At 72.1% G+C, this 45,242-nt stretch carries 52 protein-coding genes; 21 read left to right on the forward strand and 31 right to left on the reverse strand.

From position 1 onward, the window contains the following. Nucleotides 1-303: helicase associated domain-containing protein (locus BM242_RS27125; RefSeq protein WP_175541603.1), on the forward strand; the 303-nt coding region annotated here is incomplete at its 5' end. Nucleotides 304-464: 161 nt separating this feature from the next. Beyond that, complete coding sequence (locus tag BM242_RS27130; protein ID WP_139238471.1) at nt 465-722, forward strand: hypothetical protein; 258 nt, start codon at nt 465-467, stop codon at nt 720-722. Between the two features lie 444 nt (nt 723-1,166). Here the strand turns inward: BM242_RS27130 and BM242_RS27135 are convergent, their stop codons facing one another. Both BM242_RS27135 and BM242_RS27140 read right to left on the reverse strand, forming a co-directional pair. Then, entirely contained in the window at nt 1,167-1,577 is a 411-nt protein-coding gene (locus tag BM242_RS27135) for a hypothetical protein (protein ID WP_093841600.1), read from the reverse strand. Nucleotides 1,578-1,872: 295 nt separating this feature from the next. Next, nucleotides 1,873-2,109, reverse strand: a complete 237-nt coding sequence (locus BM242_RS27140; RefSeq protein ID WP_093841601.1) for a hypothetical protein — start codon at nt 2,107-2,109, stop codon at nt 1,873-1,875. 307 nt (nt 2,110-2,416) lie between these two features. Between BM242_RS27140 and BM242_RS31000 the strand changes: the two genes are divergently transcribed. From BM242_RS31000 to BM242_RS27155, 3 genes are all read left to right on the forward strand, one after another. Next, nucleotides 2,417-2,551, forward strand: a complete 135-nt coding sequence (locus BM242_RS31000) for a hypothetical protein (protein ID WP_281254725.1) — start codon at nt 2,417-2,419, stop codon at nt 2,549-2,551. Continuing rightward, nucleotides 2,548-3,147: a hypothetical protein gene (locus tag BM242_RS27150; protein WP_093841602.1), complete on the forward strand. Its 600-nt coding sequence runs from the start codon at nt 2,548-2,550 to the stop codon at nt 3,145-3,147. Before BM242_RS31000 ends, BM242_RS27150 begins: the two co-directional genes overlap by 4 nt. A 144-nt stretch (nt 3,148-3,291) precedes the next feature. Beyond that, a complete protein-coding gene (locus BM242_RS27155; protein WP_093841640.1) occupies nt 3,292-4,572 on the forward strand; it encodes an AlbA family DNA-binding domain-containing protein in 1,281 nt (426 codons plus the stop codon). 82 nt (nt 4,573-4,654) lie between these two features. On the opposite strand, the gene BM242_RS27160 is transcribed toward BM242_RS27155, so the two are convergent. From BM242_RS27160 to BM242_RS27265, 23 genes are all read right to left on the reverse strand, one after another. After that, on the reverse strand, nt 4,655-5,608 hold the full coding sequence (locus BM242_RS27160) for a ParB/RepB/Spo0J family partition protein (protein WP_093841603.1): 954 nt from the start codon (nt 5,606-5,608) through the stop codon (nt 4,655-4,657). Then, the gene (locus BM242_RS27165; RefSeq protein WP_093841604.1) at nt 5,608-6,342 is read right to left on the reverse strand and encodes a ParA family protein; all 735 of its coding nucleotides are present in this window, start codon (nt 6,340-6,342) and stop codon (nt 5,608-5,610) included. Before BM242_RS27165 ends, BM242_RS27160 begins: the two co-directional genes overlap by 1 nt. A 335-nt stretch (nt 6,343-6,677) precedes the next feature. Next, the gene (locus BM242_RS29725; RefSeq protein WP_093841605.1) at nt 6,678-6,929 is read right to left on the reverse strand and encodes a hypothetical protein; all 252 of its coding nucleotides are present in this window, start codon (nt 6,927-6,929) and stop codon (nt 6,678-6,680) included. Nucleotides 6,930-6,947: 18 nt separating this feature from the next. After that, nucleotides 6,948-7,157 (reverse strand): hypothetical protein, encoded by a 210-nt coding sequence (locus tag BM242_RS27175; RefSeq protein ID WP_245834563.1) that lies wholly within the window; start codon nt 7,155-7,157, stop codon nt 6,948-6,950. Nucleotides 7,158-7,298: 141 nt separating this feature from the next. Next, on the reverse strand, nt 7,299-7,790 hold the full coding sequence (locus BM242_RS27180) for a hypothetical protein (RefSeq protein ID WP_093841606.1): 492 nt from the start codon (nt 7,788-7,790) through the stop codon (nt 7,299-7,301). Continuing rightward, nucleotides 7,787-8,263 (reverse strand): ASCH domain-containing protein, encoded by a 477-nt coding sequence (locus BM242_RS27185; RefSeq protein WP_093841607.1) that lies wholly within the window; start codon nt 8,261-8,263, stop codon nt 7,787-7,789. The genes BM242_RS27180 and BM242_RS27185 overlap by 4 nt, the downstream gene beginning before the upstream one ends. A 148-nt stretch (nt 8,264-8,411) precedes the next feature. Next, nucleotides 8,412-9,122, reverse strand: a complete 711-nt coding sequence (locus BM242_RS27190; protein WP_093841608.1) for an Lsr2 family DNA-binding protein — start codon at nt 9,120-9,122, stop codon at nt 8,412-8,414. Then, nucleotides 9,122-9,412 carry a hypothetical protein gene (locus tag BM242_RS27195; protein WP_139238472.1) on the reverse strand — a complete coding sequence of 97 codons (291 nt, stop codon included), beginning with the start codon at nt 9,410-9,412 and terminating at the stop codon, nt 9,122-9,124. The genes BM242_RS27190 and BM242_RS27195 overlap by 1 nt, the downstream gene beginning before the upstream one ends. A gap of 87 nt (nt 9,413-9,499) precedes the next feature. Then, nucleotides 9,500-9,877 carry an RRQRL motif-containing zinc-binding protein gene (locus BM242_RS27200; protein ID WP_093841610.1) on the reverse strand — a complete coding sequence of 126 codons (378 nt, stop codon included), beginning with the start codon at nt 9,875-9,877 and terminating at the stop codon, nt 9,500-9,502. Further along, nucleotides 9,874-10,419: a hypothetical protein gene (locus tag BM242_RS27205; RefSeq protein ID WP_093841611.1), complete on the reverse strand. Its 546-nt coding sequence runs from the start codon at nt 10,417-10,419 to the stop codon at nt 9,874-9,876. Before BM242_RS27205 ends, BM242_RS27200 begins: the two co-directional genes overlap by 4 nt. Nucleotides 10,420-10,475: 56 nt before the next feature. After that, nucleotides 10,476-10,754 (reverse strand): hypothetical protein, encoded by a 279-nt coding sequence (locus tag BM242_RS27210; protein WP_093841642.1) that lies wholly within the window; start codon nt 10,752-10,754, stop codon nt 10,476-10,478. Between the two features lie 242 nt (nt 10,755-10,996). Continuing rightward, the gene (locus tag BM242_RS27215; RefSeq protein ID WP_093841612.1) at nt 10,997-11,509 is read right to left on the reverse strand and encodes a hypothetical protein; all 513 of its coding nucleotides are present in this window, start codon (nt 11,507-11,509) and stop codon (nt 10,997-10,999) included. A 304-nt stretch (nt 11,510-11,813) separates the two neighbouring features. Beyond that, complete coding sequence (locus BM242_RS27220; RefSeq protein ID WP_093841613.1) at nt 11,814-13,892, reverse strand: FtsK/SpoIIIE domain-containing protein; 2,079 nt, start codon at nt 13,890-13,892, stop codon at nt 11,814-11,816. After that, nucleotides 13,892-15,526, reverse strand: coding sequence for a hypothetical protein (locus tag BM242_RS27225; RefSeq protein ID WP_093841614.1), 1,635 nt, complete (start codon nt 15,524-15,526; stop codon nt 13,892-13,894). The genes BM242_RS27220 and BM242_RS27225 overlap by 1 nt, the downstream gene beginning before the upstream one ends. 7 nt (nt 15,527-15,533) lie before the next feature. Next, entirely contained in the window at nt 15,534-15,824 is a 291-nt protein-coding gene (locus BM242_RS27230) for a hypothetical protein (RefSeq protein WP_139238473.1), read from the reverse strand. A 163-nt stretch (nt 15,825-15,987) separates the two neighbouring features. Continuing rightward, entirely contained in the window at nt 15,988-16,518 is a 531-nt protein-coding gene (locus BM242_RS27235; protein ID WP_093841616.1) for a hypothetical protein, read from the reverse strand. Between the two features lie 170 nt (nt 16,519-16,688). Beyond that, nucleotides 16,689-16,976, reverse strand: coding sequence for a hypothetical protein (locus tag BM242_RS27240; RefSeq protein WP_139238474.1), 288 nt, complete (start codon nt 16,974-16,976; stop codon nt 16,689-16,691). A 129-nt stretch (nt 16,977-17,105) separates the two neighbouring features. Next, a complete protein-coding gene (locus BM242_RS27245; RefSeq protein WP_093841618.1) occupies nt 17,106-19,133 on the reverse strand; it encodes a DUF2637 domain-containing protein in 2,028 nt (675 codons plus the stop codon). Then, a complete protein-coding gene (locus BM242_RS29730) occupies nt 19,130-19,303 on the reverse strand; it encodes a hypothetical protein (protein WP_175541604.1) in 174 nt (57 codons plus the stop codon). Before BM242_RS29730 ends, BM242_RS27245 begins: the two co-directional genes overlap by 4 nt. 286 nt (nt 19,304-19,589) lie before the next feature. Continuing rightward, the gene (locus BM242_RS29735; protein WP_175541605.1) at nt 19,590-19,748 is read right to left on the reverse strand and encodes a hypothetical protein; all 159 of its coding nucleotides are present in this window, start codon (nt 19,746-19,748) and stop codon (nt 19,590-19,592) included. A 293-nt stretch (nt 19,749-20,041) separates the two neighbouring features. Beyond that, on the reverse strand, nt 20,042-20,323 hold the full coding sequence (locus tag BM242_RS27255; protein WP_093841620.1) for a WhiB family transcriptional regulator: 282 nt from the start codon (nt 20,321-20,323) through the stop codon (nt 20,042-20,044). 15 nt (nt 20,324-20,338) lie between these two features. Further along, nucleotides 20,339-20,518, reverse strand: coding sequence for a hypothetical protein (locus BM242_RS27260; RefSeq protein WP_093841621.1), 180 nt, complete (start codon nt 20,516-20,518; stop codon nt 20,339-20,341). A gap of 130 nt (nt 20,519-20,648) precedes the next feature. Then, on the reverse strand, nt 20,649-21,425 hold the full coding sequence (locus BM242_RS27265) for a hypothetical protein (RefSeq protein ID WP_139238475.1): 777 nt from the start codon (nt 21,423-21,425) through the stop codon (nt 20,649-20,651). Nucleotides 21,426-21,682: 257 nt separating this feature from the next. Between BM242_RS27265 and BM242_RS27270 the strand changes: the two genes are divergently transcribed. Together BM242_RS27270 and BM242_RS27275 are read left to right on the forward strand one after the other, a co-directional pair. Further along, entirely contained in the window at nt 21,683-22,486 is an 804-nt protein-coding gene (locus BM242_RS27270) for a GntR family transcriptional regulator (protein ID WP_093841623.1), read from the forward strand. A gap of 153 nt (nt 22,487-22,639) precedes the next feature. Next, nucleotides 22,640-23,470 (forward strand): GntR family transcriptional regulator, encoded by an 831-nt coding sequence (locus BM242_RS27275; protein ID WP_093841624.1) that lies wholly within the window; start codon nt 22,640-22,642, stop codon nt 23,468-23,470. 660 nt (nt 23,471-24,130) lie between these two features. Here the strand turns inward: BM242_RS27275 and BM242_RS27280 are convergent. Further along, nucleotides 24,131-25,072 carry a replicative DNA helicase gene (locus BM242_RS27280; RefSeq protein WP_175541606.1) on the reverse strand — a complete coding sequence of 314 codons (942 nt, stop codon included), beginning with the start codon at nt 25,070-25,072 and terminating at the stop codon, nt 24,131-24,133. Between the two features lie 158 nt (nt 25,073-25,230). Here BM242_RS27280 and BM242_RS28735 point away from each other — a divergent pair, with 158 nt between their 5' ends. From BM242_RS28735 to BM242_RS27300, 6 genes are all read left to right on the forward strand, one after another. Next, complete coding sequence (locus BM242_RS28735; protein ID WP_139238476.1) at nt 25,231-26,556, forward strand: hypothetical protein; 1,326 nt, start codon at nt 25,231-25,233, stop codon at nt 26,554-26,556. A gap of 74 nt (nt 26,557-26,630) precedes the next feature. Beyond that, complete coding sequence (gene dnaB / locus BM242_RS27285) at nt 26,631-28,013, forward strand: replicative DNA helicase (RefSeq protein ID WP_107365192.1); 1,383 nt, start codon at nt 26,631-26,633, stop codon at nt 28,011-28,013. Next, complete coding sequence (gene tap / locus BM242_RS27290) at nt 28,013-30,181, forward strand: telomere-associated protein Tap (RefSeq protein ID WP_093841626.1); 2,169 nt, start codon at nt 28,013-28,015, stop codon at nt 30,179-30,181. The genes dnaB and tap overlap by 1 nt, the downstream gene beginning before the upstream one ends. Then, on the forward strand, nt 30,178-30,351 hold the full coding sequence (locus BM242_RS29740) for a hypothetical protein (RefSeq protein WP_175541607.1): 174 nt from the start codon (nt 30,178-30,180) through the stop codon (nt 30,349-30,351). Before tap ends, BM242_RS29740 begins: the two co-directional genes overlap by 4 nt. Continuing rightward, a complete protein-coding gene (gene tpg, locus BM242_RS27295) occupies nt 30,344-30,901 on the forward strand; it encodes a telomere-protecting terminal protein Tpg (RefSeq protein ID WP_093841627.1) in 558 nt (185 codons plus the stop codon). The genes BM242_RS29740 and tpg overlap by 8 nt, the downstream gene beginning before the upstream one ends. 142 nt (nt 30,902-31,043) lie before the next feature. Next, a complete protein-coding gene (locus BM242_RS27300; RefSeq protein ID WP_093841628.1) occupies nt 31,044-31,790 on the forward strand; it encodes a DUF5131 family protein in 747 nt (248 codons plus the stop codon). Nucleotides 31,791-31,840: 50 nt separating this feature from the next. Here the strand turns inward: BM242_RS27300 and tcmP are convergent, their stop codons facing one another. After that, nucleotides 31,841-33,004, reverse strand: coding sequence for a three-Cys-motif partner protein TcmP (gene tcmP, locus BM242_RS27305; protein WP_175541608.1), 1,164 nt, complete (start codon nt 33,002-33,004; stop codon nt 31,841-31,843). Nucleotides 33,005-33,191: 187 nt separating this feature from the next. Between tcmP and BM242_RS27310 the strand changes: the two genes are divergently transcribed. Both BM242_RS27310 and BM242_RS27315 read left to right on the forward strand, forming a co-directional pair. Continuing rightward, the gene (locus tag BM242_RS27310) at nt 33,192-33,443 is read left to right on the forward strand and encodes a ribbon-helix-helix protein, CopG family (protein ID WP_093841630.1); all 252 of its coding nucleotides are present in this window, start codon (nt 33,192-33,194) and stop codon (nt 33,441-33,443) included. Next, the gene (locus tag BM242_RS27315; RefSeq protein ID WP_093841631.1) at nt 33,440-33,817 is read left to right on the forward strand and encodes a toxin Doc; all 378 of its coding nucleotides are present in this window, start codon (nt 33,440-33,442) and stop codon (nt 33,815-33,817) included. The genes BM242_RS27310 and BM242_RS27315 overlap by 4 nt, the downstream gene beginning before the upstream one ends. Before the next feature lie 45 nt (nt 33,818-33,862). Here the strand turns inward: BM242_RS27315 and BM242_RS27320 are convergent, their stop codons facing one another. Next, nucleotides 33,863-34,201 (reverse strand): hypothetical protein, encoded by a 339-nt coding sequence (locus tag BM242_RS27320; RefSeq protein ID WP_139238477.1) that lies wholly within the window; start codon nt 34,199-34,201, stop codon nt 33,863-33,865. A 186-nt stretch (nt 34,202-34,387) separates the two neighbouring features. Between BM242_RS27320 and BM242_RS27325 the strand changes: the two genes are divergently transcribed. Next, on the forward strand, nt 34,388-34,846 hold the full coding sequence (locus tag BM242_RS27325; RefSeq protein ID WP_093841633.1) for a hypothetical protein: 459 nt from the start codon (nt 34,388-34,390) through the stop codon (nt 34,844-34,846). 51 nt (nt 34,847-34,897) lie between these two features. On the opposite strand, the gene BM242_RS27330 is transcribed toward BM242_RS27325, so the two are convergent. Together BM242_RS27330 and BM242_RS27335 are read right to left on the reverse strand one after the other, a co-directional pair. Continuing rightward, nucleotides 34,898-35,089, reverse strand: a complete 192-nt coding sequence (locus BM242_RS27330) for a hypothetical protein (protein WP_093841634.1) — start codon at nt 35,087-35,089, stop codon at nt 34,898-34,900. 242 nt (nt 35,090-35,331) lie between these two features. Continuing rightward, nucleotides 35,332-35,532, reverse strand: coding sequence for a hypothetical protein (locus tag BM242_RS27335; RefSeq protein WP_093841635.1), 201 nt, complete (start codon nt 35,530-35,532; stop codon nt 35,332-35,334). 1,194 nt (nt 35,533-36,726) lie between these two features. Between BM242_RS27335 and BM242_RS28745 the strand changes: the two genes are divergently transcribed. From BM242_RS28745 to BM242_RS27360, 5 genes are all read left to right on the forward strand, one after another. After that, entirely contained in the window at nt 36,727-38,085 is a 1,359-nt protein-coding gene (locus BM242_RS28745; protein ID WP_107365194.1) for a replication-relaxation family protein, read from the forward strand. A 529-nt stretch (nt 38,086-38,614) separates the two neighbouring features. Beyond that, the gene (mobF, locus tag BM242_RS27345) at nt 38,615-39,790 is read left to right on the forward strand and encodes a MobF family relaxase (protein ID WP_139238478.1); all 1,176 of its coding nucleotides are present in this window, start codon (nt 38,615-38,617) and stop codon (nt 39,788-39,790) included. Beyond that, nucleotides 39,703-41,196, forward strand: a complete 1,494-nt coding sequence (locus BM242_RS31005; RefSeq protein ID WP_093841637.1) for a hypothetical protein — start codon at nt 39,703-39,705, stop codon at nt 41,194-41,196. Before mobF ends, BM242_RS31005 begins: the two co-directional genes overlap by 88 nt. Before the next feature lie 614 nt (nt 41,197-41,810). Then, on the forward strand, nt 41,811-42,284 hold the full coding sequence (locus BM242_RS27355; RefSeq protein WP_139238479.1) for a hypothetical protein: 474 nt from the start codon (nt 41,811-41,813) through the stop codon (nt 42,282-42,284). Beyond that, nucleotides 42,284-44,827, forward strand: coding sequence for a hypothetical protein (locus BM242_RS27360; RefSeq protein ID WP_093841639.1), 2,544 nt, complete (start codon nt 42,284-42,286; stop codon nt 44,825-44,827). Before BM242_RS27355 ends, BM242_RS27360 begins: the two co-directional genes overlap by 1 nt. A 112-nt stretch (nt 44,828-44,939) precedes the next feature. On the opposite strand, the gene BM242_RS27365 is transcribed toward BM242_RS27360, so the two are convergent. Beyond that, a partial coding sequence (locus BM242_RS27365; RefSeq protein ID WP_175541603.1) for a helicase associated domain-containing protein occupies nt 44,940-45,242 on the reverse strand: 303 nt, incomplete at its 5' end.

A 45,242-nucleotide genomic window follows, 5' to 3' on the forward strand; every position in this document is an offset into this window, starting at 1 on the left:
CGCCCCCAGGCCGGGCAGCCCAGTCGGCCCAGCGCCCGCGAACTCGCCTGGCAACGCGGCCTGGAAGCCGCCAGGCGCTACCTCGCCCGGGAAGGGCATCTGACCGTCCCCCGCGGGCACATCGAGCACGCCCCCGCCGACCCGACCACCGAGGCCAGGGGCGCGGCCGGCGGCGGGAAACAGGACCAGGACCTGATGCCCGTGAAACTCGGTGTGTGGATCTCCAACGTCAAGAGCAGGCGGGGGACGCTCACCCCGCAGCGCGCCGCACAACTCAACGAACTCGGCATCCAATGGGAATGACCCGGCAAGCGCTGTTCCTGGCAGCCCCGGGCCAGCTGGGGCCAGGGCTCCCGGCATTCGCGGAACCGCCGGCCACTCCATCCTGGTGCACCGGGACCGGCTGGCGGGGCGGTTTGCCGGAACCGGCCCGCGGCCGGGACCGGTTGCGGATACTGGGCCGGGTGACCGACCACGACGACCACGGCCTCCCGGAGCCGCAGCCGGGGGACACCGCGCGCCTGGACCACCTGGCCGCGCACTGGCGCGAGCTGCCCGAGCTGCTGCAGCAGGACGTCGTCCAGGCCGCCGAAGAACTCCGCGACGCCCCCGGCGAGGCTGTCTCCCAGGTGCTGGAAAGCGATGACGTCCAGGTACAGGCGGCGCTGGCGTTCCGCAGGGAGTTCGGGGTGGGCGGGCAGGTGCACGGTGTGCGGGGCTGAGCGGTGCATGTAGCCGTCGACGGCCGCGCCGGCCTGCTCCGGCCGGTGGTCTGCCACACACCACGGCGGGCACTGCGGCCCCGGTCCTGACGTATCGCTCATGGCTTCCAGGATTCCCGTCCTCGCGGCCAGGCGCAGGCCCCGACCGGCCGAACGGGCACTCCAGCGCGGCCCGGGGCGAGGGTGTCCGGTGCAGGGTGTTGACACCAGTTGCGTACAGTCGTGTGCAAAACAGCCGACTGGTACTAGAGTTCTGGCACGCCCGGATTCATCCCCTCGCCCGGGCGCACCTCCCCTCGCCTCCCGGGGGTGCCCGGCAGACCCCCGCTGCCGGGCACCCCCGGGGGCCCTCAGCCAGCCCGGGCGGGGCAGCAGGGTGTCCCGCGGCTGGGGCCGCTGACAGGCGAATGGGTATGGCCTCCGGGCTCAGGCACAGAAACACCTTTACAGCACGTACCACCTGCAGTAGTAACCGACGACTGTGCCTCCTTTGAAAATCGACTTCGCCACGAAGCCAGTTTCGTGGAGGTAGTCGTTCGGGAGGTAGGTACAGCGGTAGGACCGCTTCTTGTCGGTGAGGCTCCTGATGATGAATTCCTCGTAAATGGTCATCTCCAGTTGAACCGGAGACCCTACGCGGTAGCAGTCGGTTCCCCCGATCGGACCTCCCAATTCGTGCACGAAGAGGCGGTTCACTCGACGAATATCATTGGGGTCCAAGCCAGTCAGAAGGGTGCACTCGAAGACCCGTTCCACACTTGCGTGAGCGGCGGGAACACCCATGGTGAGACTCGCAGGAAGCACCATCATGGCCGCTGCGGCGAGCGCGATGACGCGAGCACGCATGCTGCGCATACCGAACCAACTCCTTTGTCGGGAAGAAGGTGGGACAGAGAGGAAGTGTCGCCGCACTCCGCTCTACAGCACATCCCACAACCAGATCTTCCAGGCAATGAGGTGAACTGCCGTATGTATGTGCCTATGCGGCCGAGGCCGGGGGCCGGCGGCCTGGCACTCCGTCTGAAGGCGCAGCGGCTGCCCGTGGCACTCCTGGGCGCCGACGCTGGCAGGCGTCATTGCCCTCCATCCGCCACCGGCAACCGGTCGACGGTGTCGAAACGCTGCTCCGGGACGTGACCAGAGCCACGGGTCAGTAGATGAGGCGGACCACGGTGACGGTGAGCACGGTGCCGGAGACGATGTAGCGGATCAGCGCGCCGGCGACGGTGGCCTCGCGCCGGTCGCGGTCCCTGGCCACCGGGGTGGAGCCGTGGCCGTAGGGGTCCTTGGCGATGGTGGCGGCCATGGCGGCCTCGAACGTGGCGCGGTCGGTCATCTTGCGCAGGGCGTCATCGGCGGGCGGTGCGTAGGCGATGCGGTAGGTCACGCGGCGCGGCGCCTCTCGGCTTCTTCGGCGGCCAGGCGGTCCATGGCGGCATCCGCGGCCGGGTCGGGGACGGCTTCGAACATCCAGTGCCGCATCACGGCATGGATCTCGTGCACGGTGGCGATGTTGATCGCGGCGTCGAAGTCGGCGCGCCGGTGTTCGGGCAGCGCGGCGCGCCCTCACCGGCCGCGAACGCGAACTGGTCGCCTCCTGGTCCGCTCCCGAGTCCTGGGAAACCGACCGGCCCCACCCCGGCCGCGGCAAATACCTCATCAAAAACGCAGGCCGCCTCGGCATCCCCGTCGAGATGACCCTCACCCCGGCCGAGCGGGAGCTGTACAACACCGATGGCGCCATCACCGGCCACACAGCCCGGCGGCCGGACGGCGGCACCATCCCGCACCCCGCCCGGGGCAAGACGACTACCGCCAGCCCGGCATGACCAGCCGCCGACACCGCACCGCCGCACTGGCCGCCACCGCCCTTGCCGTCCTGGCCCTGGTTCCGGCGACCGGCTGCAGCCAGCCACCCGCCGCCGACCACCCCGACCTCTCAGCGGCAGCGACCACCACAACCGACAGCAGCGGTGAGGCCAAAGAACCCGGCCCTCAGCGGGAGAACGAGCACCAGGAGCAGCAGCCCGACCCCTGGCCGACACCGCCCCCGGACGAAGACCTCACCCCACCAAGCCCCGCCGCCACCGAGCCGGACCAGGCCCCTGGCCCGGCAGCGCAGGAGGCTGGCCCCGCAGACCGGGGCCGCCGCGCCGAGGACGGAGCCCAGCGCCGGAACAGCGGCTACCCCGGGACGAGCCACCCGGAACCCCGCAACCAACAGCTGCACACCACGCCGGAAATGCCGAGGGAAGGCACCGGGCGGCCGGCTCCGCAATCCCATGCCGACCAGCGGAACGAGCAGCCCGACCCGGCCGGCGACCTACCCCACGCACCGAACATCGACCCCGGCTTCGTCTGCGACATCGCCCACGACCAGGTCGACCCCGCCATCGCAAGCTGGTGCCCCGCCGTCATTCCCTGACCACGGGCCGGGGCCAACTGGCGGGCACAACCTGGAGCGAACCCTGCATCGACAACGCGGAGGATCTCCGGCGGGTCAGGGACCTGGACATTCAGCCAGGCAAACTCCATGGAGACCGGGCGCAAGTCGGCCTACGGTTCCAGGATGGCGCGCACATGGACCCGGCTTCACGAACACCTCGGAAGATCGCCGGGAAAGATCGTTTACGAGATGGTGGAGCAGGCCGTCGGGAACCTCTTGGAGGAGAGCGACGACCTGGATTGGAAGGAGGAGCTTCCCGCCTTCATCCCTGTGCGGGGGAAGTGGAACGAGTTCGCCAAGGACGTTGCGGCGATGGCCAACACCCGTGGCGGGCTGCTCATCTACGGAGTCAGCGACAGCATAGAGCTGGTCGGGGTGGACCTCAGCACGGTCAACGAGAAGCAGATGCTCGACACCTTGCGCAACGGTATCCAGCCCTATATCTCCGAAGTCGACATCATTCCGCTGCCCAACCCGGCCGGCGGAGGGCCTGACGTTCTCGTCGTGGACGTGGCGCCAAGCAGGACGGCTCCCCACTTCCAGTACGGGTGGGAGCAGAAGGACAAGGATCGGGTCACCTTCAACGCGCCATACCGCGTCGGCCGCGACACGGTGTGGATGCCTGAGCACCTCGTCGCCCGTGCCTACCGGGACCGATTCGCCCGCCAGGCAGCCGCCGACAGCGAGCTTCAGCAGCACCTGGCGTACGCCTCGGAGGTCTGCCTGGGTGCGGACCCGAAAGCCGCATGGCTAGTTGTCGCCTCCCGACTTCAGCAGCCCCTCCCACCGACACTCCCCCGGCTGACACCGGAGGAAGTGCGGAACACCTTGCAGCGAGCCGCTGGCATCTCCTCCGGATGGCGCCGCTTGCCCACCCGGTCCATGCCCAGCTTCCTGGACGGCCTCGACGGCGTAACGCCCAGGGTGGGCCTACGGCGCTGGGTCGTAAGCAACATGCTGACCACGGCAGACCGGCGCAATCGCCGGCCCATGCTGGTGGAACTCCACGACGACGGCACCTTGGTCTATGCGACCAACCTGTCGTGGGACGCGCTGCAACGGATCCGCGGCGAGGTCCACGTCCAGCTCCCCGTACACATCCCGGCGACGGCAGCAGCTGCCCGCGACGCCGTAGCCCTCGCTGCGGCGTTCCGGCAGGCGCTGCGTGACGACAGCGCCGCCGATGTCACTGCCACTGTCCGGTCCGACAGGCCCGACCCCTACACCGCGATCGCTCCCGACGACTTCTCGGAGACGATCCCCGAGTACGCCCGGCGGCCTCCCCGGTTCTTGCCTGCCTCGCTCACGCTCCCCCGGGCCGACAACCCAGGCGACCTGTGCAGCATGGCGGAGGAACTGGCCGGTGGCGTGATCCACCAGTTCGGCATCGAGCACTGGATCTAGGCCGCGCCCCGCCGCAACTCCAGGAAAGTGCAGGGCGGGCGGCACACCTAGCGTGTGCCGCCCGCCCTCGGGGTCTAAATGCTCAGCCGAGTTCCGCCTGCTGCTGCCAGAGCTTGGCCGCTGTCTGGAAGTCTTCCGGCGTCATGCGTTCCTTGGAGATACGCACCACGGCCGCCGGGTCATCCCATGGGATGGCGTCGGGCGTAGCCGCGTCCGTGGCGGGGGGTTCGGGCGCCGCTGGCGCCTTGGTGCTCGGCTCCGGTTTCCGGCCCTTGCTGCCGGAGGAGGCATGCGGTGGGGCTGCGGCCTTCTTCTCCGCCTTGCGCTGTGCTACTGCGGCTTTCCGCTGGCCCTGCTCAGTCGCCCACCAGTCGAGTTGCTGCTCCTCGGTCCATTTGTGGTCCTTGACGAGCTTGCCGAGCTTGCGGGCGGGTTCGAGTGGCAGTTCCCTGCGGCGGACCATGGTCTGGACTGCCGGTGCAAGCGCCAGGAGGATGCGGCGTTGCGAGACCCAGCCGTCGGCCCTCTCGTAGTGCTGTGCGACCGCGCGTCCTGTGCCGAAGGCTTTGACCAGTGCGTCGACTGCTCGGGCTTCTTCGATGGGGTCGAAGTTTGCGCGGTCGATGTTCTCGGAGACGACGGCGTCGAGGAAGGTGCTGTGGTCCTTGGCGACGTCGTCGTTGATCACGCACTCAAGGGCGGGTAGCCCCACGGTTTGAGCGGCCCGGTAGCGGCGCTCTCCGCTGACGATGACGACGTCCACGTTGCCGACCTGGTCGGCGTGGTCGGGCCAGAGCTTGAGGTACGCCTTGCGGGTCACCACGGGGAGAGCCTGGATCTGCCGCCGCTTCAGGCTTTTGCCGAGATCTTCCAGTTCTTCTGCGGTGCCGAAGTTCTCGCGCGGGTTGACCAGGTTGGCCGCGATCCGGTTCAGCGGGACGCGGAGGAGCCGGCCGTCGGGCTTGGTGTCGACAACGGGGGTGTCCTCGTCGTCGTCGAAGAAGTCGTCGAAGGTGTTGCGGCTCTGGGCTGCCATCACACGGCCCTCGCTGCGTTCTGCTGGCGGCGTAGTTGGTGCTCGAGGGCGAGGGCGAGGAAGTCCTGCTTGGCCTTGGTGGCGGTGTGGCTGGACTGGTACTGGGTGCAGACCAACCCGTCGGCGATGGCGCGGGCGTGGAGGCGGAAGTGACGGATGGTGGAGTTGTAGAGGTTCCACTCACGCTTGAGCACCATGTTCTGGGTGCGTTCCAGGTCGAGCTTGCCGTCGCGGGGTTCCCAGTTGCTGATGACCACGCCGTAGGGCAGGTCCCGTGGCTTGATGACCTTCTCGATCGTGGTCCGGGTTGGGTTGAAGCCGGCTGGGTCGGGCTCCAGCGGCACGATGACGTCGTCGGCGATGTCGAGGACCGCCCGCAGTGCGTCACCGACGGGGCCGTCGCCGAGGGGGTCGATGCTCTCGCCGTCCTCCGCGAGGGGGAGGAAGCCGGGGGTGTCCACTATGACGATGTCGGCTTTGGCCTTGCGGAGCCGTCGCAGGTTGGCGATGTTGTTGCTGGCGTCAAGGACGCGGAACGGGACTTCCCGCCCTGCCTTCTCGATCTTCTCGGCCCATTCGATGCTGGTGCCCTGGGGGTCGATGGAGACGACCGCCACGGTGGGGTCTGCGTCGCCGTTGGCCAGTATCTCGGCGTAGACCGCCGCGAGCTGAACGGCGATCATCGACTTGCCGATGCCGCCCTTCTGGTTGATGACGACCGTGATGTAGGACATGTGGTTCTCCGAGTGCTTCCCGAAAGTTCGGTACTTCGGCTGGAGGCATCATTCCAGAGGGGCAGCCGCAGCGGGCAGGCGACGTCCGTGTCGCCGGCGGGTTCTACGGCCGTAAAACCCGCCGGGGGCGGCGCTGCCCTCGCCGGGCGGCAGGCTCCATGTTTTACGGCCGTAAAACATGGAGCAGATGACGGGCTCCGCTGTGGCGACCGGCACCCAGCGCTGACCGGCCCAAGAACGCAAAAAGCCCGGCTTCCCCAGCGCCTGGTGGGCGTCGGGGAAGCCGGGCTCGGCTGAGGGTTGCGAGGATGAGTACCGGCCAGCTTGCGGGGTGGTCAGCGGGCGGCTCCGGCTTCGGCCGGGGTGGGCTTGGTGGCGTGGTCGCGGCGGTGCCGGTCGCGGGCTTCGTTGGCGAGGGTGCGGAGCATGGGGGCGGACCGCCATCCGCAGGAGCAGCGGGCGCTGTAGGCGGTGCGGCCGGTGCAGCCGGCTTCCTTGGGTTTGCCGACGGAGGTGACTTTGTGGGTGCACTCGGTGCGGTCGTCGTCGTCGTGTTCGCCGACGACGCGGATGGTCAGGCGTGCCATGGCGGGTTCTCCTTCTTCTCAGGCGTGGGTGCGCTGGGGTCGGGTGGGGGTGTCGGAGACGAAGCGGGTGCTGTCGGGGTGGTCGGCGAGCCAGGCTTCGGCGCAGACCTTGTGCGCTGGCTCGCCCTGGTGGCTGCGCAGCGGTGTGGGTGTGCCGCACAGCGCGCACGGCCGGTCGCCGCGGTGGTCGAAATGGCGGGGGTCGCGCCACACCAGCAGCGGCGGCACCGCAGCGGCGGTCGCGGCGGATTCGCGGCGGTGTGCAGCTCGGGCTCGGTGTCCGCGGTGAGGTGGCACCAGCGGCGGGCGGGCAGGCCGCGCTCCACCGCGGCGTGCCCGTAGTCGATGAGGTCATCGACGTACAGCACGTCAGACCTCCTGGCCCTCGTGGTGCCAGGCGGCCAGCCGGTAGTAGGTGGTCAGGAGGTAGAGGTCGATCTCGCCGTCCCGGCCGTCGCTGCCGCGGGCTTCGGCCTGGGGGCCGGTCCGGGCGGTGAGGGTGAGGGCCTGGGGCAGGGCCGGGTCGCCGGCGCATTCGGGCCGTACGGTCCACTGCTGGCCCGGTCGGGCCAGGACCAGGGCGTCGTGGGCGCAGACGGCGAGGGCGATGACCATCAGCGCCGCGTCCGGGTCCAGCAGGTCCTGCTCCACGTAGTCGGCGACGCGGGCGTCGATCCAGTCGTCTGCCGCTGCTTCGTCGCCGAGCAGCTGCTCCAGGCGCTCCACGGCCAGGGGCAGCATGCCGCTCCGGGCAAGGGCGAGAGCCGTGTGCTCGTCGGTGCACAGCCTGGTGGCGATCTCTTCCGGGGCGCGGCCGGATGCGTAGAGGCGGGCGGCATCGCGGGTCCACCGGCCGGTCACCGGGCCTCCCCCGCACGCTGGTTGAGGGCGGTGGCGACGCGGGTGCGCAGCTCGGTGCCGGGGATCCACATGCGCTGCGCGCCAGCGACGGGGACCGGCTCGGCCAGCGGCAGGGTGCCGGACAGCTCCCAGTGCCACCGCGCCTCGGGCATCGCCCACGGGGTGCACTGTCCTTGGCAGCGGGTGTTGCGGTGGCAGCCGGTCACGCGGGTGACCGCGACGACGGCGCCGCGCACGTCCAGGCCCGGCGTGTCGGACGGCACCTGCCGCATGGCGGCCCGGTCGACGGTTTTGGCGGCGTGGACGAGGGTGAGCACGTCGGTGTGCGGGGCGGGCCAGCTCCTGTTCTCGACATCCTTGAAGTGCCAGGCCACGGAAGCCGCCCACGGCTGCTGAAAAGTCAGCGCCCGGACCAGCTCCTCGGGGTTGCGCAGTGCGGCGGCGGTTGCGGCCAACTCGCGGCGTGTGATCATCTCGGACTGTCTCCTAGAGAGATAGGGCGCGCCCCGTTCATCGCCTGGCAGCGACGGGGCGCGCCCGTTGGGTTGGTGAAGAGAAGCGCCGGGCCGGTGACCCCGCCCGGCGCTGGGTGGACAGGCGGCCATCAGGCCGGGGTTTTCGTCAGCTGGCGGTGGTGTACTCGCCGCCGGGGTGGGCGGCCCGGTACGCCTGGACGACGGCGGCGGGGATGAGGCCGCGGTCGGCGACCCGGTGGCCGTTGGCGCGTGCCCACGCCCGGATGCGGTCCCGCTCCTCACGGGACAGCTCGGTGGAGGTGCCGACGTCCGGGACGGTGGCCGGTGCCGACCCTGCGGCCGGGCGGCTGCTCTGCTTGGCCTGACGCAGCTCTTTCTCCGCTTTGGCGAGCTGGGCGCGCAGCCGGGCGACAGCGGCCTCAGCATCGGCCACGGCCTGTTCCTTGTCGCGCTCCTGGGCAAGACGGGCCAGGCCGTCCCGGATGCGGGCGGCGCGGCTGCGGATGCCGGCGGTGGGGTGCGTGTCGGCCCACGCGAGCAGCTGCTCGATGCTGTCGGCGGGGACCGGCAGCGCCGGAGCGGTGGGCTCGGTGGTGGTGGCTTCTTCGGCCATGTCGGGGTCTTCCTCCTTGTGGTCGTCCTGGTCTTCGGGGCCGGAGGTGGTTGGCAGGAGGGGCAGCAGGGCGGTGATGTCGTCCTCGCCGGCGGGCAGCCCGAGGGCGGCCAGCAGCGCGGCCAGGTCGTCCTTGTCGGCCGCCTGGCGGGCGACGGTGCGGGAGGCTGCGGCGGTGACCCAGGCCGGCGCGGGCCGGGGCAGCGGGATCGTCTCGGCCGCCGCGAGGATCGCCTCGGGCATCACGCCGCCACCCGGGCGGGCGCTGCGGTGGGCGGCGCGGCCAGCAGGCGGTGCAGCGCTGCGGCGGGCCGGGCCGGGGCGATGGAGGCCGGGCTGCCGCAGCACCAGCAATCCGCCTCGCCTCCGGCCCACCTCACCCCGCAGGGGGTGCAGCCGTAGGGCGGGAGGACCGGGCGGTGGGCGGCGCGGTGCACGGTGTGCATGGCGGCTGCGGCACGGCGCCGGGCCGGAGCGGGAGGCAAGGCGGCGGCGGCCCGGCGCCGGGAACGGCGATGGGGCTTGCGAGTCATACTTGGGTACTCCGTCTCGTGATGGCGGGATGGGAGGCCCGGGACAGCCGGCAGTTGCCGGGAAGCAGGTCCGGCTGTCCCGGGGGCTCAGGCCGCGAGAGCCTGAGAGCGTGCGGTGGCCGGGTGCGGGTCCGCGCAGGGCCAGCAGGAGCCGAGAGTGCGCAGCGGCAGACAGAACTCGTAGCGGATCCGGCAGAGCGGGCAGGTGCGGCGGGCGTCCATCGCCCGCTCCAGCGCCCGGCGTTGAGCGGGCGTCGGGACGCGCTTGGGCCGGGCGAGGTCGGCCCGGTACAGCCAGGCCATGCGGGTGCAGGTACGGCCCGGGCGGGCCAGGCACTTGCGGCAGCGCAGCTGCGCGACCGGTCCGTGGCCGCCCGGGCTCAGGCCCCTCGCCCGCAGCTGACGGCGGGTGACCAGCCCTTCCGGTGCGGCCTTCCAGTCGTAGGTCGGGAACCCGCGATTCATCGCCCGTCCGGGGCAGCGTCATCGAGCATGGCGGCGGCCTGGCCGGTGCGGTCGGCGGCCTCCAGCGCGGCGTAGGCGAGCTCCGTCCGGCCGTCGTGCCGGTACCGGTCGGAGAGCTGGGTGAGGACGGCCGCGGCGGCGGGCAGCACCTGGTACTCCCGCAGCGCCGCGGCGACATGGTCGGGATCGGCTCCGGCGCGCAGGTCCTCAGCGATGCGCACGAGCGCGTCGGCGGCCAGGTCGGCGTCGCGGTCTCCGTCGTGGGCGTCCGGGTCGATCCAGTCGGCCGCGCTTGTCAGGTACGCGCGCCCGGCGAAGTGGGCGCCGTAGGCGGCCAGCGCCGTCAGCATCATCTGATCGCGGGAGGTCAGCGTCAGCGGGCTTGCGGCCGGGGCCACGATGTCGAGCAGAGCCGCGATCATCACGGCGGCGGCGATCGGCGCGGTGGTGCGGGCCGCGATGCGCAGGACGCGGGTGACGGTCCGGCGGGTGCGCGGCGCGATCGGCCCGGCCGGACCGGTCTGGTCATGGGTGTGGGTCATGAAGTGCTCTCTTCTTCTTCTAGGGGAGCGGGCTTCTTCTTCTTAGGGGAGCTGAGTCAGAAGGGGATCTCGTCGTACGCCGGGAGCGGCCGGAGTCGCAGGGTGTGCTGCGTGCGGTCCCAGCACCAGCACATCTCGCCGTCCGGGTACGGCCCCTCGGACCACCAGCCGCCCTCGCCCTTGCAGTCCGGGCAGGTGCGGCGGGGAGTGGGGGAGAGGCGGATGGCGTACCGGGAGACGCTCAGCTGCCAGGAGCCAGCCTTGAGCGCGACAGCGGCGGCCACGGCCCCCACCGGGACGACGGCCGCGAGCAGCAGGACGGTGCGCGAACGCATGCCGGTCACGAGAGCAGAGCCGCCCGGCGGGTGCTGGCGGTTTCGACGGCCCGGCACCTCTCGGAGTGCTCCTGTGCCAAGCGCTTGAGTGCGCCGCAGCTCGGCGAGCCGCGTCGTGCGGATGATTCGGAACACGGTGAACTCTCTCGGGGTGGTCTGAACAGGCGGTGCTTGCCGCCCGGCCCGCCTCCGGCCCCGCACCCGCGCAGGTGTGGTGTCCGGCGGCGCGGGCCGGGCGCCGGTCAGCCGTTGTGCAGGTGGCGCACCCGTACCCGGGAGCCGCGGTGGAAGTGCACCTCGGTGCCGGGGAGCGGGCTGGCCTTGCCGCCCTTGCTGCTGCGGGGTGCCTTGGCGAGGAGGAGCAGGGCGGCGAGGACGAGGACGGCGCTGCTGCCGCTGATGGCGGCGATGCCGGCGGCGGCCTGGCCGATGCCCCAGCCGAGTCCGGCTCCGGCGCCGATGCCGGCGGCGAGGGTGATCTGGGCGCGGGGGTCGATCAGCGGGCCCGGGGTGAGGTCCCGGGGCGGGGTGGGCTCGGGCAGGGCGGGGACCTGGCTGCGGGGCATGGGGACCATGCGGCCCCAGGCGTCGGGCACGAACACCACCGGCTCGCCCGAGGGCTGGACGGCGGCTGGGGTCTGGCCGGTCAGCGGCACCGGGTAGCCGGGGGCGGCCGGGGTATCGATGCGGGCGAGGGTCACCGGCTCGGTGCTCTCGGGGGTCGGCTGTTCACCGGTGTAGGGGACGGGCTGCATGGATGGTCCTTCCGAAGGTCGGGGACGAGGCGGTCCGGGCCGCCCCGCACGGCGTGCGGGGGCGGTCTGGGAAGCCGTCGGGCCGCCGGAAGCGGGGTGCTTCCGGCGGCCCGAGGGTCCGCGAAGTGATTACGTTGGGTGATTGTCAGAGGGTGTCAGGCGGGGTGTCACAGTGCCCCGAGAGGGGTGTCAGTCGGGGTTGTCAGGCCGTTGTCATGTGACTTCTCTTTAGGCCCCCGCGCCTGGTGACAGTCAAAGTCAGGGCTGATCACCCTGACTTTGGCCGCTACTGTGGGTGACCGCCTTACGCGGGCACGAGGGGGGATTGGACGATGGTGTATTCGCCGTGCCCGGTCCTGTGGAGCACCCCGGCCTCCACGAGCCGCTTGAGTTCGCCCTGGAGCCAGGGCCGCTTGCGGCCGGCCGCCACGGCGGTCGGGATCAGGTCGGCGGGCTCGAACTCCAGCCGCCCGGTGCGGGCCCAGGTGTCGAGTTCGGTGTACAGCATGTGCCGGGCCTCCTCGGTGGAGGCCCGGGCGGTCTGCTCGAACGCCAGGGAGGTGTCCGGGTCGGCGTCGGGGACGTCGTCCTCCAGCCGCAGGTGGGCGTAGGGCGCGTCGGGTTCGGGGTCGGGGGGCAGGGTGCTCATGGTCTCCTCGTAGGCGGCGGTGAACGCCTCGCGCTCGGCCGCCTGGTCCTCGTCGGTGAGGTCGGGGGTGGTGGGCTGGGGCATGGGCTGCTCCCGCGAAGGCGCGGCGGCCGGCACCGCCGGGCTGGTCGGGACGGTGGTGCGGTTGGTGCCGCGGTGCTCGCGCTGGGCGTATGCCTGCCCGAGGGCTTCGGCGGTCACGGCGTCGAGCGGGTCGCGCACGCAAGCGGCGGCGGCCACCAGGGCGGACAGCACGTCCCGGTCGGTCAGCGCACCGCGCCATTCGGTGGTCCACCGCTCGGGCGGGATGCCCATGCCGGTGGCGTAGGCGTAGCCGGGCCGGTCCGAGCCCCAGTCCGGGACGGCACCGGCCTCGACCACCCGGTCGGGCAGGCAGAACCCGGCGTCTGCGGCGTCGTTGACGCCGAAGCAGGCGGTGGCCTGGAGGTTGGCGCGCACGTCCGTGCTCATGTTGGTCCAGGTGGCGCGCTGGAGGCTGACCACCAGCCAGATCCCCACGCTGCGGGCGGCGCGGGCGATCTGGTCCAGCTCCTCGAAATCGGCCAGGTCAGCGGCCTCCTCCAGCCACACCACGATCGCGTTGAGGCTGGAGTCCGGGGTCCACTGGTCCAGGCCCTCCTCACCGAGGTGGTCGCCGCGGGCCTTGATGGCGCCGGGCAGGGTGCGCAGGAACCGCTTGGCCTCCTTCTTGTCCTGGATGAGGTAGTCGATGCCGTCCTTGATGTGCCCGACGGTCTGCCGCCCCTTGGCCAGGTCCACCAGCATGATGCTGAGCCGCCGCCGGCACGCCAGGTGGGCCAAAACCGTGCGGGCGAACTCGGACTTGCCCGCGCCGGTGACGCCCATGACCAGCAGGTGCTGCAGGATCGACCCGGAGAACGGGTCGATGAGCACCGGCTCGCCGTCGGCGTACAGGCCGACCGGGATCGGGGCGGTCGGCAACTGCCCAAGGAAGGCGGGAGCGGTGAACGGCACGCCGTCCTTGAGCATGTCCGCCACCCGCACCTTCAGGTGCGCGAGCGCCGCGTTGTCGGTGTCCTTGGTGATGGTCACCCCCGAGGGCGGGACGTGCGCGGCGGCGGCCAGGCGGCCGGCGGCGGCCTGGGCGTCCTCGACGGTCTGCCCGCCGGTGACCTCCAGCTGGGCGGTGACCACGCCCTTGTCGGTGCCCTTGACCTTGGTCACCTTGGTCTTCTCCAGGCCGATGGCGCCGGCCAGCTTGGCCCAGCCGCCGGCCTCGCCCGGCTGCTGCTCGCCGTCGTCCCCGGCCGGGGCGACCCCGAGGAGCTGGCGCACGTTCCACGACGCGGCGAACAGGGCACCGCCGATCAGCCAGGTGTCCAGCACGCCGGGGGTGAAAGGGCCGGCGGCCGTGGCGATGGTCAGCCACCCGGAAGCGGCGGCAGTGCTGGCCACGGCCTGGGTCCGGCGGATCCGGCGAAAGCGGGTGGAGCCACCGGCGACGTGCCAGGCCACGGCGGACAGGGCCACGCCGCCCAGGCCGAGGGAGGCGCAGGCCAGGCCGGTCTCGGTCGCGCTGTCATTCCACAGCTCGTGCGCGGCGGCACCGAGGGCCGGGGGCAGCGCGGCGGCGGCCAGCCACGGCGGCAGGTAGGGCGCGATCCGGTCCACCAGGCCGCGGCCCTGCGCCTTCGCGGTGGTCGCGACCTGGGCCTGGGTCCTCTTGACCAGGGTGTTCTTCTTGGCTGCCATCAGTCGTCTCCGATCGTGAACTGCGGCCGGGCGGGCTTCTTCGGCTGCCGCCGGGCCTCCTGTTCGGGCTTGACGAAGTGCCGGTCGAAGGCGTGGGCCATCTTCAGCGCGCCGACCCCGAGGGCCTTGGCCGCCTCCGCGCTCACCTTGAGGTGGGCGGCGACCAGGCGGGCACGCACCTTGGACCCGGCGCCGAAGGTGAACCAGCGGCCCTTGTACTGGCCGAGCGTGGCCTGGAGCTCCTCGGCACGCATGCCGAGGATCAGGTGCAACTCCCTGCCCAAGTGGTTGATCGCCTTGGCCAGGGCCAGCACATCGCGGTTGCTGCGCAGCTCGATCCGCTCGATGCGGGCGATCATCGCGTCGCCCTGGTGGTGCCGGCCATCGGTACCGGACCCGGCAGTGGCCTGCCCCCCGTCGTTGTTGCCGTCGTTGTTGCCGCCACCGGAACCGCGCCCGCCGCCGCCGATGTTGACGTTCATGGTGCGGTTCGACGTCTTGTTGGTGGTGCGCGACCGGCCACCGCCGGTGCCGGCACCGGAGTCGGGCCGCGGCGGGGCGGTCCCCGCACCGGCGTTGGGCGGCGCGCCGTACGGGCCGCCCGGACCCGGCTCCTGGAAGTCGGGGTCCTGCCAGCGGCGGTCGGCGCCGGTGGAGGCGTAGGGCCGGTGCGGGGCGTACGGGCCGGATCCGGGCGGGCCGAAGCCCGCGGCGGTGCGCGGGTCCGGGCCGGTACGCGGAGGCGGCGGAGTGCTGCCGTTGGAGCGCGGGGGAGTCGTCATGGTGGGTCCCTTCGGGGATGTTGAGGCGTGGGAAAACAGCAGGTCGGTGCGGGTGCGCGGGTCCGGCATACGGGCGGTCGGCACCGGCCGCGACGCAGGCCGGCCGACGTCTTCGGCGAGCGGCGGTCCGGGAACGGGCACCGGCGCCAGCGCAGGCTCGGGCTCCGGGACTTCGGCAGGCTCCGGCTCCGGCGCAGCAGGCCGGTCGAGCGCAGCAGCCGGGGCGGGCTCGGTGTCCGGCTCCGGTAGCAACCGGGGCTTGGGCGGCTCGACGGCCGCAGAAGGCGGCGGCTCCGGCCCGGGGGTGAAGTCTTCGGGTGTGGAGTCCTGTTCGGGCTGCGCCCCGGCCTCCGGTTCCGGTTCGGCCGGTTCCGGCAGAGCGGGGACGTCCGGGATGTGCTCGTAGGTGACGCTGCCGTCGTCCGGCAGGGAGGCGAACAGCTCCTCCAGCGGCAGCGGCCGGGGCTTCGGCGGCTTGCGGCGGGCGGTGGCGTAGCTGTTGGCCGCCGTCGTCGGCGGGGCGAACCGGTGCCTGCCGATGGACTCCGCGGTCATCTCCAGTACGGTCGCGGCGTCCAGGAGCTCCCAGTCGTAGCGGGCGGTCACGGGGTCGTTGCCCTTGACGCCGCCCTTGCGGTGCTCCTCGGCCTGTGCGAGCAGCTCCTGCTTGCGGGTCTGTTTCTGCTGGTCGGGGACGGCCGCGTACATCTCGCGCAGCGCGGCCTGCACGTTCTTGGTGTGCGCGGCCTCCAGCTGGCGGGTGGTGCGGATGGCCCCGGCCTGCTCGGTGCGGATCGTGCGTTCGGTGCCGAAGACCCGCACGGTGGTCTCCCGGTGGTCGGGCTGGTCCACGGCCGGCTCACCCGTCGTCGCCGGGGTCGGTGTAGACGTAGCGGCCTCCGAGCCAGGGCCAGGCGCGGGCGGCGACCAGCTCCACCTCGGTGTCGCTGTGGTCGGCGGCGTCGGCGGCCTGGTCGATCAGGGCGTGCTGCGCGTACAGGGGCGCGGTCTGCGCCGCGGCGTACAGGTCGGTGGGCCGCCAGCGGGTGGGGTGCAGCGCCACGGCCAGCACCGTCCGGGCGATCCGGGCGGTACTGGCGGCGGCGTGCACGACGGTGTCCAGCAGGCGGAGGTGGAACATGCCGTACAACGGGGGCCTCCTTCGCGGAGTTCAAGGGACGGTGGGGTGGTGCCGGGTTCGGCCGGGCGGGCTGTGGCCGCCTGCGGTGCCCGCCCCCGCTGGCCGCGAACGACGGGCAGGGCAGGGGCGGGTACCGGGCGGCACCGAGCGTCCGGGCTGGTCAGAGATCGGGTCAGGTGCGGGTGGGCAGCGCGGCCAGCGGCGAGCGGCGGCCGGCCGGGGTGGCCCGCACCGCCTCCCAGTCGATGCCGGGCGCGGCCAGCAGCTCCTCCAGGTCACCGGCCCGGTACAGCGGGACCTGCGGGCCCCAGCTGCGGGGCTGCTGGGAGCTGCACACGTATGTGGCCGGGGTGAGGCGGCCGGAGCGGACCAGGTGGGCGATGTCGCAGGTGCGGATGCGCAGGTGGGCGGCGGCCTGGTCGCGGGTGAGGAGACGGCCGACGTCGCAGGCGCGTTCCAGGGCGTCCCGGTCGGTGAACGCGGCCAGCGCCTGGCCGTTGTAGAGCTGGTGGCCCTTGTAGGTGCCGGCGGTGGGGATCAGGCCGGTCCGGGCCAGCTCGATCAGGATGTCCGGGTCGACGTTGATGCCGAACCGGTCGGTGAGCAGTTCCGCAGCGCGGTGCGCGCCCAGGTTCGGCACGTCCTCGGCGGCCTCGCCGGAGTCGGTGGCGACGGTGGGATGCGTGGTGGTGGTGTTGGTCATCGCGGAGGTTCCTCCTGACGGGGGCCGATGGAGAAGGGGAGACGGGTCCGGCTGCGCAGTGGGGGAGCTGCGCGGCCGGGTTGCGAGGTGATGGGTTCGGTCGTCGGGGGGCGTGACTGTCAGATCCCGGTCCTGACAGTCAGCTGACTGTCAGGACCGGTTTGCGCAGGTCAGCGCTGGTCTGGGGCGGCCGGGCGGGGAAGGGCCCGGCAGGTGGTGGCGTGCTGGTTGGCGCCCTTGCGGGTCTCGCACAGGTAGGCGTCCATGCCCTTGTACGGGCCGGTGTCCAGGCATCCGGAGCAGGTCCACCGGTGGTTTTCCGACTGCTCGTCGCCGTCGCCGGTGACGTCGACCGTGGCGCCGCCGACGGTGAGGAAGCGGAGCACGACTCCGGCGGGCCAGGGCGGCTGCCAGGCCGGGGAGACAGGGGCAGAGAGCGTAATGGCGGCAGTGCGCATGGAAACTCCCAGTTCACAAGGGGTGTGGGGCACGGCCTGGTGGCCGCGGCCAGTCCCCGGACACCGGGCAGGGAGGTGCTGCCAGGCGGCCGGGGACGACCGTGCGGTGCCAGGACGGAGGACTGCAGGTCAGGCGGCCTGCGAGTGCGCGGCCTGCTCCTGCTGGAGGAGTTCGAGGGCGCGCTGCTTGCGGTCGTGGGCGGTGCCGGTGGAGACCCCGAGGTGGGCGGCGATGTCGCCGACCTTGACGTTCTGCTCGCCGCCGGCGGCGCGGATCATCGCGGCGACCCGGTGGGTGTCCCAGTCGACCTGGGTCATCCGGGCCCGTGCTGCGAGTTCAACCGCCCGGGCTTCGAGTTCAGCGGCCCGGCGCCGGTGTTCAGCGGTGGCGGCAGCGTGTTCAGCCAGGCGCCGCTCGGCGGCGGCCTGCTGCTCGCGGGCCTGGCGCTCGGAGACCTCCTTCTCCTGCTGGACACGCAGGGCGGCGGCGGCGTGTTCAGCTTCGCGACGCCGGTGTTCAGCCTCCCGCCGCAGGTGTTCAGCCTTGGCTTCGGCGGCCTTCGCCGCGGCGGCCTCGTGCTCCTGCGCCTGCCGCTTCGCGCGGGCGGCTTCCTCCCGGTGCTTGGCGGCAGCGGCCTGGGCCCGGGCCTCGGCTTCAGCCTCCAGCTCGTGCTGTTCCGCCTCAGCCGCCAGAGCCTGGCGCCGCTTCTCAGCCTCCAGCTTCAGCCGCTGCTCCTCCTGCGACGCACGGAGTTCCGCCTCCTTCCGCTTCAGCTCCAGCTCCCGCATACGGGCCTGTCCTTGCAGGTCAAGACGCTGCTTCTCCTCCTCGGCGCGGGCTTCGGCCTCCGCACGGGCGGCCTCCTCGGCCCGGCGCCGCTCGACGGCCTCCTTCTGCGCGAGCAGCCGGGACCGCTCCAGATCCGCCTCCAGAGCGGCCTTCTCCTCCGCCCGTGCGGCCTCCGCACGGCGACGCCCGGCCTCCTCCTCCAGCCGCTTTGAATGGGCGTCGGCCTCCTCCTGAACACGCCGGGCCTCAGCCTGAATCTCCGCCTGGCGACGTTGAACGTCGGCCTGCTGCCGCTGAATCTCTGCCTCGGCTTCGGCCTTGGCGGCCCGCCGGGCGAGTTCCAGCCGACCCTCGGCTTGAATGCGGTCCAGCTCGGCTTGAATCTCCGCGTCCCGGATCTGAACATCAGCGCGGACCTTCTGAACGGCGGCCTCCGCCCTGCGCAGAGCGGCGCGGCCTTCGCGCTGCTGCTCCCGGACGTCCTCCAGCAGCGGCACCCACAGCGCACGGTCCACGGTGAAGCCCAACCGGGCCAGGCTGAACGGCAGCATCTCGTCCGGGGCAGCCGCCTTCTTCCAGGACGAGTCGCCCTCGGCGTAGCGCTGCCGCAGCCGCTCCCGGTAGATCCGCAGCTGCCGGTCCTGCTCCAGCGCCTCCCGGTAGGTCATGGACCACAGCCGCATCCGGCGGGCGATCCGAGGCGTGGAGATGGGGGCCAGCAGCCACCGCGAGAGCGGGACCTTCTCCGTGCGGCGCCGGCCGCCTGCCGCGCCGATGTGCGCGGCGTACAGGTGAGCGGCGATCTCGGAGAAGACAACCCACAGCGAGGCGAGGACGGCGTGCCCGACCTGCGAGGGCAGCGAGGACGCCGCTTCCCAGTTGAGGTAGACCGTCACCGCGGTGCCGCCGCGCGGCACCCACTTGACCCACCACAGCGGCCGGTCAAACCGTACGAGCAGCAGGTTCACGATGGAGAAGGCCAAGATGGACAGGTCCACGCCGACCGGGAGCAGCCAGGGCCATTCCCAGCCCCAGCCACCGACGGCGGGCGAGGCGGCGGCCTTGGCCTCCAGCGCCTGGTAGCTGGAGATCAGCCCGAGGGTAGCGACGCCGGTGCCCAGCACCACCCCAAGCGCAACCAGCCACTTCTCCCACTTCTCCAACTCCCGTACGGGAGCGGTACGGGTGGGGGCGGCCAGCTGCTGGACGTCCGCGTCATCGCCCAGCACGCCCGGCATGCCCGGTTCGGGTGCGCAGGCCGGGGCGGGCTCCGTGCGTGGCGGCTCGTCCTGCCCGGCCGGGAGAGCCGGCGAGGCAGTGGTGTGCTGTTCCTTGTGATCGGTGAGCGTGTCGGGCGGGGCGGTCATGGCCTGGTCTCCCTACCGGTGTCGGTGGAGGTCGAGGAACGGGTGAGGGCCAGGCCGGCGGCCAGGCGAGTCAGGGCGATCACGGCGGCCGGCAGCGACCGGTCCGGCAGACGAACGTAGGTGTCGTCGTCCGGTTCGGTGTCGCGCCCGGTGATCGTGGTCTTGGTCATCCGGGGAGGCGGGGCCGTGGTCACGAGCCACCTCCCAGGCGGAAAATGCCGGTAGCGTTGGGCATAGCGATTCGCTCCTCTACAGCGGTCGCGCCAGCAGAAGAGGCCCCGGGCCTGGGGCCTCTTCTGCGTTCCGAAGTGGAGACACCGATCCGGGAGTCGGCTCTCCGGCCCCACCCGGCCGGGGCCGGGCCGGGTGGGGCGGGAGAACCGGCGGCCCCGCCACCGGACTCGGGGTCCGGTGGCGGGGCCGCGCGGCGAGTGGAGGTGTCAGTGAGTGGAGGTGTCAGTGCCGGTTCGGGCAGCGCGGGACGCCGTAGGGCACAGTGCTGCCGCAGATCCAGCACCTCCAGCTCGGCAGCTGGGCCGGCACGGTCACCGTGCCGGTGCCGGTGCCGGTGCTGCTGGGCGTTTCCTGCCCCTGGGCAGCGGAGGTGTCAGCCACGGCCGGCACCTCCCTTCCCCGGAGCCGGGTTGGTCCCGCCGGGCTTCCGGCGCGGCAGGGGCAGCTTGACCGGCTCGGCCGGGGGCTGCGCCGGGGGCACTGGCCCGCCCAGACGGTCCGCGCCGCGGGCGCGGCGCAGGGCCTCGTCAGGCTGGGAAGGGTGCTGGCGGCGGGGGTGGCTCTGGCCACCGCCACTACGGGATGCGATGATGAAGGCCACTGGTGATTGCCTTTCTGGTGATCGCGGCGGCCCTCCGGAGGTCCAGTCCGGGGGCCGCCTCTTCTTTGTGCGGTCAGGCCGCTTTCGCGGCGGCGGTCTTGGTGCGGCGGCGGGCGGCGCGGCGGGCGGCCTTGCGGCGCTCGTCCTCCGACAGCCCGCCCCACACGCCGTGCTCCTGCCGGGTCTCCAGCGCCCAGGCCAGGCACTGCTTCTGCACGGGGCAGCGTCGGCACACAGCCTTGGCCTCCTCGATCTGCAGCAGAGCCGGGCCGGCGTCGCCGATCGGGAAGAACAGCTCCGGGTCCGCCTCTGCGGCGCAGGCGGCGAGGTGCCGCCAGTCGTTGCTCGTGCTCATCGGTCTCCTCGGTGGTCAGGCCGCCCGTCCGGGCGGCGCCGGGGCGGGCGTCGTGCTCGGAACGGCGGTGGTGGCGGCGCCCGGCTGCGGCTGGTGGCAGAGGGCGAGGACGGTGAAGGTGTCGTGGTCGGCGGCCGTCCAAGTGCGGGGGTCGCCGTGGGCGGCGCGGAACTGCGCCGGAGTCGGAATCGCCATGTCTTCCTCGACTGTGAGGAGTTGAGGGGTGGTGGGTGGGAGTCCTGCGTCCCCCGAAACGCCTCCGGCCGCCGCCCGGTGATCGGGCGGCGGCCGGAGGCGCGCGGGCAGCGCAGGGCTGCGGGGAGGGTCAGGCCACGGTGGCGCGGCGGATGGCCCGGGCGGTCCGCCGCGCGGCCGCCATGCGGGCGTGGAGGGTGTAGCCGGTCTCGCACCGCCGACCCGCGCCGCCCGGAGCGACACGGCCGCGCTCGCCGCCGATCCGGACGCCGCCCTCGGCCTCGGCTGCCCGCTGGCACGCCCGGCACGCGGAGTCGTGCAGCACGAGCGCGGCGAGCAGCTGCTCGTAGGTCGCGGCGCGGATGCGGGAGGCTGGCGGGGCGGAGGGAACGGGCCGCTTCACCAGCGTGGTGCCGTGCCGGGAAGCGGGGGAACAGCCGGACTCCATCCGGCGCTGCCAGGCCTCCCAGGCCCGACGGCTGTGGTCCAGCGTCACGCGGCGGTTGCTGCCGAGGCAGCGGCGGGCGTCGGCGGTGCCGACCGTGCCCCGGTGGTGGGGGACCAGCTTGGGGTTGGCGCCCTGGAGGCCGGTGATCGGGACCCAGGTGGAGCAGTCCGGGCACACGATGCAACCAGCGCCGGGCCGCAGGTCGATGTGGGCCAGCGGCAGAGTAGACAGCAGCAGCGCGGGGCGGCTGCTCACGTTCTTCGTGTTGGTCCGCCGCTTGCGCTTCCGCGCCTTCGGCATCTTCGGCGTCTCGGTGGTGGTCGGGGCGTGCGGCATCGGTTCCTCCAGCCGGAGAGATGAGGGTGGGGTGGGTGCGTCGATGCGCTCTCCGCCGGCCAGGGCACAGGGCAGAGCCGGGCCGTGGGCGGTGGGCAGCGCGCCGCGCCGCAGGTCAGACATCCGGGCAGATTTGGTGGTGCTATCGCCCGGCCGCCGTGAAGCGGCTGTCTGTCAGCGGTGGAACAGGCAGGTCAACCCGGGGTTGAAACCTAGGTTTTTTGCCCGCAATGATGACAGCACGTTCTGTGATGGGCTGTCAAGAACCTAGGTTTGTTTACTTCTGACACGCCGTCGGAGGATCGGGGGATCGACCTAAAACCTAGGTCTGTTCTAGACTGATCATCCGAGACGCCCACCCGTGAGAGAGACGAGCGCCGATGACCGACGACCCGAGGGGGCCCAAGTGGCGAGTCCTCGCTGCTGAAATGCGCCGCCGGATCGAGGCCGGCGACTACCCGCCCGGTGCCACGCTGCCGCAGATCAAGCAGGCCGCCGAGGAGGCCGGCGTGGCAGCCGAGACCGCGCGGCAGGCATACAAGTCTCTGGAGGCGTCCGGCCTGGTCAGGAGCGTCAAACGCATCGGATTCGTCGTGCTGGAGCCCCCCATGCGCCGCCGTATCACCCGAGGAACCACCATCACCCGCGGACCCCGTGGGTACGTCTTTCCCGCCGCTGCCCACCCGGGCGAGGTATGGGAACCGCACGGCCGCCCCAGCGCGAAGCGCGTTCCGGCACCGGCAATCGTCGCCCAGCACTTCGGGCTGGAGGCCGGCACCGAGGTCGTGCGCCGCCGCCGGGTCATGTCCCCGGCCGGGGAACCGCCGTTCCAGTTGGTTGACACGTGGATCTCGACAGAGGCCGTCGCCAGCGCGCCGCAGGCTGCGGAGCCCGACACGGGCCCCGGAGGGTACCTGGACCGCCTTGAGGAGGCTGGCCACGGGCCGATCACCTGGGAAGAGACGATCCGTGTCCGACTCCCCGAAAAAGAGGAAGCGCAGCTGCTCGCCATCCCGAGTGCGCTGCCCGTGCTGGAGACCGTCATCGTCGGCACTTCGGCCCAGACCGAGCAGCCGGTCGAAGTGACGATCCGGATCATCCCCAGCGACCGAGTGGAACTGGTGAGCCGACTCCAGCGCGCCACATCGGCGCGGTGGCCGGTCCAGCCTGCCAACCCGCAGTAGTAACCACGTCATACGAGACCACCTAAGGCTCGAAGTCAGCGCCCCAACGCTGGAGTTACCGATCAGCGAGAGCTAACGTATACGCCAGGCACTCACAGGACAAGGCTTGGCGTATACGTTAGTCGAACGAAGTGGTGAGAGAGGGGGCAGAAGATGCCCAGACGGTACGAAGAGATCGCAAGCGACATCCGGGACCGCATCAGGTCAGGTGAGTACCAGCCCGGGGAGGCTCTGCCTCTGATGCGCGACCTCGCAACGGAGTACGGGGTCAGCGACATCACGCTGCGCAAGGCCTACGAACTACTCACCAGGGAGGGCCTGGTGGAAAGCCGCAGACGCTCCGGCGTCTACGTCCGGCCGCACCCCGACCGAGTCCGACTGACCGTACGGCACCGGCAGGTGGAGCGGGACGAGCTCGGCTACTACTCGGGCCCGGAAGTGCAGCACTGGCGTGCGCTGCCCCACTCGGACGGCGAGCGGACCCGGGTCACCGAGTTGCCGGCGCCTGCGGACGTCGCGGAGATTCTGGGCGTCGCCGCCGGTACGCCACTCACGGTGCGTCGGCGAATGGTCGGTGACCCGCACCGGGAGGAGCACCGGCAGCTCGCCGACTCCTGGATCGCCGGATGGGTGACAGCAGAAGTCCCGGCCCTGACTGGCAACACGGGCATGGGCGGCATGTATGACCGGGTTGAGGAATGGGCTGGTCGACCGCTGGAGTGGCGGGAGGAGACATCGGCGCGGATGCCGTCCCCCGAAGAAGCCGAGAGCCTGCTGATGCCAGCGGGCACACCGCTGCTCCGGGTTGTACGCGTCACCGTGTTGCCCGGTGACCCGGACCGCGTGGTCGAAGTCCAGGACATCCGGATGTCGGCTGCACTGTTCGCAGTCGGTTACCCCCTTCTGCGCGGCCCGTCCGCAGCCTGGCCCGTCAATCCCGCCACCAGCGACTACTACAAGGCCCCGCCCTCGGAGATTGAGTGACTAGCATCCTGGCGGGGCCACTCGCACTGCCCCCGTAAAAGCGGAAGCCGCCCCTGCTGGAACAGGAGCGGCTCTCGCGGAACGACTCTCCCAGGCGCCAACCTTCCGAGTCGTGATGCACCTAGCGGTGACGATCGGGCCGGGCCCGCTGGCCCGGTCACCTGACAACAGGATAGACACCACCTGGCGGGACCGGTAGCACTGGATTCCCGCCACGCGGTACCGCCTCACCAGGTTCACCACAGTGCGTCACGGCTCCATAGCACACCGGAGCTGTTTGTGTCACACCCACGCACCTCCCGGCCGCCCCGCCCCCCGGCGACCGGACCCGCACACTTCTTCTTCCGCCGCCGCGGTCACACCGGCGGGCAGGCTCACACCTCTATGGGCATGCACCTCTCCATGCCCGCGGGCGGTTCCGCCCGCACCCAGCCCAGCCCTCCGGCCCGGCCGGTCACAAACGATGCCCCCCACGGCCTTAGCCAAGGTGTGAGGGACACCACTGCCACCACCCCGCACGGCACCAGCGGCGCCCGGGCGCGCAAACGCTACCCACAGGCAACCTGGGCCGGCGTCGCCCCCATGAAGTTCAGCGACGTTCACAGCGGCATTCTCCAGGCCGGCCACGCGCACCGGGACCGGCGCGCCGCCGGGCTCCGGTCACATGCCTGGCGGCAGGTTGACGAACCGGCCGTAGTGACCCTGGTGGGCGACCGTGATGGTTGCTGTGGGGCCGTGGCGGTATTTAGCGACGATGAGGTCGGCCTCTCCGGCCCGAGGGCTCAGCCGGTCGTAGGCGTCTTCACGGTGCAGCAGGACGATGACGTCCGCGACGAAGGTGATCGCCCCGGACTCGCGCAACTCGTCAAGGGCCGGCACCCGGTCGGACCGCTGGTCGGAGCGCCGGTTGAGGTGGGCCGTGGCGACGATGGGGATGTGCAGTTCCCGGGCGAGCCGCTTGAGGTCGCGGACTGCGTCACCCACTTCCCGCTCCCGCAGGTCATTGCGCTTCTCAGGCCACAGGTCCTGGATGCCGTCGACGGCCACCAGCTGCAGGGTGTGCTCCTCGTGGAGCTCGTGGACGTCGGCGCAGAGCATGGCGGTGGTCATGTAGGGCGGGGCGGAGATGTGCAGCGGTGCCTCCGCCAGTTCCTTCGCGTGCCGGGCCAGCCGCGCCCATCCGTCGTCGTCCAGACGGCCGCCACGCAGGTGCCACAAGGGCACCCGGGCCTGCGCGGCGAGGATGCGGTTGGCGAAGTCTTCGGGGCTTTCTTCCAGGCTGAACACGGCTGTCGGGGCCGCATTGCGGATTGCCGCGTGGCGGCAGATGTCGCTCAGCAGGGTTGTGCGCCCAACCGACGGCCGGGAGGCGATGACGGTCAGGGTGCCGGGCTGCAGGCCGCCGGTGAGGGAGTCCAGATCGGTGAAGCCGGTCGGCAGGCCGGTCAGCCTGGGCTCCTTGCTCAGGTCTTCAAGTGTGTCGATCACGCTCACCATCACGTCTTGCAGCGGTTCTGCGACCAGGTAATCCGCCTCGGCTTCGGCGTCCGTGCGCTGGGACGGCAGGTCGGTGGCTGGTGCGGCCGGGGGCGTTTCCGCCATGGGGTCTTCCTCCGGGAGGGCGGCTCGGTAGCCAGGTACGGGGAGGCGAGTATGCCCCATTCCGGGCTGCCCGGTGGCGTCCTCAACGGCGCCCCTGTCCCTGGCCGGGCAGTCCGGCCCCGGCTGCCGCGTCCCGCCGCACTGCGGGAGGTGACGTGGTGAACAAGCACGTCCTCGAGGACACCGCTGCGATCGTCCGGGGCGTGGAACCGGCGCCGGCGACCACCGTGCTGCGCCACATGGTCTTCGGCTCGGGCCTGACGCACGCCCTGGATTACGTGGTTCTGCTGCACATGCTGTTCGCGCTGGAGGAGGACCGTCCGGTCACGGTGAGGGATCTGTGGCTCGGCTTGCAGGCCGAAGGGGTCCGGTCGGCGAAGAACACGAAGGAGTTGGTGGGGCGGGACGCCGTCTACCAGTCGGTGAATCGGCTTATCAAGGCCGGGTTCGTGCGTCGGGTGGAGGAGGGCGGCAAGCCGGGCCAGTTCGGTTCGGTGCGGTACGAGGTCTACCGGCAGCCGGCCTACAACCCGGATCACATGCCCGCTCCGGAGCCATGGTCTCCCGAAGACGACCCGGCGTCGCCTCTTGTATCGCCGCAGGTCGGACCGCTTCCCGGAACGCCGGAAGCGGAAGAAGCCGGAAAGTCACAGAACGATAAAACCGCAGGTCGGACCGCTTCCCGGAACGCCGGATACGGGAACGCCGGATACGGCGTTCCGGGAAGCGGGAAGCCCCGCATTCCCGCAGGTCGGACCGCTTACGGCGTTCCGGGAAGCGGTAACCCGTCCCCCCCCACACCCCCCCAGGTGGAGGTGGAAACCTCCTCCACCTCCAGCAGCAGCCACACCCCTGCGGCACGCACGCCGCAGGGACCCCAGGGGCAGCGGGGCCTGCCAGTGCCGGACGCGGACCGGATCGCGGCCGCTGAGGAGTTCCTCGCCACGCTGCCCGGCGGCTGGGCCTGCGGGCTGAAAACCGCTCAGAACCTGGCGCCGAAGCTGGCCGCGCACACGCTCGCCCAGGGCTGGGACCTCACCCCCGAGCTGGCCGCCCACCTGACCGGGAACCTGCCGGAGAAGATCCACCGCCGCAGCAGCTTCCTCGAAGGCCGGATCGATGATCTGGAGCGCCGGGACGCGGTCCGGCCGGCCACCACCGCAGGCGGCTCTTCCGGCGAGCGCTGCCCGTACCACCCGAACCGTGAGGCCGCGTCCTGCGTGCCGTGCCGCTCCGGCGGCGCCCCCGACCCGCAGGAAGAGCCGGACATGGACCCCGCGGCCATCGCGGCCGCCAAGGAAGGGCTGCGCCTGCTCGACGCCCCGCCGCCGGGGACGCGCGGCCGTGCGCGGCACCCGGGCCGCCCCCGGGGACAGAAAGCCCGTGAAGCGGCGCAGCGGCGTGAGGCCGACGCGTTCGAGCAGCGGCGCGCGCAGGCCCTGGCGGACCTGGAGCAACTGCTCGACGACCCCATCACGCCGTGAAAGCAAGCGGGGCCGCCTCTCGCGACAGAGGCGGCCCGGTGATCCCCCATCCGACGCATCCGGACAGGAGACCGATGAACACCACCGTACCCGGCCAGGCCACGGCCGCAGAGGCCGAAACCCCGGCATCCATCCTCACGCAGGCCCCGCCGCAGGATCTGGAAGCCGAACAGTGCGTGCTGGGCGGCATGCTGCTGTCCAAGGACGCGATCACCGACGTGGTCGACGTCCTGGAGCCCGGGTTCTTCTACAAGCCCGCCCACGAGATCGTCTACCGCACCGTGGCCCGCCTGTTCGCCCAGGGCGAGCCCGCCGACCCCATCACGGTCGCCGACGCGCTGGCCAAGTCCGGCGAACTGGCCCGGGCCGGCGGCCCCGGCTACCTGCACGCCCTGGTCCAGACGGTGCCCACCGCCGCCAACGCCGCCTACTACGCGGAGATCGTCTACGAACGGGCCATGCTGCGCCGCCTGCTCACCGCCGGACAACGCGTCACCGCCCTCGCGCAGGCCGGCGAGGGCGACATCGAAGAACTCCAGGACGCCGCCGCAGCCGAGCTCAACGCCGCCATCATGCAGCGCGCCGACACCGAAACCCTCCCGATCGGCGCCGACGACCAAGACCTCATCGACACCATCGAGACCTACCAGCGCGGCGAGCAGGCAACCGGCATCCCCACCGGCTTCATCGACCTCGACAGCCTCACCGGCGGGCTGATGCCCGGCCAGATGGTCATCATCGCCGCCCGGCCCGCGCTCGGGAAATCGACCCTCGCCATGGACTTCGCCCGGCACGCCGCCTTCGGGGCCGGCCGCACCGTGGCGTTCTTCAGCCTGGAAATGCCCCGCCGCGAGCTCCAGCTCCGCTGCCTGTCCGCCCAGGCCACGGTCGCCCTGCACCACCTCAAGAGCAAGGAAGGCATGGACGCCAGGGACTGGAACCGCGTGGCCCAACACATGGCCGCACTCCGGGAAGCGCCGCTGCTGCTGGACGACAGCACCGACGCGACCGTGACCGGCATCAAGGCCAAGTGCCGCCGCATCCAGCAGCGCCAGGGCCTGGACCTGGTCATCATCGACTACCTGCAGCTCCTGCAGTCCGGCCGCTCCCGGCCCGAGTCCCGCCAGGTGGAAGTCTCGGACATGAGCCGCTCCATCAAGCTCCTGGCCAAGAGCCTCGGAGTGCCGGTAGTGGTGCTCTCCCAGCTCAACCGGGAGCCCGAGAAGCGGGCCGACAAGAGGCCCATGATCTCCGACCTGCGCGAAAGCGGCTCGCTGGAACAGGACGCCGACATCGTGATCCTGCTGCACCGCGACGACGCCTACGAGAAAGAGCACCCCCGCTCGGGCGAGGCCGACCTGATCGTCGCCAAGCACCGCAACGGCCCCACCGCCACCGTCACCGTCGCCTTCCAGGGCCACTACTCCCGCTTCGTCAACATGCAAGGCGGCTACTGATGACCAGCCAGCCTGATCTGTTCGCGGCGGTGGATGCGCTGCTGGAGCAGGCCCGCCCGCTGCCCGAGCCGACCGAGCGGGAGCGGCTGCGCACCGCCGCCGGCCTGTCCCGCGCCGATGTCGCCAAGGCCCTCGGGGTGAGCACGTCCACGGTGGCCGGGTGGGAGACCGGGCGCACCGACCCGGCCAAGGAGCGCCGCGCGGCCTACGGGCGGCTGCTCGAAGGCATCGCTGCCCGCTACCCGGCGCCCGTATCGCCGCAGGCCAGCGGCCCGGATGACGGCGGCCGCGGGAGCTCGCCGCAGGCCTGCGCCGGGCAGGAGAACGGGACCGGTAGCGACGTCCAGGAGCAGCCCGCCGCCGCCTCGGTGGCGTCGGCCGCCGGTTCCGCCCCGGCCGACACGGCCGGGGTCCCGGTGGCCGGTGTCCCGGCCCCGGTGTCGCGCCGCCGCCCGGCCGGGCGTGGTGCAGCTGCTCACCGCCCGGCCGCCGCGGCCGCGCCCGTCCCGGCCGCTCCGGCTGATGCAGCGTTCCCGGGCGGGCCGCTGGCCGTGCTGGACGGGGAGGGCGCCGCGCACCTCGCGGACGGCCGCATTCTGGACTGCCCGGCCGCCACCGTGCCGGACCTGGTGGTCTGGGCGCTGGACGCCGGGATCGGCCAGTCCCGCCTCCACCGCGCCGGGCGGGACGGCGACCCGCTGGTGGTCCTCACCACCGACGCCGCCGCGAAGCTCGGCCTGCCGGAGCACCTGGCCGACCGGCGCGGCCTACGCCTGCCCGAGGACCACCCCGTCGTCCGTGAGGTGATGGCCGCCGGGTGGCAGCTCACCCGGCGCGGGTTCGGCCCGTGGGCGCGGATCTACCGGCCGGTGGAGCGCGGCGGGCGCCGCCAGTGCGTGCAGCTCGCCGTCCTGCCCTGGGACGCCCTCGATGCCCGCGCCTGGGGCGACACCGCGACCCTGCCGGCCGCTGACATCGCGCGGGTGCTGGGCACCTACGCGACCCGGGTCCTCACCCCGCGCGGCTCCACCGCCGTGACCGGGCTGGAGCTGATGACCGCGCTGCGCCCGCCGACCCGCGCGGTGCGCACCGATAGCGGCGGCTGGGCCTCCGGCCCCGTCCCCGGCTCCCTCACCTACCCCGTGGACCCGGCCCCGCCGGAAGCGCCGGATGAGCACCCGGTCGCGCAGGGCCGCGGCGAGGACCAGGTCCTCGATGAGGAAGCCTACGAGTGGGTGCGCGACCCCGAGCTGCTCTCGGATGCCGAGTGCGCGCTGCCGTTCGTGGTCGGCCTGGACGTCAACGCCGCGTTCCTGGCCGCCGCCAACCGGCTGACCGTCGGTCTCGGTGAGGCGGTGCACACCGACGGCCCCCGCTTCGACAAGAAGCTGCCCGGCTGCTGGTACGTCGACCTGTCCGGTGTGGAGACCGACCCCAGGCTGCCGTCCCCGTTCACCCCGCACGGCCGCCGCCCCACCGGCCCGGCCTGGTACGCCACCCCCACCCTCGCCTACGCCCAGGAGCTGGGCGCCGACGTCCGCCCGCTGGAAGCTTGGCTCCGCCCGGACTCGGGGCCGTACCTCGATCCCTGGTACGAGCGGCTACGCAACGCCTACATGCAGACGATGGCCGACCTGGGCGTGGTCAAGGGCGCCTCCGGCCCGGAGTTCCTGGCCGCCATGGAGCGTCACAAGGCCGCCGATCCGGCGATGGCGGCAGTGCTGTCCGCCATCAAGGCCACCGTCAAGGGCGGCATCGGCAAGCTCCGCGAACGCCCGCAGGGCGCCGGATACCGGCCCGGGGAACGCTGGCCCGCGCTGGAACGCCCCACCTGGCGCCCCGACATCCGGGCCGCCGTCATCGCCCAGGCCCGCACCAACATGCACCGCAAAATGCTGCGCATGGCCGCCGCCGGGCTGTTCCCGGTCGCGGTGCTCTCCGACTGCGTCATCTACCCGGCCGTCGGCCCCTCCCCGCTGGACGTCCTCCCGCACGACACCGCCGGGAAGCCGCTCCCGGGGACGTTCCGGCTCGGGGTGTCGCCCGGGATGGTCAAGCACGAGGGGACGATGCCGTTCTGGCGCTGCGCGGAACTGGTGGACCAGGGCGCCAATCCCGCCCGCCACATCAAGGACGCGGACGCGACGGACGGAGGCGAAGCGCGATGAGCGGACTGTTCGCGCAGGCGGGGGAGTGGCACGCCGCCCACCAGCGGCACGGCACCCCGCCTGCCGCCCGCCCAGCCGGGAAGGTCCTCGCCTTCCCGGCCAGCCGCCGCACCACCGGCGCGCCGGCCGCCGACACCGCCGACCCCGAGGAGGTGCAGGGCCGTGGGTGAGATCCAGAACAGCATCGAAACCGCCCTGCAGGCCACCCAGACCCGCCCCATCCCGAAGTCCGCGCAGGCCAGGGTGCGCTACCTCGTGCAGACCGTCGACAAGGGCAGCACCCGGGCGACCGCGGCGCGGCTGGGCTGTTCCCAGCGGCAGGTCGAGCGCTACCTCGCCGGACAGGTCAAGCGGCCCACCCCGCGCCTGGCCACCGCGATCGAACGCGAGATCCGCCGCGCCTGGCAGCCCCGGCTGCGGGCCCGGGCCATCAAACAGGCCGCCCAGACCGGCGTGGTGGTGGAGACCCGGGCGCGCTTCGGTTTCACCGCCGCCGGCGGCAGCACGGACGACCCGAGGATGCGGCGCATCACCGAACAACTTCCCCCGGACACCGCCGCGCGGCTCCTCGCCGCGCACCAGGCCGGAGCCGGTGAACAGCAGCTCGCCCGGATCCTCGCCGGCGGCCTCGGGTACGCGTACTTCCGCGACCACGGGCGGCGCGCGGACGGACTGGACGTGGAGATCTCCGATGTCGACTACCTGGAGCTGGGGCTGTGAGCACCATGGAAAACCAAACGTTTGTTCGAATAATGAGTGTTGGGGGCCGATCCTGGGGCGAGGCCGCAACGCGGTTCGGCAACATCTCGTTCGCCGGGTGTCCCAGCGCCGTAAGTTGGGCGCCGACAACGGGAGGTGCGCGGTGAGCAGCCGGAGCGCGATCGAATGGACAGAGGTCACCTGGAACCCGACCACCGGATGCGACCGCGTCTCACCCGGGTGCGACAACTGCTACGCACTCACCCTGGCCAAGCGGCTGAAAGCGATGGGCACGGAGAAGTACCAGAAGGACGGCGACCCGCGGACCTCCGGCCCGGGCTTCGGCCTGACCCTGCACGAGGACGCCCTGGAGCTGCCCTACCGGTGGAAGACCCCGCGGGTGGTGTTCGTGAACTCCATGAGCGACCTCTTCCACGCCCGCGTCCCGCTGGACTTCGTCCGCCGCGTCTTCACCGTCATGGCCGACACCCCGCAGCACACCTACCAGATCCTCACCAAGCGCTCCCTGAGGCTGCGCCGCCTCGCGCACAGGCTGGACTGGCCCGACAACGCCTGGATGGGCGTGTCGGTCGAGACCACCGACCAGCTCAGCCGCGTCGACGACCTGCGGCAGGTGCCGGCCGCGGTGCGGTTCCTCTCGTGCGAGCCGCTCCTTGGCCCGCTGCACGGCTTGAACCTGGAGCGCATTGACTGGGTCATCGCCGGCGGGGAGTCCGGCCCCAACCACCGGCCGCTGGACGAGGCGTGGGTGACCGCGATCCGCGACGAGTGCCAGAAGGCGGGTGCCGCGTTCTTCTTCAAGCAGTGGGGCGGCCGCACCCCGAAGGCCGGCGGGCGGGAACTGGCCGGCCGCACCTGGGATGAGATGCCGCTTCCCGCAGCGGTGTGAACGGCGGCGCCTCGCGAGGGCCGGGCCGGGGCAGCCGCCCCGGCCCCCCTTCACCGGCTATCGGCCGGAGGAAGAACAACCAGCTCCCGGGTCTTCATCGAGCCCACACCGGTGGTGGGCGTCCCGCCCTCCTTGTGCAGGTGCTTCACCGCCTTGCGGGCAGCAGGCTCGGTGACCTGGCCGTAGAAGTCCCCGAAAACCTCCACCGTGTGGTCCACCAGCCGGAACTCACCCACCCGCTTCAGCAGCCGCCCCAGGTTCTGCGCGATGGCCGGCACCGCCGCCCGGCGCACTTCCTCCGGATCGGGACGGATCACCGACGCCATGGTGAACAGCGCGTCGTCCGCCGCTTCCTCGGTCAGCTCGACCTTCTCCCACCAGGCCTCCTTGGCCCGGGCGGCCGAATCGCCGAACACCCACAGCCCGTACTGGCTGCGGGTGGCGAACACCAGGTGGTAGACCGGCTTGTGCCCGGGAGCCCTGGCCACCGGCACGGACACCACATGCATGCCCGTCGCCGCGCTCAGCCGCTGCGCGTACCCGTCGGCGACCCGGCCAGCAGCGTCTTCCGGCGGCAGACCGCCCACGAAGTACTCCCGCCACCACGGCCCGCCGCACACCCCGTCGAACCGGACCGAGGACGCCTCCAGCCCTCTCTCCGAGCGGGCATTCCCGCCCAGCCGGCGCACCGCCATCATGCTGAAGTTCATCAGCAGCTCGGTGGGCGGCCAGTTCCCCGCGCCCGGCCGCCGCTGGTCGGCCAGCACCCGCACCAGCTCGTCGAACGGCAGCGTCAGCCCGCACGGATCGAGGAACAGGAACAGCGGCTGCCCCACCGCCGCGGCGGTCACCTCCGCCAGCAGCGCGGTGACGTCACTGTGATGCACCCGGGCGTCCACGCCCTGCCGCTGGTACTCGCCGGCGACCTGGCGCAGCCGGGCCACCGAGGCGGTGCCCTTCTCAATGAAGAAGCACGTCCACCGCAGCCCGTGCCGCAGATGGTCCGCGGCGACCTTCATCGCGATCTCCGCCGATCCCGGCTCGCCGCTGTCGTAGCGGCCCTCACCGGCGTAGCCGTCCAGGTAGACGACCTGCTTGTCGCGGGAGCCGGTCATCCCGCCGAACGGCGGGATGTAGTGCCGCAGCAGTTCATGCTTGAACCGGCTCGGAAGGTTCTGCTCGTCCCAGTAACCGCCACTCGTGCCCTTCGCCACCCCGAGCCCTCCCCGACTCCACACCGACCACTTCGTCACAGATGGTGGATTAGTCCGAACGATTGGTAAAGCCCCCGGGCATATCGCATGTTGTCGGACTCGAAAGCCCTTGCGTCCCCGAGCATGTCGCCCGGGCGCAAACGACGGACCACTCCCGATGCTGTACGGCCTGCTGTACGCTCGCGGCATGTCGAAATCCGTGACGATCCGCGTCGATGAGCAGCTCTACACCGCGCTGAGGGAACGCGCCGAGGGCGAAGGGACCACGGTCACCGCGCTGATCACCCGCGCTGCCCAGGACGCGGTGCGCGACCCGCGCCTGGAGGGTGCCGCGGAGGTGTTCCGGGCCTTCGTCGCCGACAACGCCGACGCCTTCGACGCCGCCTTCCCCGAGGACGCCCCCGCCCGCCTGGACACCGCCGGCCGGACGGCTGCCTGACCGTGGAACTGCACATCGACATCCGCTGGCTGCTGGAACGCCAGGCCGACATCCTGCCCAAGCACCCCGAAGTGCACGACTTCTCCGCCCTGGTCGCCGCCGTCGCCCGGCACCGCGTGAACACCCCCCGCATCGACACCCTGACCGACGCGGCCTGGCGCGCAGCCGCCTTGATGAGCAGCCTGCTGCGGCTGCGCCCGCTGCCAGCCCGCAACGCCCTGTTCGGCGCGGCCGTGGCGGTGGCCTACATGGACGCCTCCGGCCAGGGTATTGACCCGCCCTACGGGGCCCTCATCGACCTCGCCCGCGACATCGACACCGGACGGGCCGACGTCTACGACACCGCCGACCGCATCCGCTCCTGGCGCATCTGACCCGGAGCCGTCAACCGGCTTCGGGCGGCCGGGAACGGCGTGGACTCACGCGGCGCTGGAACCCGGGGTGGTGCCGCGCACAATCTCCTTGGCCCGCTCGGCCAGGTCCGGCCGGTCCGTGGTGAGCATTCCCACGAAGGCGGGCAGCGGCGGCGGCTCGTCCGGCTGCTCAAGGCGCCCAGGTGCACCTTGCCCGCCGCCGGGGTGCACGTCCACCGTGATGACCAGGCTCTGATCATCCGCAGAGGGGGTGACATCAACGGTGAACCGGCCCGTCTTGCCGGTGGCCGTGACCTCCCCGCCCATCCGGCCGCGGCGGGACACCACATCAGCGGCCCTGCCCCTGCGGGAGCGAGCCTTCGTGATCCGCCAGCGACCGTTCATACCTCCAGAGTAGGGGAAAACGGCCCCGCGGGTACCGGGGCGGCCAGGAAGCCGCCCGGCAGCATCCGGGAACTGTGGTCCGCCGCGCCGCCAGAGCGGTGCAGCGCGCTCCGGGCCTCGCGGCCGTCTGTCGGGGCATCCGGCCTGCCTGCCACAATGTGCGCCCCGACGCAGAAACGGAGAGCGATGGCGGATAACGCTGCGCAGGGCAAGGACGGGACCGCTCAGAACAAGAACGACAACTTCGATCTCTCACTGCCTCTCCCGGAGGAAGGCGGCGTCGTCTTCGTGGCCGCCGGCCTGTGTGCGCTGCTGCTGGCCCTGATCTATCTGGGGGCGATGACCTACACGCTCGTGGACTACCGGTCCTGGCCCGATCCGGCGGCGTTCTTCACTTCGGCGGCCTTCGCCGCTGTCGCGCTGATCAGCGTGCTGGTCCACCTGTACGGCGAAGCCGAGATCGTGGTCTCGCTCGCCCCGCGGGTGGCGATGTGGAGCACTTGCGTCGTGCTCGCCGGCGTCCAGCTCGTCGCCTCGACACTCGGGGCTGCGGAGTTCTCCATGTCGGCGTTCATCGGCGTGGTCGCCATCCTTGGAGTGTTGGGCTTCGGAGAGCTGGCCGGCCACGTCCTGGCCGACAGCTGAGAACGGGAGTCCGGCCCGTGGCCGGCACCGGCCGGCCACGGGTTCAGACCATCAGGCTGCCGCACATGCGAGCACCAGGTGCTGCCGGGCCGGGAGCACTCCGGTGGCCCGTACCGCGCGCAGCGTGCTGCCGTCGACGTACGTGCGGCACAACCCGGTCAGCGGCATCGGGCTGAGGAGCGTGTAGGAGGAGGAGCTGCCGTAGACCAGCCGGGCGCAGCCCGGGCAGGGCAGGTAGTCCACCCGACCGCATCACCGGCCCGCGTCGCTTCACGCTACGCCCGCCCCGCGCCCGGCGCGGCCCCGCGCCGGTGAGCGTGCCGCCCGGCCGTGCTGGGGCCGGGCGGCAGATTTTCACCGGTCGCCACTGTGCCCGGTGTCCGTCCGGCGACTGCGGAACGCCCGCAGACTCCAGCGGCCGGCGGCGAGGGCAAGCGCAGCGGCAAGACCGCCGACGAACTCGGGGAGTGAGGCAACGAGCAGGCTCACCGAAACTCCCCTCCGCTGGTGTCGGCGGCCGCCGCGGCGCGCTGGATGTGCCGGGAGCCGAGCCGCTTGAGCTTGCGCCGGACCCGCTCGCCGTACGAGGCGGGTAACCCCGCCTCGACGGCGGCCTGCCCCCACGAGCCTCCGGTCTCCGCCCAGCACAGGGCCACCAGCTGCTCCTCCCGGGCCAGCTCGCGCATTACTGCGATGATCCGGCTGCGTGTGTCTCGATGATCTGGATGCGTTGTCACGGCTACCTCCAGTGGTGCAAAAGGGGTCGTCGGTAGATCGGGCAGCGGCGCCGGAACCGGCAATCTTCTTGGGCACGAGGACATGTGGCGTCCGTCACGCCAAAGGGAGGCACCGGCGGGCGGCACGCCCCGCAGGCGGCTCGGCAGCGCTGTCCCTCTTCGGGGCGAGAGGCGTGTCACTGGTTAAAGGGGGGCGGGCAGGCGGGAACCGGCAATGAATCTTGCTCACCGCCGTGTGCTGTCCGTCACATCGGCGCGGAGCTGCTGGCCAGCGCACCTCGTCCCGGCAACCGGCCTGACGACCCGATGCACCACGTGCGCACCCGCTGCGCGCACTTGGTGCGGGTGTGCGGGTCGGACAAGGGGTGCGGCCGCCCCCCTTGTCCGGTCGGCCGGCCGGTGGTGGATCCCTTGACCACCCGGGCTTGACCAGGTGGGCCGGGCTTGACCAAAGGCTTGTCCTGGCTGGTCAACCACCATTCGTCGGGGAATGGGCGAGCTGGCCCGGGGTGGTGTGCGTCACGGACAAACCGGGAGGACAAGGGGTGGTCAAGGGGCAAACCCGGTGCCGGGGTCGGACCGCGGACAAGGGGGTGCCGGTCAGCCTGGCCGCCGCCTGCCCCCGGGATCTGCGGCGGCCGGCCGCCGCGCCGGGGAAGCCTGCCGCCTGGCGGTCACAAATGCCGCGTCGCTGCTCCTTGGGGTTGGTGAACCCAACCGGACGGGAGGAGACGCGGTGATCGTGACAGTGGAGACGGCCCTGCCTACGGCGGGCCTGGAGGGGAGCCGGTCGGCACCACCCCGTTGGCAGCCGGTGCCAACGGGCTGGCACCCGGGGCGGCGGCTGGCACCGCGCCGTTGGCGGCCGGTGCCACCGGGGCGGCCGTTGGCACCGGCCGATTGGCACTGCGGTTGCCGCCGTGGGCAAGCCGGTTGGCGCCGCTTCCGTGCCCGCTTCCGGGCCTCCTTCCGTACCCGCTTCCGCGCGCCCGCTGCGGTTGGCACCGATCCGCGCAGGTCAGACCCCTTGACCAGCACCGGCCGGGGGCGTCACACCCCTTACATCTCCTCCTTTGAGGGGATGACCGTGGTGGTGGTGCCGGGAGGGGGCCGGGAAGGCGAGGCGGGGAAGGCGGCGGGCCGGTGAGCGGCCGACGGATCTCTCACCCCGCCGGGTCCTCCAACAAGCTGCGCGGGGACGTCCTGCGGGTGCTGGGCGTGGTCAAGATCGCAACCGCCGACCAGATCCAGCGCCTGACCGCACCGCACCTGACCTACCGCCACACCGGCAAACCCACCGCGGCCGAACGCAAGGAAGCACGCACCCGCGCCCACCGCGCGGCCGCCCGCGATCTGCAGCGCCAGCGCCTGGTCGCCGCCGCGGGGCGCTCGCGCGGCGGTGAGGTGCTGTGGGCGCTCACCGCGGCCGGCCTGCAAGCCGCCGCCCAGGAACTGCACCGCCCGGCATCGGTGATGGGCGCGCCCGCCGCCCGGGCGGGAGCCTCCGGCGCGCCGCACGCCCTGGCGGTGAACGAGACGATCCTGGCCCTGACCCGCCCCGCCCCGGACCTGGAACTGCTGACCGGGGAGCCGCCGGCCGCGGTGGCCGCCGCCCGCGCCGCGCGGCCGGGGATCGGGGCGCTGGAGCAGTGGGCCACCGAGGTGCCGCTGCCGCTGACCGGCGCTGCCTGGTCCAAGGCCGGGCCGGGTGGCATCCAGGCCGACGCCGTCCTTGCCGCCCCCGAGCACGGGGTGCCGGTGCTGTTCGTGGAAGTGGACACCTGCCACATGGACGCCCAGCGCCTCGCCGACAAGATCGGCAAGTACACAGCGTTCCTGCGCCGCCGGACCGAAGCACGCCGCGGCCGCCCGGCCCGGCCGCTGTGGCGGACCCGCTGGCCCGCACCGCCCGACCCGTACGGCACCGAGCTGCTGCCCCCGCTGCTGCTGGTCTTCCACCCCCACGGACCGCGCAACCCGGACACCACCGCCGCCCTGGTGGCCGAGCGCACCCGCATCCACTGGCAGGGCCGCCCGGCAGGCTCCTACACCGACTACGACGGCAAACTCCCCGTCATCGCCACCACCATCGGCCAGCTGCGCGACGCCGGCCCCGGCGGGGCGGTGTTCCACCGCTTCGGCCGCGACCGCCTCCAGTGTCTCGCCGACGCCCTCGGCAACCCCCGCCAGGCCGCCGCCGAAGCCCGCCGCGAGGCCCGGTCGGAGGCGCAGCGGCAGGAAGAAGCCCGGCTCCGCGCCCAGCGCGAAGCCGCCGAACGCGAAGCCCGCCGGCCGGTGTGCACCGACTGCGGGCAGAAGCTCACCGACGCCCGCCAGGCATGGGCGGCAAGCCGCGACGGCCGCCGGGACCCACACCGTGAACTGTGCGAGAACTGCGCCCAGACCGCCCGCGCACGGGCGGCCGCGGACCGGCAACAGCAGCAGGAAGAGGAAGCGGCCGCGGCGGCGGTCCGGCGCCGGCTGTTCCGCCGCCGCGCCTGACGCCCCTGGCCCGGGCCGGTCACCGCCACTCGGGAGGGGTGTGTGAGGGGTGTTCCGGGGGTGTGCTTTCGGGTGTACTGGGGGTGTACTCGTGCCCGTCTGGCGCACCGTCGCTGACCTGCGGTGATCCGGCGATGGGGTCCTGACCACACTGCTGATGGCCGCCTCGTCGGCCAGGTCGCCCGGACGGCCGGTGTTCTCCGGGGAGAAGCGCCGCATCTGCTGCCGCCCGCTGCTGGGCGGGGTTGCGGTGTGCGGTATCACCCGGCGGCGGGCTGGGCACGGGGCTGGGACTGTGGCCACCGTCGTCCCGGCCGGGGGAGCGGCCAGCCTGCGGGCCGTCCGGGGTGGTGCAGGATCAGGGCCTGGGCCCGGGGAGCCGCGGCTCCGTCGCGGTGCGGCTGGTCGGCCCGTGGTGTCGTCCGTTGTGGTGGACGGACCGGCCGCCGGGTTTTGTGTGCAGAGCACCCAGGTATCACCCGAGCCGGTGATCCTGGATCTTGGCGGCGGTGGGGAGGTGCCTTCGGCGGTGGGTTGGGCGACGCCGGTCTATGTGGCCGCGCAGGTGGAGTACCGGCTGACCGAGCAGTGCGGGCACGATGAGGACCTGGAGGAGGACCTGGTCCTGCCGACGGCGGATCTGCCGGTGCCGGCCCCGGGTGGGGATCTGCGGTGGGCGGGTGACGGCTTGGCGGAGGTCGGGCTGGTTCCCGGGCGGCCGGTGGATCCGGCGGCGGCCCGGTTGCTGATGGACGGCCGCCACCCGGGCACGGGGGAGCGGCTGGTGGTCCGCAAACGTCATGTCCATCCGGCGGCGAAGCTGCCCGCCGCCCCGCTCGCCGCCGCCGTCACCGAAGCCGCCCGCGCGGCCGGCGGCAGTGCGGAGGAGCTGCTGCGCACCGTGAAGGTTGTCGCCCGGTTCGCCCGCGCGACGCGCGGCCTGGCCCGCGACGACGGCCACGCCCTGCCGGTGACGGACGCCGACACCATCGCCGCGGCCGCCGGCCTCGCCCTGGAAGACCTGTACGAGGCGGGGGAGCTGGAGCGGGCCCGCCGCGCATCCGGCTGGCGCATCGAGGTCGGCCTGCGCGGCGTGGACGTGGTGCTGGACCTGCCCAAGTCGATCTCCCTCGCCTATGCCCTGGCCGACCCGGCCACCGCCGCCATCATCGAGGCCTCCTGGCTGGAGGCCGTGGGCGAGGCGGTGGACGCGCTGCAGACCTGGTGCGCCTACGGCATGGCCGGCCACCACGGCGGCGGCCGCACCGCCCGACGGGTGGAAACCTCCGGACTGCTGGGCTGGACCGTGCTGCACCGCACCGCCCGCCCCGTCCCCGACCCCTCCGGGCGCCCGCACCCGGGCGACCCGCACCTGCACGTCCACATCTGCCTCGCCCACCTCGCCCGCGGGACGGACGGGAAGTGGCGCACCATCGCCGCCGGCGGCAAAGACCTCCACCGCCACGCCCGCGCCGCCAACGAACTCGCCGAAGCCCGCCTGCGCGAAAAACTGATCACCCGCCTCGGGGCCCGCTTCACCCGGGAACCGGGCGAGGCCTGGGAACTGGACGGCATCCCGCCCGGCTGCGCACGGCCTTCTCCCGCCGCCACCTCGCGGTGCGCCTGGCCGCCGGACCCGGCGCCACCTCCGGCCTGCGCAAGACCGCCGCCCTGCGCACCGCCCGCGCCAAGCCCGCCGCGCTGACCGGCGCCAGAGCGCTGTGGCGGGAACAGGCCGCCGACGTCCTCGGCGGCGCGCAGCAGCTGGAGGCGATGCTCACCGCCGCGCTGCCCGGCCCGCCCCCGCCCGCAGCCACCGCCACGCCGGGAGCGCCGGGGCCGGGCCTGCCGCCGCTGCCCACCCCCGAGCAACTGGCCGCGCAGGTGTGGGACACGGAGTTCGGGCTGCCCGCCCGCTACCGCACCGTCACCCACACCGACGTCCTCGCCGAACTCGCCCAGGCCACCCCCTGCCTGGAAAGCCTGGACCACCTGACCGAACTGGCCGGCCAGGTGCTCGCCGTGCCCGGCCACGCCGCGCGGCTGCCCTCAGGCGGCCCGGCCCACCAGTCCAACCACCAGCGCTACCAACCCACCACCGTGGCCGCCGGAGTCGGCCGGTCCGGCCGCCACGGCGGCGTTCCCGTCCCGGCCGTCGCCGTGCCGGACCCGTCGGCGCCGGGTCCGGCCGATGTTCCCTCCCACCAGCCGCCCCCGCCCGCTCCGGCGACGCCTGGGCCGGGCAAGCACGCCTCCCGGCAGCCGCCCCTGCCCGGCGTCCCCGAACCCGGGCAGCGCCCAGCCCGTCCCTGGCCGGAGCGCCCCTATGGGCACGTCCCCTCCGCCCACCTGCCCGCCCTGATCGCCCAGGAGGAAGCCCGCGCCGCTGAGGCCGACCAGCACGCCCGGGCCCGCGCCGCCGAAGCCGGACACCTGACCGTCACCGCCGGCACCGACGCCGCCCCGGCCGCCCGCCGCGATGCCGAACGCCGCCGCCTCCTGGCCGACGCCGACCACCACCTGGCCCGCGCCGACCGCGCCCGCGCCGCCCACGCCGCCGGTGAGCGCCACCTGGCAGCCCAGCAGACCCTCGCCGACCGCATCAAGGACCGGCTGGGAACCGTCCGCTCCCGCCTCCTTGGTGAGCGCGCCGACCTGCACTTCCTCCACGGCCACCTCACCGCCCTGATCACCGCGCACCGCGCTCGCCTGGACCTGCTGGAGCGGGCCGCCACCCTGCACGAGGCCGCCGCAGAGGGCTTCCTGGCCCCGCTGCGAGCCGAACTCGACCTGCCCCGGCACCTGTCCACCCGCCAGGCCACCGACGCCGCACGCGACCGCCTCCCCGCCCGCAAGGAGAACGACACCGCGGCCGCCGCCACCGCCGTCCAGCGCCTGAACCGCCGGGCCCGCGACCACCACGCCCAGGCCGGCCGCGCCCGCGCCCGGGCCGCCGCGCTGCGCGCCGAGGCCGCCCTGCGCGAGCGCATGCCACCGCCCCGGGCCGCAGCCGAGGAAGAAACCCGCGCCGCCGCCCACCGCTCGGACCATCCCCAGCCCGCCGCCGGCCACCCGCCCACCCAGCACCCCGGCAGCCGGCGAAGCCGCTGAACCACCACGCCCCCGGGCCCGCGGAACAGCGCCGGACCCGGGCAGCCGCCGCACGGGCACTCATACGGCTGAGGTCAGCCCCGGAACACGGCAAACGCCCAGCTCAGACCCGGTACGGCAGACGGGCACGAGTACACCCCCAGTACACCCGAAAGCACACCCCCGGTACACCCCGCACACACCCCTCCAGCGGGGCGGGAAGACCCGGCGGGTTCAGGACCCGCCGCTGCCCTCGCCATCCGGGCTCCCGTGCCGACACCGGCGGCCCGCAGCGCCTCCGTCAGCCGCGCGGCGGTTTCCTCGCCTGGCCTGCGGAGCTCGTCGGCGATCTGGACGACGTCCTGGCGCAGCAGCTTGGGCAGCTCACGCCAGTGTGCCGGTTCATGGGCGCCAGCTGCTGGTCGTCGCGGAGATGTGTCCTGGTCGGCCTGGAGTTCTCGTCTTCGAAGATGGCGCTGGCCATCGTGATGGCCTGGATGAGCCGGTGGCGCTGAAGGAGTTCGGCCACTGCCCGAGTGGGCCAGCCGGGCTCGGGGCCCTGGTCCCACTGGGCTGTGGGATGGAAGTTCTGTGAAACGCCTACGGGGCGAGGGCTATTCCGATATCAGTGATGCATGCCTGAACCGATTACGTTGGCCGCTGTCGCTGCGATGCCTGCTGTTGTCACGTTTCTGCTTGAGCGTGTCGGAGGTGTGTTGGATCGTCGCCGTGCGGACGAGGAACTTCCGGTTGTGCGGGAGCCGTCGCCGGAGCAGCGGGACGAGCTTGAGGAGCTGCAGGGGTCCCTGCGGGAGATTGCCGCGCGGCCGGCCGCAGAGGTGAGGGACGATGCGGACGCGCTGGCGGTGATGGAGCGGGCGCGAACGTTGCTTGAGCACCTTCACGATCGTCAGATTGACTTCGAGGGCGAAAAGCGGGCGCCCGCCAAGTATCGGATCAGGTCTGTCGTCGAGGTCGAGACCATCGAAAGCGAGGGGGCGGGAGTCCGGCTGGGGAAGGCGCGCGCGTCGGCGGTCATTGATTCGCAGGTCAAAGGCAAGCGGGCGACGGGGCCGATTGTCGGCGTTGAGATCAAATCGCTCGACTGATGCAGCGAGACGAACTGCTTTTCGATTACCTGCTCGAGGAGCATCTCACCGAGGATCTGGTCCGGCGGGAGTGGCTCCTGGGCCGGGTCAAGGAACTGCTGGACACACCGCATATCCGGTTCGTCGTGCTCGAAGGGGTCGCGGGGACCGGCAAGAGTACGTTCGTCGCATCACTGGCACGAGAACCAGGAATCAATCCCCGCTACTTCATCCGTCGTGACAGCGTTGCGCCGTTGTCGTCGGGAGACGGGCGGGCGTTCCTGGTCCGCATAGGTCACCAGATCGCGGTGCTGCGTCCCGAGCTGATGGATCTGGACCTGGCCGTGAGCGCGACGATGGAGGTCGAACACGCCGATGACCTGATCGGTGTTGAGATCGGCAGATTAGTCGTGTCGTCCTTCCGCCGGACGGCCTTCGAGGTCAGGCAGACTGCGGCGAAGGCCAGACAAGTGATTGCGGTCAGAGTAGGGGAACTGATCGACGACCTGGCACGGACCAGTCTGGCTGATCTGACCAGGCGGGCGTTGTTCGAGCCAGCAGCGCGGCTGGCCGCCGCCGATCAGTCAGCCGTGATCGTGCTGCTGATCGATGGGCTGGACGAGATCAGTGCGGCCACTGGCTGGACTGTGGGCGAAGACTCGATCATCGACTGGCTTACCGATTGCCCGGAGCTGCCAGAGAACCTGCGGGTGGTGGTGACGACCCGCCCGCTGCCTTTGAAGCAGTTCTACCTGCGCCAGCAGAACAGGTACGCCCGAATCAGCCTGGACCGGCCCTGTCAGCAGATCGAGGACGAGATTGCCGAGTACGCCGCCTCCGTCTTGGCCAGGGCCGGGATCACCGGACACCCGGGGCTTGCCCGAGAGGTGGCGCGCAAGGCCGACAACGTCTTTCTCTACGCCGCGCTCTGGGCCAAGACGGTCCCCGATCTACTCAGCCCACAGAACCTCCCCGCCGGCCTCGACGCCCTATACGAGTATCTGGTCCGTCAGGCCCGCCGGGCCTCGGGCCGCCGTGTGTCCGGAACACGGGCAGGAGACAGCCGCTGGAAGGCTTACCACCAACCCTTGCTGACCGTCCTCGCGATCGCTTTCGCCCCGCTGCCACCGCAGAAACTGGCACGGTATCTCGGGCTGCCGACAGCGTCTCCGGACCTGCTCGTGACCATCCTGGACGACCTCGGGCCGATCCTGCGCGTCGACCACGAGCGCATCACGTTCTGCCACCCCAGCCTGACGGACTTTCTCACCAGTGCGTCCCGGGATGAGTATTGGAGCGTGCACCCCTCAACCACCCACCTCGGACTGGCACGGAGCCTCATCGGTCTGTACGGCCACGACTGGGCCTCATGTGGGGACGTATACGCGCTGACCTACACCGCAAGACACCTGGCCGCCGCGTTCGAAGAGGGCGCCCCCGAGGCATTGGATCTGCTCGTCAACCTACTGGAAGACCTGCCGTTCGCCTGTGCGAAAGCACGGCACCCGGAGGTCGGTTTTGGAAGCGTGGTCACCGACTACATCGCTGCATGGACGGCGGTCGAGCCGAATCGACGACAAGAGCTGGCCCGCAGCCTCGCCCGGATCGTCATCACCCTCGAAGCGCACGACCAGCTCCGCGACACGCTCGGCTACCGCACCGACGGCAAGGAATTGCACGAGCTCGTCCTGACCCTGGTGGGCGATGAGGACCTGCTGCGGGAGCACGCAGCCCCAGATCGTCAGCAGGCGCTGGCCCTGATCGCGGCCCACGCTGAATCCACCCGGATCCGCCGCCTAGGCGGCGCCGCCAACCTTGAGCGAGCAGGCGAGATCCTGCACCGCCTCGTCTCGGCGGCTGTCCCCGACAACGACGAGCCAGGGAACCTGTCGGCGATCTACTACGACTTCGCCTACCTGGAATTCCTTCTCGGCAACGTCGAAGCGGCCCGGTCGTGGTTCCATCGCTCCACGGAAGTGGACGAGCGCCGGGGCAACGCCAAGGGCCGGTACATCACAACGTCCGCACTGCGCCGCCTGGAATTCCACATCGGCGAGTTGCCACCCGCCGCATACCAGTCGTTCCTAAACGAGGCCGAAGCCTACTTCAGCGGCCTGGAGCCCGACGCCCAGGGCGAGCGCTGGATCATGACCTTGACCTTCCACCGCCTGGAACTCGCGCTCGCGACGGAGGACCCAGCACTGGCCGGCGCCCAGTTGGCCGCACTCGAGCGAAACACCTGGCTGCGCAATTACGGCCGCACCGACAACCGCGCCAAAGATGACATGATCACCATCGCCCAGGCCAGAACGGAGCTTACCCGGCGGAACTGGACAGAGGCCATCTCCCTGTTTGAGCGGCGTCTCGGCGAAGACCTGGACGGTGACCCGGAGCACCGCGAGGAAATCGCCCGCGACCTGTACGACTACGCGACAGCCCTAGTCGGCGCGGGCCGTCCCGACGACGCCCGGCGGGTGTTGGCCTTGGCATCCGGTGTTCCGGACGGCACCGGAGCCTGGCTCTGGAAGCCCCGTATTCACTCCCTCCAGGAAGTGCTGGCGTAGCCCCGGCGTAGCCCAGCTCATGGCTGAGTGCGCGAGCTGGTTGCGGCAAACCGCCCCGTAGGGAGCCCTGGCCCCAGCTGGCCCGGGGCTGCCAGGAACAGCGCTTGCCGGGTCATTCCCATTGGATGCCGAGTTCGTTGAGTTGTGCGGCGCGCTGCGGGGTGAGCGTCCCCCGCCTGCTCTTGACGTTGGAGATCCACACACCGAGTTTCACGGGCATCAGGTCCTGGTCCTGTTTCCCGCCGCCGGCCGCGCCCCTGGCCTCGGTGGTCGGGTCGGCGGGGGCGTGCTCGATGTGCCCGCGGGGGACGGTCAGATGCCCTTCCCGGGCGAGGTAGCGCCTGGCGGCTTCCAGGCCGCGTTGCCAGGCGAGTTCGCGGGCGCTGGGCCGACTGGGCTGCCCGGCCTGGGGGCG

Origin of the sequence: Streptomyces aidingensis, assembly GCF_900112355.1 — a bacterium.
Lineage (GTDB): Bacteria > Actinomycetota > Actinomycetes > Streptomycetales > Streptomycetaceae > Streptomyces > Streptomyces aidingensis.

Bases quoted from the DNA above. Each gene is read 5' to 3' on its own strand.
- BM242_RS27135 (WP_093841600.1), bottom strand. From the start codon at position 1,577: ATGCGCAGCATGCGTGCTCGCGTCATCGCGCTCGCCGCAGCGGCCATG.
- BM242_RS31000 (WP_281254725.1), top strand. From the start codon at position 2,417: ATGACCCTCACCCCGGCCGAGCGGGAGCTGTACAACACCGATGGCGCC.
- BM242_RS27150 (WP_093841602.1), top strand. From the start codon at position 2,548: ATGACCAGCCGCCGACACCGCACCGCCGCACTGGCCGCCACCGCCCTT.
- BM242_RS27155 (WP_093841640.1), top strand. From the start codon at position 3,292: ATGGCGCGCACATGGACCCGGCTTCACGAACACCTCGGAAGATCGCCG.
- BM242_RS27160 (WP_093841603.1), bottom strand. From the start codon at position 5,608: ATGGCAGCCCAGAGCCGCAACACCTTCGACGACTTCTTCGACGACGAC.
- BM242_RS27165 (WP_093841604.1), bottom strand. From the start codon at position 6,342: ATGTCCTACATCACGGTCGTCATCAACCAGAAGGGCGGCATCGGCAAG.
- BM242_RS29725 (WP_093841605.1), bottom strand. From the start codon at position 6,929: ATGGCACGCCTGACCATCCGCGTCGTCGGCGAACACGACGACGACGAC.
- BM242_RS27185 (WP_093841607.1), bottom strand. From the start codon at position 8,263: ATGATCACACGCCGCGAGTTGGCCGCAACCGCCGCCGCACTGCGCAAC.
- BM242_RS27190 (WP_093841608.1), bottom strand. From the start codon at position 9,122: ATGCCCGAGGCGATCCTCGCGGCGGCCGAGACGATCCCGCTGCCCCGG.
- BM242_RS27195 (WP_139238472.1), bottom strand. From the start codon at position 9,412: ATGACTCGCAAGCCCCATCGCCGTTCCCGGCGCCGGGCCGCCGCCGCC.
- BM242_RS27200 (WP_093841610.1), bottom strand. From the start codon at position 9,877: ATGAATCGCGGGTTCCCGACCTACGACTGGAAGGCCGCACCGGAAGGG.
- BM242_RS27205 (WP_093841611.1), bottom strand. From the start codon at position 10,419: ATGACCCACACCCATGACCAGACCGGTCCGGCCGGGCCGATCGCGCCG.
- BM242_RS27210 (WP_093841642.1), bottom strand. From the start codon at position 10,754: ATGCGTTCGCGCACCGTCCTGCTGCTCGCGGCCGTCGTCCCGGTGGGG.
- BM242_RS27215 (WP_093841612.1), bottom strand. From the start codon at position 11,509: ATGCAGCCCGTCCCCTACACCGGTGAACAGCCGACCCCCGAGAGCACC.
- BM242_RS27220 (WP_093841613.1), bottom strand. From the start codon at position 13,892: ATGGCAGCCAAGAAGAACACCCTGGTCAAGAGGACCCAGGCCCAGGTC.
- BM242_RS27235 (WP_093841616.1), bottom strand. From the start codon at position 16,518: ATGACCAACACCACCACCACGCATCCCACCGTCGCCACCGACTCCGGC.
- BM242_RS27240 (WP_139238474.1), bottom strand. From the start codon at position 16,976: ATGCGCACTGCCGCCATTACGCTCTCTGCCCCTGTCTCCCCGGCCTGG.
- BM242_RS27245 (WP_093841618.1), bottom strand. From the start codon at position 19,133: ATGACCGCCCCGCCCGACACGCTCACCGATCACAAGGAACAGCACACC.
- BM242_RS29730 (WP_175541604.1), bottom strand. From the start codon at position 19,303: ATGACCAAGACCACGATCACCGGGCGCGACACCGAACCGGACGACGAC.
- BM242_RS27255 (WP_093841620.1), bottom strand. From the start codon at position 20,323: ATGAGCACGAGCAACGACTGGCGGCACCTCGCCGCCTGCGCCGCAGAG.
- BM242_RS27260 (WP_093841621.1), bottom strand. From the start codon at position 20,518: ATGGCGATTCCGACTCCGGCGCAGTTCCGCGCCGCCCACGGCGACCCC.
- BM242_RS27265 (WP_139238475.1), bottom strand. From the start codon at position 21,425: ATGTCTGACCTGCGGCGCGGCGCGCTGCCCACCGCCCACGGCCCGGCT.
- BM242_RS27270 (WP_093841623.1), top strand. From the start codon at position 21,683: ATGACCGACGACCCGAGGGGGCCCAAGTGGCGAGTCCTCGCTGCTGAA.
- BM242_RS27275 (WP_093841624.1), top strand. From the start codon at position 22,640: ATGCCCAGACGGTACGAAGAGATCGCAAGCGACATCCGGGACCGCATC.
- BM242_RS27280 (WP_175541606.1), bottom strand. From the start codon at position 25,072: ATGGCGGAAACGCCCCCGGCCGCACCAGCCACCGACCTGCCGTCCCAG.
- dnaB (WP_107365192.1), top strand. From the start codon at position 26,631: ATGAACACCACCGTACCCGGCCAGGCCACGGCCGCAGAGGCCGAAACC.
- tap (WP_093841626.1), top strand. From the start codon at position 28,013: ATGACCAGCCAGCCTGATCTGTTCGCGGCGGTGGATGCGCTGCTGGAG.
- BM242_RS29740 (WP_175541607.1), top strand. From the start codon at position 30,178: ATGAGCGGACTGTTCGCGCAGGCGGGGGAGTGGCACGCCGCCCACCAG.
- BM242_RS27310 (WP_093841630.1), top strand. From the start codon at position 33,192: ATGTCGAAATCCGTGACGATCCGCGTCGATGAGCAGCTCTACACCGCG.
- BM242_RS27320 (WP_139238477.1), bottom strand. From the start codon at position 34,201: ATGAACGGTCGCTGGCGGATCACGAAGGCTCGCTCCCGCAGGGGCAGG.
- BM242_RS27325 (WP_093841633.1), top strand. From the start codon at position 34,388: ATGGCGGATAACGCTGCGCAGGGCAAGGACGGGACCGCTCAGAACAAG.
- BM242_RS27335 (WP_093841635.1), bottom strand. From the start codon at position 35,532: ATGCGCGAGCTGGCCCGGGAGGAGCAGCTGGTGGCCCTGTGCTGGGCG.
- BM242_RS27355 (WP_139238479.1), top strand. From the start codon at position 41,811: ATGCCTGAACCGATTACGTTGGCCGCTGTCGCTGCGATGCCTGCTGTT.
- BM242_RS27360 (WP_093841639.1), top strand. From the start codon at position 42,284: ATGCAGCGAGACGAACTGCTTTTCGATTACCTGCTCGAGGAGCATCTC.